Annotated in this window: 48 protein-coding genes and 2 pseudogenes (1 of these 50 running past the window's edge); 23 read left to right on the top strand and 27 right to left on the bottom strand. The window is 58.9% G+C overall.

The window, feature by feature from the left end:
- The 3 genes in view from FFS09_RS01260 to FFS09_RS01250 are tightly spaced (at most 36 nt apart) and all read left to right on the top strand, a layout consistent with a single transcriptional unit that may run on beyond the window.
- On the top strand, positions 1 to 3,348 hold the 3' portion of the coding sequence (locus tag FFS09_RS01260; RefSeq protein ID WP_171019814.1) for an ATP-dependent helicase. Its footprint begins 141 nt before the window's first position; the window shows 3,348 of its 3,489 coding nt (coding positions 142-3,489); the start codon falls outside the window, past its left edge; it ends in the stop codon at positions 3,346 to 3,348.
- Positions 3,349 to 3,363: 15 nt separating this feature from the next.
- Positions 3,364 to 4,776: a hypothetical protein gene (locus FFS09_RS01255; protein WP_137917051.1), complete on the top strand. Its 1,413-nt coding sequence runs from the start codon at positions 3,364 to 3,366 to the stop codon at positions 4,774 to 4,776.
- Between the two features lie 36 nt (positions 4,777 to 4,812).
- Positions 4,813 to 5,937, top strand: coding sequence for a tetratricopeptide repeat protein (locus FFS09_RS01250; RefSeq protein ID WP_137917050.1), 1,125 nt, complete (start codon positions 4,813 to 4,815; stop codon positions 5,935 to 5,937).
- A gap of 508 nt (positions 5,938 to 6,445) precedes the next feature.
- On the opposite strand, the gene FFS09_RS01245 is transcribed toward FFS09_RS01250, so the two are convergent.
- The 3 genes from FFS09_RS01245 to FFS09_RS01235 form a co-directional block, all read right to left on the bottom strand.
- Complete coding sequence (locus tag FFS09_RS01245; RefSeq protein ID WP_137917049.1) at positions 6,446 to 7,489, bottom strand: hypothetical protein; 1,044 nt, start codon at positions 7,487 to 7,489, stop codon at positions 6,446 to 6,448.
- On the bottom strand, positions 7,486 to 8,010 hold the full coding sequence (locus FFS09_RS01240; RefSeq protein ID WP_137917048.1) for a GIY-YIG nuclease family protein: 525 nt from the start codon (positions 8,008 to 8,010) through the stop codon (positions 7,486 to 7,488). Before FFS09_RS01240 ends, FFS09_RS01245 begins: the two co-directional genes overlap by 4 nt.
- Before the next feature lie 97 nt (positions 8,011 to 8,107).
- Positions 8,108 to 8,650: a hypothetical protein gene (locus FFS09_RS01235; protein ID WP_137917047.1), complete on the bottom strand. Its 543-nt coding sequence runs from the start codon at positions 8,648 to 8,650 to the stop codon at positions 8,108 to 8,110.
- A 204-nt stretch (positions 8,651 to 8,854) separates the two neighbouring features.
- Here FFS09_RS01235 and FFS09_RS01230 point away from each other — a divergent pair, with 204 nt between their 5' ends.
- From FFS09_RS01230 to FFS09_RS01215, 4 genes are read left to right on the top strand one after another with little or no spacing between them, the layout of a single operon-like run.
- Positions 8,855 to 11,185 carry a VWA-like domain-containing protein gene (locus tag FFS09_RS01230; RefSeq protein ID WP_137917046.1) on the top strand — a complete coding sequence of 777 codons (2,331 nt, stop codon included), beginning with the start codon at positions 8,855 to 8,857 and terminating at the stop codon, positions 11,183 to 11,185.
- A 19-nt stretch (positions 11,186 to 11,204) separates the two neighbouring features.
- Positions 11,205 to 12,530, top strand: coding sequence for a hypothetical protein (locus FFS09_RS01225; RefSeq protein WP_137917045.1), 1,326 nt, complete (start codon positions 11,205 to 11,207; stop codon positions 12,528 to 12,530).
- On the top strand, positions 12,527 to 13,864 hold the full coding sequence (locus tag FFS09_RS01220; protein WP_137917044.1) for a hypothetical protein: 1,338 nt from the start codon (positions 12,527 to 12,529) through the stop codon (positions 13,862 to 13,864). The genes FFS09_RS01225 and FFS09_RS01220 overlap by 4 nt, the downstream gene beginning before the upstream one ends.
- A complete protein-coding gene (locus FFS09_RS01215) occupies positions 13,857 to 14,912 on the top strand; it encodes a hypothetical protein (RefSeq protein WP_212745031.1) in 1,056 nt (351 codons plus the stop codon). Before FFS09_RS01220 ends, FFS09_RS01215 begins: the two co-directional genes overlap by 8 nt.
- 49 nt (positions 14,913 to 14,961) lie before the next feature.
- Here FFS09_RS01215 and FFS09_RS01210 read toward each other — a convergent pair whose 3' ends face one another.
- Positions 14,962 to 15,735 (bottom strand): hypothetical protein, encoded by a 774-nt coding sequence (locus tag FFS09_RS01210; RefSeq protein ID WP_137917042.1) that lies wholly within the window; start codon positions 15,733 to 15,735, stop codon positions 14,962 to 14,964.
- Positions 15,736 to 15,900: 165 nt separating this feature from the next.
- Here FFS09_RS01210 and FFS09_RS01205 point away from each other — a divergent pair, with 165 nt between their 5' ends.
- On the top strand, positions 15,901 to 16,542 hold the full coding sequence (locus tag FFS09_RS01205) for a hypothetical protein (protein WP_137917041.1): 642 nt from the start codon (positions 15,901 to 15,903) through the stop codon (positions 16,540 to 16,542).
- Positions 16,543 to 16,556: 14 nt separating this feature from the next.
- On the opposite strand, the gene FFS09_RS01200 is transcribed toward FFS09_RS01205, so the two are convergent.
- The 7 genes from FFS09_RS01200 to FFS09_RS01170 all read right to left on the bottom strand — a co-directional run bounded on the left by FFS09_RS01200 (position 16,557) and on the right by FFS09_RS01170 (position 23,999).
- The gene (locus FFS09_RS01200; protein ID WP_137917040.1) at positions 16,557 to 17,303 is read right to left on the bottom strand and encodes a YcbK family protein; all 747 of its coding nucleotides are present in this window, start codon (positions 17,301 to 17,303) and stop codon (positions 16,557 to 16,559) included.
- The gene (locus FFS09_RS01195) at positions 17,300 to 20,128 is read right to left on the bottom strand and encodes a type IV secretory system conjugative DNA transfer family protein (protein ID WP_137917039.1); all 2,829 of its coding nucleotides are present in this window, start codon (positions 20,126 to 20,128) and stop codon (positions 17,300 to 17,302) included. Before FFS09_RS01195 ends, FFS09_RS01200 begins: the two co-directional genes overlap by 4 nt.
- A gap of 83 nt (positions 20,129 to 20,211) precedes the next feature.
- Positions 20,212 to 20,793: a hypothetical protein gene (locus FFS09_RS01190; protein WP_137917038.1), complete on the bottom strand. Its 582-nt coding sequence runs from the start codon at positions 20,791 to 20,793 to the stop codon at positions 20,212 to 20,214.
- A 57-nt stretch (positions 20,794 to 20,850) separates the two neighbouring features.
- Complete coding sequence (icmP, locus tag FFS09_RS01185) at positions 20,851 to 21,981, bottom strand: type IVB secretion system coupling complex protein DotM/IcmP (protein WP_137917037.1); 1,131 nt, start codon at positions 21,979 to 21,981, stop codon at positions 20,851 to 20,853.
- Complete coding sequence (locus FFS09_RS01180) at positions 21,981 to 22,511, bottom strand: lytic transglycosylase domain-containing protein (protein ID WP_137917036.1); 531 nt, start codon at positions 22,509 to 22,511, stop codon at positions 21,981 to 21,983. The genes icmP and FFS09_RS01180 overlap by 1 nt, the downstream gene beginning before the upstream one ends.
- A complete protein-coding gene (locus FFS09_RS01175) occupies positions 22,504 to 23,523 on the bottom strand; it encodes a hypothetical protein (protein ID WP_137917035.1) in 1,020 nt (339 codons plus the stop codon). Before FFS09_RS01175 ends, FFS09_RS01180 begins: the two co-directional genes overlap by 8 nt.
- Positions 23,520 to 23,999: a type IV secretion IcmS family protein gene (locus tag FFS09_RS01170; protein ID WP_137917034.1), complete on the bottom strand. Its 480-nt coding sequence runs from the start codon at positions 23,997 to 23,999 to the stop codon at positions 23,520 to 23,522. The genes FFS09_RS01175 and FFS09_RS01170 overlap by 4 nt, the downstream gene beginning before the upstream one ends.
- A gap of 77 nt (positions 24,000 to 24,076) precedes the next feature.
- On the opposite strand from FFS09_RS01170, the gene FFS09_RS01165 reads away from it, so the two are divergent.
- Entirely contained in the window at positions 24,077 to 24,676 is a 600-nt protein-coding gene (locus tag FFS09_RS01165) for a hypothetical protein (protein ID WP_137917033.1), read from the top strand.
- A 41-nt stretch (positions 24,677 to 24,717) separates the two neighbouring features.
- Entirely contained in the window at positions 24,718 to 25,800 is a 1,083-nt protein-coding gene (locus FFS09_RS01160; RefSeq protein WP_137917032.1) for a recombination-associated protein RdgC, read from the top strand.
- Between the two features lie 168 nt (positions 25,801 to 25,968).
- Here FFS09_RS01160 and FFS09_RS01155 read toward each other — a convergent pair whose 3' ends face one another.
- The 4 genes from FFS09_RS01155 to FFS09_RS01140 all read right to left on the bottom strand — a co-directional run bounded on the left by FFS09_RS01155 (position 25,969) and on the right by FFS09_RS01140 (position 32,259).
- Complete coding sequence (locus tag FFS09_RS01155; RefSeq protein ID WP_171019813.1) at positions 25,969 to 27,276, bottom strand: replication initiation protein; 1,308 nt, start codon at positions 27,274 to 27,276, stop codon at positions 25,969 to 25,971.
- A 1,385-nt stretch (positions 27,277 to 28,661) separates the two neighbouring features.
- On the bottom strand, positions 28,662 to 29,768 hold the full coding sequence (locus FFS09_RS01150; RefSeq protein ID WP_137917030.1) for a ParB/RepB/Spo0J family partition protein: 1,107 nt from the start codon (positions 29,766 to 29,768) through the stop codon (positions 28,662 to 28,664).
- A gap of 1 nt (position 29,769) precedes the next feature.
- The gene (locus FFS09_RS01145; RefSeq protein ID WP_252374188.1) at positions 29,770 to 30,453 is read right to left on the bottom strand and encodes a ParA family protein; all 684 of its coding nucleotides are present in this window, start codon (positions 30,451 to 30,453) and stop codon (positions 29,770 to 29,772) included.
- Positions 30,454 to 31,560: 1,107 nt separating this feature from the next.
- Entirely contained in the window at positions 31,561 to 32,259 is a 699-nt protein-coding gene (locus FFS09_RS01140; protein WP_171019812.1) for an NYN domain-containing protein, read from the bottom strand.
- Positions 32,260 to 32,366: 107 nt separating this feature from the next.
- Here FFS09_RS01140 and FFS09_RS01135 point away from each other — a divergent pair, with 107 nt between their 5' ends.
- Positions 32,367 to 33,092 carry a hypothetical protein gene (locus tag FFS09_RS01135; protein WP_212745030.1) on the top strand — a complete coding sequence of 242 codons (726 nt, stop codon included), beginning with the start codon at positions 32,367 to 32,369 and terminating at the stop codon, positions 33,090 to 33,092.
- Positions 33,089 to 33,760 carry a hypothetical protein gene (locus tag FFS09_RS01130; protein ID WP_137917026.1) on the top strand — a complete coding sequence of 224 codons (672 nt, stop codon included), beginning with the start codon at positions 33,089 to 33,091 and terminating at the stop codon, positions 33,758 to 33,760. The genes FFS09_RS01135 and FFS09_RS01130 overlap by 4 nt, the downstream gene beginning before the upstream one ends.
- A gap of 95 nt (positions 33,761 to 33,855) precedes the next feature.
- Here the strand turns inward: FFS09_RS01130 and FFS09_RS01125 are convergent, their stop codons facing one another.
- Complete coding sequence (locus FFS09_RS01125; protein WP_137917025.1) at positions 33,856 to 34,236, bottom strand: hypothetical protein; 381 nt, start codon at positions 34,234 to 34,236, stop codon at positions 33,856 to 33,858.
- A 357-nt stretch (positions 34,237 to 34,593) separates the two neighbouring features.
- Between FFS09_RS01125 and FFS09_RS01120 the strand changes: the two genes are divergently transcribed.
- The gene (locus FFS09_RS01120) at positions 34,594 to 36,822 is read left to right on the top strand and encodes a site-specific integrase (protein WP_171019810.1); all 2,229 of its coding nucleotides are present in this window, start codon (positions 34,594 to 34,596) and stop codon (positions 36,820 to 36,822) included.
- A gap of 165 nt (positions 36,823 to 36,987) precedes the next feature.
- On the opposite strand, the gene FFS09_RS31650 is transcribed toward FFS09_RS01120, so the two are convergent.
- Together FFS09_RS31650 and FFS09_RS01115 are read right to left on the bottom strand one after the other, a co-directional pair.
- Entirely contained in the window at positions 36,988 to 37,098 is a 111-nt protein-coding gene (locus tag FFS09_RS31650) for an H-NS family nucleoid-associated regulatory protein (protein WP_502703707.1), read from the bottom strand.
- Between the two features lie 26 nt (positions 37,099 to 37,124).
- Positions 37,125 to 38,225: a DNA-binding protein gene (locus tag FFS09_RS01115; RefSeq protein ID WP_137917023.1), complete on the bottom strand. Its 1,101-nt coding sequence runs from the start codon at positions 38,223 to 38,225 to the stop codon at positions 37,125 to 37,127.
- 132 nt (positions 38,226 to 38,357) lie between these two features.
- Between FFS09_RS01115 and FFS09_RS01110 the strand changes: the two genes are divergently transcribed.
- On the top strand, positions 38,358 to 39,326 hold the full coding sequence (locus tag FFS09_RS01110) for an acyl-CoA dehydrogenase family protein (protein ID WP_252374187.1): 969 nt from the start codon (positions 38,358 to 38,360) through the stop codon (positions 39,324 to 39,326).
- 11 nt (positions 39,327 to 39,337) lie between these two features.
- Here the strand turns inward: FFS09_RS01110 and FFS09_RS01105 are convergent, their stop codons facing one another.
- Together FFS09_RS01105 and FFS09_RS01100 are read right to left on the bottom strand one after the other, a co-directional pair.
- Positions 39,338 to 40,117 (bottom strand): hypothetical protein, encoded by a 780-nt coding sequence (locus FFS09_RS01105; protein WP_137917021.1) that lies wholly within the window; start codon positions 40,115 to 40,117, stop codon positions 39,338 to 39,340.
- Between the two features lie 20 nt (positions 40,118 to 40,137).
- Positions 40,138 to 41,052, bottom strand: coding sequence for a fumarylacetoacetate hydrolase family protein (locus tag FFS09_RS01100; protein ID WP_171019809.1), 915 nt, complete (start codon positions 41,050 to 41,052; stop codon positions 40,138 to 40,140).
- A 139-nt stretch (positions 41,053 to 41,191) separates the two neighbouring features.
- On the opposite strand from FFS09_RS01100, the gene FFS09_RS01095 reads away from it, so the two are divergent.
- A complete protein-coding gene (locus FFS09_RS01095; protein ID WP_137917019.1) occupies positions 41,192 to 42,445 on the top strand; it encodes a thiolase family protein in 1,254 nt (417 codons plus the stop codon).
- Between the two features lie 6 nt (positions 42,446 to 42,451).
- Here FFS09_RS01095 and FFS09_RS01090 read toward each other — a convergent pair whose 3' ends face one another.
- The 4 genes from FFS09_RS01090 to FFS09_RS01075 form a co-directional block, all read right to left on the bottom strand.
- A complete protein-coding gene (locus FFS09_RS01090) occupies positions 42,452 to 43,018 on the bottom strand; it encodes a carboxymuconolactone decarboxylase family protein (RefSeq protein ID WP_137917018.1) in 567 nt (188 codons plus the stop codon).
- Positions 43,015 to 43,461: a MarR family winged helix-turn-helix transcriptional regulator gene (locus tag FFS09_RS01085; RefSeq protein ID WP_171019808.1), complete on the bottom strand. Its 447-nt coding sequence runs from the start codon at positions 43,459 to 43,461 to the stop codon at positions 43,015 to 43,017. The genes FFS09_RS01090 and FFS09_RS01085 overlap by 4 nt, the downstream gene beginning before the upstream one ends.
- A 123-nt stretch (positions 43,462 to 43,584) precedes the next feature.
- On the bottom strand, positions 43,585 to 44,553 hold the full coding sequence (locus tag FFS09_RS01080) for a Bug family tripartite tricarboxylate transporter substrate binding protein (protein ID WP_137917016.1): 969 nt from the start codon (positions 44,551 to 44,553) through the stop codon (positions 43,585 to 43,587).
- Positions 44,554 to 44,578: 25 nt separating this feature from the next.
- Positions 44,579 to 45,556 (bottom strand): tripartite tricarboxylate transporter substrate binding protein, encoded by a 978-nt coding sequence (locus FFS09_RS01075; protein ID WP_137917015.1) that lies wholly within the window; start codon positions 45,554 to 45,556, stop codon positions 44,579 to 44,581.
- Between the two features lie 172 nt (positions 45,557 to 45,728).
- Here FFS09_RS01075 and FFS09_RS01070 point away from each other — a divergent pair, with 172 nt between their 5' ends.
- Complete coding sequence (locus FFS09_RS01070) at positions 45,729 to 47,285, top strand: class I adenylate-forming enzyme family protein (protein WP_137917014.1); 1,557 nt, start codon at positions 45,729 to 45,731, stop codon at positions 47,283 to 47,285.
- A 5-nt stretch (positions 47,286 to 47,290) separates the two neighbouring features.
- Positions 47,291 to 48,091 carry an SDR family NAD(P)-dependent oxidoreductase gene (locus tag FFS09_RS01065; RefSeq protein WP_137917013.1) on the top strand — a complete coding sequence of 267 codons (801 nt, stop codon included), beginning with the start codon at positions 47,291 to 47,293 and terminating at the stop codon, positions 48,089 to 48,091.
- Positions 48,092 to 48,191: 100 nt separating this feature from the next.
- On the opposite strand, the gene FFS09_RS01060 is transcribed toward FFS09_RS01065, so the two are convergent.
- The gene (locus tag FFS09_RS01060; protein ID WP_502703706.1) at positions 48,192 to 48,854 is read right to left on the bottom strand and encodes a LysR substrate-binding domain-containing protein; all 663 of its coding nucleotides are present in this window, start codon (positions 48,852 to 48,854) and stop codon (positions 48,192 to 48,194) included.
- 61 nt (positions 48,855 to 48,915) lie between these two features.
- On the opposite strand from FFS09_RS01060, the gene FFS09_RS01055 reads away from it, so the two are divergent.
- The 6 genes and pseudogenes from FFS09_RS01055 (at position 48,916) to FFS09_RS01030 (ending at position 53,334) form a co-directional block, all read left to right on the top strand.
- Positions 48,916 to 49,682 (top strand): IS5 family transposase gene (locus FFS09_RS01055; RefSeq protein ID WP_137917012.1). Its coding sequence is split into 2 segments (ribosomal slippage): positions 48,916 to 49,231 and positions 49,231 to 49,682, totalling 768 coding nucleotides; the frame shifts between segments, so codons are not numbered across the junction.
- A gap of 117 nt (positions 49,683 to 49,799) precedes the next feature.
- A pseudogene (locus FFS09_RS31365) lies at positions 49,800 to 50,240 on the top strand (RHS repeat domain-containing protein); the annotation flags it as partial.
- Between the two features lie 27 nt (positions 50,241 to 50,267).
- Positions 50,268 to 51,170: pseudogene (locus FFS09_RS01045) on the top strand (IS3 family transposase); the annotation flags it as partial.
- Positions 51,171 to 51,530: 360 nt separating this feature from the next.
- Complete coding sequence (locus tag FFS09_RS01040; RefSeq protein WP_137917011.1) at positions 51,531 to 51,914, top strand: type II toxin-antitoxin system RelE/ParE family toxin; 384 nt, start codon at positions 51,531 to 51,533, stop codon at positions 51,912 to 51,914.
- Entirely contained in the window at positions 51,911 to 52,240 is a 330-nt protein-coding gene (locus FFS09_RS01035; RefSeq protein ID WP_137917010.1) for a helix-turn-helix domain-containing protein, read from the top strand. The genes FFS09_RS01040 and FFS09_RS01035 overlap by 4 nt, the downstream gene beginning before the upstream one ends.
- Positions 52,241 to 52,353: 113 nt before the next feature.
- Positions 52,354 to 53,334: a site-specific integrase gene (locus FFS09_RS01030; protein WP_252374186.1), complete on the top strand. Its 981-nt coding sequence runs from the start codon at positions 52,354 to 52,356 to the stop codon at positions 53,332 to 53,334.
- A gap of 52 nt (positions 53,335 to 53,386) precedes the next feature.
- On the opposite strand, the gene FFS09_RS01025 is transcribed toward FFS09_RS01030, so the two are convergent.
- Positions 53,387 to 54,205 (bottom strand): hypothetical protein, encoded by an 819-nt coding sequence (locus tag FFS09_RS01025; RefSeq protein ID WP_137917009.1) that lies wholly within the window; start codon positions 54,203 to 54,205, stop codon positions 53,387 to 53,389.
- Positions 54,206 to 54,467: 262 nt separating this feature from the next.
- Entirely contained in the window at positions 54,468 to 57,419 is a 2,952-nt protein-coding gene (locus tag FFS09_RS01020; RefSeq protein ID WP_171019807.1) for a Tn3 family transposase, read from the bottom strand.
- Positions 57,420 to 57,671: the final 252 nt, after the last annotated feature.

Genomic DNA, 57,671 nt, shown 5'->3' with positions numbered 1-57,671 from the left:
CGTCGTGAGGAGGAGCGCAAGTCCAATCGAGACTCACTCTATGAGCGGTTGAACACAGAGCAGCACGAAGCAGTCTTCATGCCTCATGAGTCTGCACTGGTTCTGGCAGCAGCCGGCTCAGGCAAGACCTCGGTTTTGACGGCACGCGTTGCTCGCCTGGTCACTGACGGCGCCCCGACGGTCCAAGCCTCCGACGTCATGGCCGTCACGTTCACCAACAAGGCCTCACAGGAGATGAAGCACCGGCTGCGTGCACTGCTGAACAAAAGCGCCGTGAACGAGTTGTGGGTTGGCACATTCCACAGCCTGTGCAATCGGATCCTTCGCGAGAACTACGCTGCAGCAGGCCTCCCGAAAGCATTCGCCATTCTCGACACCGATGGCCAGGAGTCGCTGGTCAGAAACATCCTGAAGGATTTCGGCCTCACAAAAGCCTCCATCAAGGAAGCCAAGAAGCTCGCCTCGCTCATCAAGCCAGAAACCGATCTTCTTTCTGCGGCTGATCCACTGGCAAAGGCAGGTGAACCCGCCCGCTCCGACGAAGACGACGAAGACGTCGTGTTTGTGACCCCCAAGCAGTGCGTGAACCACATCAACGCGAAGAAGGAGCGAGGGAAAAAGCCTGAGGTCATCACAACGGTCATCTCGGTCACCTCCCCAGACGCTGAGCAGATGGAGGCCGTCTTCGGTGAGTACCAGGCTCGAATGGACCGCCAAGGGTTGCTCGATTTTCAGGATCTACTGACGCGCGCTGTTGAGCTCCTTCGCTCCAACAAAGAGGTGCGAGAAGAGTACCAAGGGCGCTTCAAGGCAATTTTGGTCGACGAGTTCCAGGACACGAACGACATCCAGTTCGAGTGGCTGACCCTGATGAAGGGCCCCAAGTGCCACGTCACTGCCGTTGGCGATGACGATCAAAGCATCTACGCGTTCCGCGGCGCCGACCCACGCAACATGGGCCGGTTTCTGAAGCACATGGCGGCAACGCCAGCGCACCCCAAAGGCCGGATGATCCGCCTTGAGCAGAACTACCGCTCCCTCCCCCACATCCTGGAGGCGGCCAACGCCATCATCGAGCGCAATACCAACCGACTGGGAAAGGTCCTGCGGACCTCAAAAGCCGACACTGGCGACGCGATCGACCTGGTCACCTATGGGAATGGCCATTTTGAAGCGTCCTCGATTGCGTCCAAGATCTATGAGCGGATCAAAACCGACGGTGTATCACCCTCCGAGGTAGCGGTTCTGTACCGGACGAACATGCAAAGCCGCGCGCTTGAGCAGGAACTCAACAAGCTCGGTGTTCCCCTGACGGTCTATGGCGGCTTCCGCTTCTATGAGCGCCAGGAGATCAAGAACGTCATGGCCTACCTTGACTTGGTTGCCGACATCTCTCGAGACCTGTCCTTCGTCCGTGTGGCCAACTTCCCTCCACGTGGTATCGGTGAGCGAACGCTCGAAGATCTGCGCCAACAGGCCCAGGGTGATCGCATCTCGATGATCGAGATGGTGGACAAACGTGTTTCACTCATGGAGGCCAATCCAGGGTCCATTGGAAACGCGGCCGCACAAAAGAAGCTCCGCCAGCTTCACGCCTTCAGCTCCACGATCCTTGATCTTGCTGACGCCGCCGTGGCGATGCCGCTTTCGCGTCTCATCGAGTCGCTGGTCGAAAAGACAGGGATTGCCAAGCACTACGCAGATGAAGGCGCTGGCAGCAAATCAAGCGAGGAAGAAGCCAAGGAGCGGATGGACAACATCGCGGAGCTGATTTCGGCTGCCCGACAGTTCGAGCTCGAACACCCTGATTTGCAGTTCGCGACCGAACAACTCCCCGAATATCTGTCCTTTGTGGCGCTCATGACATCGACTTCCGAGTCGGACATGAGCAAGAAAAACACGGTCAGCCTGATGACCGTGCATTCCTCAAAAGGCCTCGAGTTCGACCACGTGTACATCGCGGGCCTCGAAGAAGGCGTTTTCCCCCACAACCGAGCGATCACCGAAGACGAAGAACGCGGGAACGGGCGCTCGCTGGAAGAAGGGGCGCGGATGCTCTACGTGGGCGGCATCGCTCAGGATCAATACGTCGACCAAGACGATGGTCCCGGCCTGCAGGAAGAGCGTCGACTGATGTACGTCGCCTTGACCCGTGCACGCAAGACATTGACGTTGAGCCATGCTCTTGAACGCATGAGCAACGGCGAATCCCGTGAAGCCGAATCGAGCCGCTTCCTTGCTGAACTTCCGGACCACAGGCTCAACCGCCTGGATGACCGTCAGGAGCCGACTGCGCCGAAAGCGAATCGCTTCCGAAATCACGAGGTCCAAGCACCAATGATGCGGGAAGCGGAATCCCCCTCCGCCCCCGCGGCCAAGGCAGATGGCGCTGGACGCCGCATCGCGGTCATTGGCACCGCTGGCCGCGACAAAAGCGAAACCATGAATCGGGTTCTTTGGGATGCAATGGTCGCTGACCTGCGCAGTCGCGTTGGACCGGATGACATTCTGGTGAGCGGTGGCGCCGCCTGGGCAGATCACCTTGCGGTCCATGTCTACCTGCAGGGGCATGTCAAAGGCCTCGAGCTACACCTGCCTGCCCCTTTTGACGACATCCAGTTCCAAGGGCCAGGGCAGAGCTCCGCTACCGCCGCCAACTACTATCACCAGCGGTTCCACCAGGCGACGGGCATCAACAGTCTGGAAGAACTCCATTGCGCTCTGATGTGCGAGATACAGGTGACAACCGAGCCTGCGGCGAGTGGATACCGAGGTATGTTCGCGCGCAACGAGAAAGTCGCCAAGCGCGTTGACTCAGTCATTGCCTACACCTTTGGTGAAGGCGATACACCGGCTGACGGCGGAACGAAAAACACGTGGGACCAGGTCATCGGGCAGAAGGTGCACGTTTCTCTTCGTGGAATTGTCGAACGATCGGACGCGCAGCTCAAGCCTGCGCATCACACCCCGACCATACCGAAGGTCACCCCCCCGACGGCGACACGCGACGAGTCGAAGTCGTCTCCAGTTGCAGCCGACCTCAAGCCTTGGCAGCGCCGCGGCATGTTGTCGACCCGCACCCCTGCTGCGTCGGCCTCGGCAGCTCCAGCGCCCAGCCAGAGGCCTGCAGTGAACCAGTCCGCCCAGCCAACCCCCACAAGCCAAGTTCCATCTGGAGTCATGACGCGACTCAACATGCTCAGCAAAGGCGGGGGGCAAGCATCCAGGACCCCAGCTGCGCAGGAAAAAGCAGCGACGAACAAGGCCGAGGAAGAGCATCAGCAGCCCCCCTCTCCCAGCTCGGGCTTCAAGCTCCCGGCGTCGGCTCGGCGTTACCTCCGCGCGTAGCCTGAAACAGCAGCCATGTCACTTACCGCACTTCCACCACCTGGGACAATGGCGGCCGAACTTGTCGGCGATGCACGTTTCAGCGATGACCATCTCAGGGGTCTGCAGGAACTCAGTTTGAAGCCAGGGTTCATCAAGAAGGGCGCCGAGTCACTTTCTTTCCTGTCGGCGGGCTACTCCCAGCCTGACCTCGATATTTGCCGGAAGACCTGGCACCGGCCAAAAATCGGTGGTATCGCCGAGGCCATTGTGGCCATGCCTTTGGCCTGGTCCCCAGAGAACCCTCAGCAGCAGCAGTTCGATGTGAACGCGGGGTATGAATTCTCTGGCTTTGAACGCTTCCTGCCCACGATTGCTCAGCGCGTGGCAGCATCTTTTGGGTTGCTTTCATCCACGTCTTCGATGGACGTGCCCCATTGGCGCGGACTGATGATGAAAGCGCGGAAGGACATCTGCGACATTCTGATCCGCTTTCCAGTGCTCATGCACCCATCGATTCAGGTTCAGCGTTCTACAGGCTCCAAACTCATGCAGGACATGCTCCCTCTCGGAATGGCGTTGAAGAAGTCAGCTTTCGCTGTGCTTCCAAACTCCAGCCTGGGGTACGACAAGGATACGTTGACGAACTTTGCGAGGCATCCATGCGTGGAGGGGACCCTGCACCTGCCGATGACCAACAACATGTTGGCACGCACGATGTTGAGGGAGCACTGGCTCGGCCAACCAGTCGCGGGCCCTCTTGCGGAATGGAGCAGCTCGAACATTGATTTTGCGATCTCATGCGGCGAGCTCAACACCTTTCGAAAGCCCGATCGGCGTAAGCGTCAATGGACCCCTTTCCTGGACCCGGCTTCAGCGGAATACGATGAAAAAGTCCATGCGCGCAACCGTTCCGCGTTCTGCGACCTCATCATGAACATCGCGCGCGGCAGATCCATGGACCCAGGGTTCGTGCTGAAAAGTGCTGATGTTCAGCGCCTTGCAAAGGACCCCTGGATGCGCGAGAACGTGTTCCCAAGCCTGGTGGAGCGGCGCACATTTCTGAGCGATGACGGCTATGCGGCAGCGCAACGATGTCTCTTGGTCATCGGGGAGCTTGACCTTGAGAAGGATCGTTCAAAGGCTGCCACCCTCCTCTTCCAGGCATGCTGTCGTCACCTTCAGGATCCAACAAATCCGGAGCATGCGCCCTCAACCTTCTCCGGGGCCACGGCCCACTTTCTTCAAGCGCTGCTCGATCTTGTTGGATCACCTTCCTTACTTCGATCTGAGATGGAAACAACCGGCCAGGTCATCCCACATAGGTGGCAGGACCTTCTCCGTCCACACGAGAACGCAGAACTCATGATGGCGACTATCACCGCAAGTGCAGCCGCCAGTCCTGCCCCATCAAATTCCAGCCCAACCCGAAGTCGCGCTCGAATTTGAAGCCGTCCTCGATAATCCTGGACAGGAGCAGTATTGATGACGCCATTTTTCCGCAGAACCCCACTTGATCAGGTCGACCTGAATGCACTTCCCGAGGGGGCGCGCGAGGTAGGCAGTCCTGACTTCATCACCGAACTGACCCTCGCCATGGCCAAGGTGGTGGGCGAAGCGGTTGCGGACAACCCGAACTGGAACTCCGCTGAATTCGGCATGCTGAACGTCACTGTGCAGGAGGACGTTGTCCATGTCAGCTTCATCCCGCGGGGGATGACGCCAGTACAGGTGGCGATTCACCTCTTCCAAGAGGGAAGCTTCAACGACGGCATCGAGTTCCTCGAGTTCATGATTCGTGAGCATCACCCCGATGCCGACATTCTTTTCAACCTCGGCCTGGCTTACAACGAGACCGGGCGTTTTGAGGAGGCTGTACAGCGCCTTGGCCGAGCATCTGAACTACGGCCGCAGCAAGGTGATATCTGGGTGGCGATGGGTTTGGCCTACTACAAGCTGGGCAAGCTGGAGAAGGCAGAGATGGCCCAGCGGAAGGCCATGCAGGTCGAGCCTGGAAATCTTCGTGCGCAGCGCAACCTCGGCGCAGTTTTGTCGGAGATGAAACGCTTTCGAGATGCCTTGCCTTTGATGAAGTCGGCGTCTGCGGCGCTGCCCAACGATCCGCGCGTTGCACTGGGCGTGGCCATGACCATCGCCTTGCTGGGCGACGATGCGACCAACGATGAGGTCATCGAGGCCGAAGCGCTTTGCAGGCGGATCATCACAGCTGATGCCGAACCCGACATCACCGAGTCGGCGCGCCGCGTTAGCTCACAGTTGGCTCAGATCAACCTCAAACGAAACAACCTGAGTTCGACCAGCGTCCGCCTGGATGTCGTCATGTACATCCGAGATGCCATGACCAAAATGGATCGCAAGACGCCTGAAGAACGTAACCTGGCTGTCCTGGAGCTCGCTCAGATTGCCGAAGCTGGAGTTTCCATCAACGACCCGGACTCTGCCTACCAAGTGAAGGCCTTTGCGGAGACCTTCACCGGATTGAAACTGATGGCCTACCTCTACACCGGAATCAATCAGATTCGACCTGGCATGGATATTGGCATCGATTTCAGCCGCGAGTACGCCATCGCAACGAAAAGAGCACAGTAGTCCCCGCTCGATCAGTATCATCCAGGCTTTTACACTTCAAGTTATGCCGATGAAGTTATTTTCTTTGCTCGTCTTGGCACTTGCTCTGACATCCTGCGCCACGAGTCCTCGCGCACCTATTGCGCCCCAGGCACCAACTGTCATCTACCCCAATCCCGAGTCCTACTTTGTCGGACAAAACATTGAGAAGGTGGCTGTTTCGTATGGAGGCCCGGGCGAGCAAAGTACCGTTGGGAACACCCAGTTTGTCCGCTTTACCGGATACGGGAGACGGGGCCCTGGATATGACAATATCTGCTGGCTGACGCTACATGCCGACAAGGTGACGGGCATCATCAACAAAGCTGTAATTTCAAGCAACCTGTGGATCGAGCCACGAAAATGGCCAATTGACGTTCGCGCCGATTGCAACAGAGTTTTCTATCGTTCAGCTCTGGCACCTTCCCCTACTCGAATCAACCCGTAAGGCAACTATCGCAAAGAGGGAATTTGATTCCCTCAAGCTACCTTACCTGGCGTACTTTCCGAGTGGCTCGATCACGGATTTGAGACTCGCAACAAGGGCGTCTGTGTCGACCCCATCGAACGTCGGAGGGTTTTCATGCAGTCCCTGGACAAGCTGCATGAGAAGCCCCAAGGCTTGGCCATCGAACCAGATGTCACACGGGTGTGTGCCGCGTGAAAGTGCTTCACGAGCCATGTGCACAAGGCGATTGCTCGCGCGCCAATGTGCCGCCCCGAGTCGCTTGAAGAGGTTGTGCCTCTGCCTATACCCTGCTCCCTCGGTGATCGTGCGTGCGCACTTCAAATGGATGCCAGCCACCACCCCCTCAAACGTTGACCACGCAGTAGGCGCCATCGCAAACGGAGCGTAGCTTGCCATTTTCCCTTGCGCAAAAGCGGATGGCGCCGCCATGAGTGAGGCGAGCCGAAGGGCCTCTATCACGAGCAACCCGCTTTCGGTCACGTTGTACAGGCCGCCCTCGCCATCCCGAGCCAGGATGTGCTGGGCCTGCTGGACCAGCACTCCAAATTCCGCCCGCCCCTTCAGCTTGTTCACACGAGTCGAAACAACGCAAAGATTGCCAGGAACGTATCCGAGGCTGTTGTCCAGGCGATCGATTGACCAGTCCGTGTCTTCCTTCGTGCTGTGTGTGAGCACCACACCTGAGACGGGGCACACCGGTACGTCAACCTCGCGGAGATAGTCCGCGCTCAACCCCGAGCTAACAGCGATTCCTCGCTCGAAGGCACTTCGCTTGAGGCCCAGCAGTTTTCGAAGATATCGGTCACTCGCCCGCGACGGCTGAGTCATGCCATGCTCGAAACCACGAGCCATCTCGGCAGCCGTGAAGGGATCGTGCGAAATCAGGCGATGGCGCCCCAGATCAACCCCGAGAACGAATGCGTATCTGCCAGACAAGCTGTCCTCGAGGTCCATCTCCGCGTCTTGGGCATCGATCTGTGCCAGGAACTCTGGCGCATCGGTCCAGTACCGTTGGGGATGAAAGCAGTTCCTGTCCACGGGAGTCGTCGGAAACGCCGCACTCATGCCATGTTCCAGTCTGCACCGCATGCCTTGGTCAACGCCCGCTCAGCGGCGGCTGCAAATTCTGCACTCGAGCCCTCTCGCTTCAACCCCAGTCGCGCGAGAACGTGCTTGCCAATTTCCGCAACGGGAACATACCGCAACGTGAAGTGACTGCTCTCACCAGCATTCATGGCCTCCGCAATCGAAAACACGCACCCGCCACCTTTTCTCGAGTGTGTGAAGTAGTACGCCGCCGGCCCCCCAATGCCTGGACGCGTCCAACGGGCAATGACGTCCTTCTCCAACGATTTGCCAACGTATCGCACACGGTCTGCGTCGTCACACACGAAGTACACGTAAGGACCGCCATGGAGGGAACGCTCCACGCTGCAGGTTTTAGAACCGGCATCAGGCAACGGCGACAAGATCGGATAAGCAAGATGTTCGAACGCCTTCTTGGCGCGCCGGAAAGTACCTGGCAAGACCGCGTTGAAACGCCAGGCCACATAGGTTTTGAGATCGGTCGGAATTACGTTAGGCATGGTGGCTCTCCAGTGGTTTGCCGGATCGGAATGACCTGGCACAGGAGAGACTGTCGGGGGTGACTTTAGGCAAGGATGCCGGTTCAAGCCGCAATAACTAGCTTTTCGATTCCTCGCGCGTCCGCAGCGCCGCAATCCGGCTTCTCACATCTTCCTCGGCACTGAACAGCAAGCCCAGTACCCCCTCTAGCCGCCACATGAAAGCCATATCTGCTTCGGGAACATATCGCCTCAGCATCCTGGCGAGCATTTCGGTGATTGTGGAGTCTGAAACTGCGTGCCCCAGTCGATCATCGAGTAGCGCCCTCAGTGTGTCACGCAGGCTCACCCTCTCCCCGATGCGGCCTCTTGCCTTGATGAAGGCCAACTTCACAATCTCAACCTCCTCCACCTCGCTGAACAACTCGTTTCTCCGACCGCCATGCTTCAACGGAGGCAAGCCTTTCAGGAAACGATTCCGAGCTCGGGAAACCCAGAAACGGTCCCGGCCAAGTGCTATGGAAGTGTCATCTAGCGATGTTCCCAGCGCGGGGAGCAAATAGGCTTGGGCGGCCATCACTTCATCTCGATCTGAGCTGCTTTGAATCACCTCCTTCGCACGCAGGAGTGCTTCATTGTTTTTTGATGGTGGTCTTGCCATGACTGAGATTGTGGTGATGGAGGATTATTCCATCCATGAATCAATCACTCCGGTGCCCTGACCTAGTGAAAAAAACAAAGCCGTGGTACAGTGTATGTTATATCTCTTCCACCTACTGCGAAGACGTTTTAAGGCGCCCCGCCACCCTGCAACCGCTACCCGCGGCGTACTGCAGGCCTGAAGCCCATTTTGAACGGCAGAGCCATGGCAGCAAACACATCCGTCACCGAGTCCCCTCAGGCCGTTGTCCACAAACACAAGAGCGTCGAAGCGGTGCTCGGCATTGGCAAGGGTGGCAAGCGCCTGAACACGAATGCACAGCATCTCCAAGATCAGCTAGAAGACTATCGCGACGATTTCCTTGAGATCAAAAGTCACTTCACAGGCCGCAACAACATGCGGTACGACTACATGCGCGAAGGCCTCTTGGGTGAGATTGTTTCCCGCACACCGATCTTCATCTACGACCTGCCCGAACTTCTGGGGCAGGTGCGGACCGCCTTCGTCGATATCAGCGGCCGTATGTACATCGCCGCTCCGTTCTTTGAGCGCCTGGTCGCCGAGCAGGCGGCAGGACTGGATTCGCTGAACTTCATTTTTCGCCACGAAGCTGACCACCTTCGTCGCCTTCACCTTGCGCGTATGGTCGACCTCCCACCCGACATTTCGAATGCTGCGCAGGACATTCGAATCAACTCCGATATCGTGAAATCTGGCTGCTCTCAGTCGTGGTCCGAGAAAAATGGAGGCCGCGACCCATCGAAGTCGGAACTCGAAGCAGAGATCAGGGATTTCTTCGCTCGACACGCCGCAGCCAAGTCCGCGATTTCAATCGGCTGGGCCATGAACTATGAGGACTTTTCCCTCTATGACGGGCTCTCCGAAGAAGAGATTGGCGCGATCCTCATGAAGGATTGGAAGGAGCCCCCAAAGATCCCCAACGAGAAGGTCCCCTTCGACAAGATCATGGAGGGCGCGGCTCAAGAATCTGATGGCGTCAAAGCCCAGGTCCTGCACCCCACCACCGCCGGCGGTAAATCCAAGCTGATGGTGCCGGCCGACCTTTCAGCCCTCTCTCAGGAGTTGCGCCGCATTGGCGCTGCCAAGGCCAACCCGAAGACGGTGAAGGACACCGACCTCCAAAGTTGCCTGGATGCCCTCACCAAACTGCGGAGCCATCCTTGCATCGGCGAGGCGGATTCCGAGCACGGCCGCCATTCGATGGCGTGTGCCGGCAAGGGCACCGTCCATCACAGCGCCAATACGGGCTCTGTCTACTTGGATGCCCTGCAGCCATCGGAACGCGTTGATCTCGCAATCCAGATCCTGGAGCAGATCCTCAATCCCCAGGCCGGCAGCAGCCTTGGTGCAGCGCCGCAGCAAAACGGTGTGACCGTCACGGACCTTGAGCGATCTCTGGGGCGTGGTGGAAATGGGACGCCCCAACCCGGTCAGCAGCAGTCTGGTCAGCCCGACAAGTCATCGCAGGACGGAACGGGCACCGAAAACATGGTCCCGTCGCCCAACGTGTATGGCTCTCATGACCATGTGATGGACACCAAGGATCTCATCAACACGCTCAATAGCGCCGGCGTCTCAGCCAGTACGATGGAAAAGCTGGGTTACGACGATCTGCTGAAGGTTGAGGAGGAGATCTCGAGCACCAAGTCGGGCATCGTTTCGGCGATCAACAAGGCCACCGAGGACATGATGTCTCTCGGCTCGAAGTATCCGGGTGGCCACATGGTGAACTACGCCAAGGCCCAGCTTCACGACTTTTTCAAGCCTGTGATCACCTGGGAAATGGCAATGAAAAAGATCATCGAGGGCGCCGGGAAAGGTACCCGATTCGACATGGCCGAGCCATGGACGATCTACCACGTCGACGCAGCCGACATGGGGTTTTCCCATCAGCGTGATGTGCCCTACATGGGCTCAACTGTCCCCGGCAAAGAACAGAAGCCTCTCGTCTTCGTACCGATCGACACCTCGGGCTCCGTCAATGATGGTCAGCTCAAACGTTTCATCAGCGAGTCCATCAACATGGCTCGACGGGTCTCGCGATCGGTAGCGCCAGAGGTTGTCATCGTGTTCGCCGATACGATTGCTCGCGGGGAGCCCGTCTATATCGACGAGAAGAACTACCGCTCCATCCTTGAAAAGGGAATCACGTACGGTGGCCGCGGCGGCACCAACCTGCAGGCAGGCATCGAGAGCCTTTTCGAAATGGTCAAGCCTCGCTCAAAGTCGAAGTACGCCGGGCGCAAGATCGACGCCATCGTCTATTTCACGGACACATACGACACCACGCCCAGCGGAAAGCGCCTGCTCAAAAAGGCACAGGAGTGCGGGATGCGGCAGATGCCCACCACTCTGTTCCTTGCTCCTCGGGAGTGCTTCAACCAGGAGTTCAAGGATGGCGTTTCGTCATTCGCTGACACCATCTTCTTCGATACGAAGTCTCTGACGAAGATCGATATGAAGCAGATCGATAGGCATCAGGACGCGCGCAATCGCAGCTTGAAGCCGGCGTGAGCGACCGATGACTGCGTCGATGCTGACCACCTCCGATGCCACCCTGGAAAGGCTCAAGGCGGCATCGGATTCTGGTCGCACCACCCTGCTTACAAATGCCATCGCTGGAGAGGTCCGAGCGATGAAAACCAAGGGCCACATTCTCCAGTTGGAGTCCGCTTCAATAAGCAGACCGCTTGAAGATGAGTCCCTTGAGCAGTCGCTTGAGTTGATGCGTTCACACTCAAGCGTCGACCGTGTTGTGGGGTCGCTGCGGTGTTGCAGCGTGGCCGGACGGATGAAGTCAATGCCAAGCTTCACAGATCTCGCTTCAGTTCGTGATCAGGTGAATGCTGCCCTCACGACTGCTCAAGTGGTGCTGCGAAAAGAGCTTCTACGGTATCCCGTCATGCTCGACACCAGGCTTCACATCAAGTGGTGCTCCAGTGATGCCGCTACACCGCTGTATGCGCTGATGCTGAAGCGACCGGTTCTGCGTCTTCCTTCTTTCACGGATGGAACCCCGGAATCGGAGATGGTGAAATTCGCTTCGCATCAAAGCGTATTCGCCCACCTCGCATCGAGAAAAGCAATCATAGGGCTTGGTACGGATATCAATGTCTCAAGCTATGTGAAATCACAGCTCCCCGCAGTTGCGAGCTGCATCGAGCTCAGTCACTTTGCACGCTTGGGCATCAAACAGCGGCTCACACCACAGAGCCTTGGGAAAGATCTGGTGGTGGACTCCAGCGAATGGAACACCTTCTTGGGCGAGGATGTCGGCGCGCTTCTCGGTCATTCATGTGCCGAACAAGGGGCCGATGCAAACGCATTCCGGGACTCACTTCCACTGGCCATCCATGCCACCCGGCTTCTTCTTGACCGTGTCCCAGCGGCGCGGCACCAGGCTGTTCGGCACTTTAAGGAGCTTTGCTCATGGGACAAGCTGCCAATTGGCGCCCCGACCTTGGCCCAGAACCTGGTCGAGGCAGTCACCAACTCGGGTTTGGCGCCGGATGCAAAAGCAGCGGCCGAGCTGCTCTTCGATGCATGGGTGCCATCGGTCTGCGCGGTACATGCCACGAATCTGACTCGAGTTCGCCTTCCAGTTCTTGACTTCATGAAACTTGTTGATGAGGTCGCGAGCTCCACAGGTTCGCCATCGCCCTACGCAGCCATGGCGAAGAACGTCGAGTCCAGTGATGCTCAGATCCGTCAACGGGGGCAGGCACCCATGGCTACCCCTTTGACACATGCAATTCGTGCTCGCGGCATGGAGCAGGTGATGAACGACACGATCGCCCGCAAGAAGGTGGTTGCGGCCACCACAGTAAATCGGACAGCAACAAGAAGGAGCAGCCTGTGAACAACACACCCAACGGTGTCATCGAACGATTGATGGAGGCCTCGATGGACAAGTCGGCGGCAGCGTACGCACGACATTTCGAACTTGAGGCGAGCCTGCTCCAGAGCGCTCAGCGGTTCCTGTTCAGTTCGAACAGCAAGAAAACTCTGCATCTCAACTCTGATGCGACATTCAAATCTGACCTCGGCGAGCTCCAAAATTTCCTGCGTTCAACCGAGCTTGTTGACAGGCTGATCGCAAGCCTCAAGATCATTCCCTTGCTTCGCAACTCCAATCCAGATGCGTCGAGCAGGACGCCGGCCTTCATCGAGGCTCAGTGCGTCCTCACAGATCTCTTGCTTCGGTACCCGGTTCTCCTAGACCCCGGGTTTTGCCTGCGCACGGAGAAAAACTCGGCAACGTACAGTGTTCTTGAGCGCATTTTGATCAGCCCTGGATTAAGGCTGCCCAATATCGACCAAGGCACCAGTTGGGAGCAACTTGTCGACTTCGCTTCGCACCGGTCGGTGTTTGCGCATCTGCGCGAATCGATCTCGGAAAGGTCCTTGCCCCAACTGCTCCGGAACATGTCATCCCTTGGCGGGAATCTGAGCCTGTATCCAAACCTCTTCGAACTTACCGACGCTGCACGCGATGCCATCAAGCAGAGGAAATCACCCCCGAAGGTAACGGCCGAACTCCATCTTGACACCCGATCCAACTGCGGAGATGTCGCCTCCGGTCTAGGACAAATGCTCTGGGCCACCCTGGTACCCGGTGGCCCCTCCACTCGTTTTTACCAAGAAGCCGATGGGTTTGTTGAAAGCGTTGTGCGGCGCGCGTGCAACGCGCGTCAGAACCATGGAGCCTTCGTCGCGAGCCAGGTACTGGCGGGCCTCTCAAGCAGCTTCGATGGGCAGTTGAGCGGCGTTCAAGCTGGGAAGGAGCAAGGAGCGCAACTGGTGTCGACCCTGGTGAAGCTCCGCCTGGTGAAATCGCCTGTTGCAGCGGCTCAGTTCGCCTTTGACCAGGTTGTGCTCAGCAGTTTCAACGGGAGCAGTCCAAAGCTGACAGCTGCAACGGACCCTGCTGCGGCAGCAGACTTCGTCTCAACCGCGGCTGCTGCAGCTGGGATGGATGCGCCCTGGGAAGACCTTTGTGCGCGAATCGACAAGGAGGATTCGAAAGTCCGCGCTCACGGCCTGCAGCCGCTGGCTGGGCCTGTAGAGCAAGCACTTCGGTCTCGCGCTGCTGAAGCTCAGATGTTCGCATCGATCGCACAGGCTAACGCCAATCATGCCGGCGCCAGTGCAGCACCCGAAGCCGTGCGACGCCCCCGTCGAGTCCATGTCTGACTTCACTGCATATCCGCACCCTAAGAGGCAGTCTCTTTCTCGAAGACGCCTGGAGGGCTTGATCTCAGGCGGTCAGCCTGTGAAGACAATCTTGCAAGTCATCCTTGCAGACGAGTGGGGCATGAACCATCTAGTCTGCGGCATGGGCGGCGAGCTGCAAATTACTGCGGGGGCCAGTCATACCTTCCTGAAATTCTGCTGCCTTCACAGAAGGTTCGACGTTCTCCGTGCAGTCTTTGAATCTGAAGCGGTGGCAAACAGGTTCCGTTCTTCGACGCAGATGGAGATGCTTGAGGCATTGTTCACGAAGGCTGTTGTAAACGTGTCCCTTGGGCCGCATCGCACGAAGGCGGAGCTCATGCCCCACGGCGTCAGCTGGGCACAAGCCGCAGCTCGCCACGCAATGCCTGAGATGCTCGACTACGCGCTCAAAAACCTCGGCGCCACAACCAGGTACGCCTTTCCAGAGGGTGACGTGTATTCAAGCGTGTTCTTGTCACTGTTGACTGGCGCTATGGATGAGTCGATCGTCAGCGATGGCCAGTCCATACACCCCGCTCTCGAATGCTCCCGTGTGCTCATGAAGCATGACCCCACGCGTGGAGAAGGAGCCAGCGAATCCCTTGCTACGTCAGTTCTGGCCGCCTCACCAAGCAGCAGGCCCCCTAACAGCCTGGTACAGACGATCCTGAACGACCACTTCGTTGCCGGGAAAATTTCATGGGGGGAAGGTGTTCACACGGGCGCACTACCAGGTCAAACCATGATCGACGCTGCGGTTCATGCGCAGAATGCTTCGTTTGCAATGGCAATCGTCGACTTCAGGTTCAAGGACCCCGGCTTCTTCGCCGAGCTTGAAGCAATCCAGTCGATCTACACAGCGCCGGCATCAATCTCGCTGGCTCGCGAAGCAATGACCCACTACAGGTCTCTACTGATGCTCAACGTCATAGAGGAAAGCCGATCCCCGGCGTCCGCCGCTTCCTCTGGCGACGAAGGAAACGTGGTGATCAACATCCCGAAGCCGCGGCGCCTGCGCCTAGTGTGACCCCCTGTGCGAACACGGCTCTTACACCGGCCGCACAGGAAAAAACTCATCAACTGGTCTTGATGTTGGTCATCCAGCTTGGCAGCAGGATGTGCGCATCGGTCGCACCCTGGGTGATGTTCACGATCTTCGCCTGAGGGCGAACATAGACAACCTGGCGCAAGCGCATCTTTTCCGGGTAGTCGATGTCGTCCATCAGAGGGATCGCGAGCACCTGCAAGTTGGCCAGGTCCTTGTCTTGCTCGAATACCTGGTCGAAAAGATTCGGATACAACGCGATCGAACTGGCGCTACCGCCCTTTTTCAGAGGGGCAATCTGATCATTCAGGGTAGCGAATTGTTCAAGAATGTCAGCCTGCAGATCAGAGACCATGCGGCGCACGTATGCGAACTGCATGTTCGATTTGTAGGTTTTAAGCATTTTGCGCGTGATGAGGTTCGACTCCATGTAGCCGACCTCGATGTCGATCGTTGCAAATGCGATCTTGAAATCTTCCTTGCGCGCACGAGTACGCCACTGGAAAAGTTCGTCAGCAACGTCACGGCCTCCATACAACATCAGCAAGCCCTTGCCGCCGGCCGGCTCCCGGCCCTGGAGAATTTTGGAGTTGAAAGGCACGTTGTCGGCCAAGAGTTCGACAACGCCATTGTTGATACGCCCGTCCGCGGCGCCTGCAATGACCGACACGCTCTGATCTTTGCCTTTGCCACTGACCCTGTACGCGGCGAAAGTCATCACCTTGATGATCGATGGCTTGTTGAGGGCGGCCTCCGCGGCTTCCTTGGCCGGGATTGGGGCGGACGTCGTTTTCGAGGTTGCCATGGTTTTTTTGTCCGAAACGGGGAGAGCTAAGATTGACACAAGCTGTGTTTTGTATATCATTTCTGATCGAAACTGATATCTCTTTCGCAGCACAGCGCGCCTTGATGCGAACCATTGTAGATATCTTTTACACCTACGTCAAACGAGTTAATTCACGGAGAATCAATGTCTTTCATCCCGAAAAATCGTCCAGTCCTCGGCAAGGATTTGGACGTCATGTGTCAGCAGTACGGCATGAACACGACAGATGCTCTGTTCGTTTTCGGGCTGTCGATGACTCGTTGGATGCACATTGTTCGACGAGATGCCGAGTTGCCTGTCCTTGACAACAGCCTCGCAGTCCTCGTGCGCTTCATGGACACTTACCCTGACATTCGGATCCTGCCGACGTTTCCGAAAGTTGAAGATCTTGCCAGCACCATGAAGGCCGATGCAGACATTCTGCCTCGCACCTTTTCGCTCATGATGGGCGCCGAGGAAACGGCATCGTACAGGTGGCTTAGCGGACGCTCACGCCAGTCGCCGTCAGTGCTGCGCTTGATGTGGCATGTCCACCATGCATTGACTGTTCCCATGGCGCCTGAGGACGGCTCGGAAGCCCCGGAAGGCCCTCCAGGTCTGAGGGAGCGAAAGAAGATCATCAAGAAGCTTCATGATCTTGCCCTGCTCGAAGCCAAGGCACGCGGTGCCAAAGATCTGATCAAGGATGGCCGTTGGCCTGATCTGCCTCCGCGTGACACCACCACGCCTCGCGTGACAAAGCGGAGCAAGGCAAAGGAAGCCGCAGAGGCCGCGGGGCAAAAGTAAGCGCGCCTGGAGGGTTACCCCCTCCAGACCCTTGGGCGACCGGTGTCGGCGTGCACAAAGTTCTTGGCAAGGTAGATGCCAGTTCCTCCACGGGAGTTGAAGGTACTCACCATTGCACCAAGTTGGCCGGCCCTGATTCCGCCCATCACGAAGTCAATCGCCCGGCCCTTTTTGTGCAAGGAATCCTTGACGGCGCCCTCTGTTCGCGCGTTGGTCTTGTCACCTCTGAGGCCTGAGGTGAAGGTGATGATGGATTCCACCCCGTTGTATGCGGCCCAACGCTGCAGGCCGCATACCAGGTCCATCACCCCAAGATCCATTTGGATCACTGCATCGCCGCCTCTCACGTCCCGAAGCAGCCAGCACATGCGCTGATAGCCGGCGACATTGAGTGAACCATCTCGGTTGACGTAGGTGATCGTCTCAACCGCCCCACCTCCTCGACGGGCTTTCACTGTGCGGTCGCCATGCAAAAGGCCTTGACGCCAGTCATTGGAGACGCCAGGGCGCAGAACCTGGGCCTTCGGTTCAATGAGCCTGCCCCGTAGATCAGCGCTTGACGGCGTCTCTATCACAATGGTCCTTGACCCTGGGTCAGTTCGCCTGGCCTCCGGGTTACTGAAGCCGTTACCCCCACCCGTCTGCAGATCGTTCCTGAACTGGCCGAAGCCATCTTGAGCGAGCACCACTGCAGGACTCGCCACAACGGCAGCGCAGCCGAACAAAATCAATCCTCGACGGGATACGGCCTTCTCCATCATTGCTCCGCTCCAGCCATGCTGGAGCTGATGCTCCGGGCGACCGCCTCAAACTCTTTGAAGTCGAGGGTCTTCGTCGTGGGTGTACTCAGATACCGCGTCTGGTCAGCCAACTTGGAGGCCACCACGGATCCGATATAGCCCGCTTCAGCGTCCGTGCTGCCCAGCTTTGCTTCGACCATGGCCAAGCCAGTTTCGACCGCATCGCGACTCAGCAGACCATCAGTGGCCACAGGCTCATCAAAGTCGATGGACATGACTTCTGGTCCATCTGCAGAACCGCCGATCACAAAGTCTGGATCATCACCAAGAGGGGGCAAGTCAACCGGCGCATCCCCTTCATCCAGCCCGATCATGGCCTCAGAATCGTCAATCGATTCGAAGCCATAAATCGTGCTGTGATCGTGTGTACCTTCTTCCGCGCGAGGCATCAAATCCGTGCGCTGCGGGGTAAGGCCTGCTTCAGCCGCCTCTTGCATTTCCTCAAATGATTCCGCCTTGAAGGTGAACTCGTCAGCCGCGTCGTCACTGAAAATTTGACCCGCAGTGCCTGTCTCTCCGTCGTCGCTGGAAGCAATGTCTTCCGGGTTTCGACGTGGCTGCCAGAGCGTTTCGGGCAAGGGTGAGTTGCTGGCGCTCGCATCACTCCGTGAGGCTCCCTCAGCAAGATGAGGGGGAATCGAATTGGGGGTCGGAAGACGCCCCATGTGGAGGGCATGGCTGACGATGTCCGAGTCGATGTAGTTCGCAACCGGCGTGTTATCAACGGACGGGCCAGCAGCCGAGGAGCCACCCGCATCATCCTGATCGCCCTCCTCATCCTCCATCGTTCCCCACACGCCGATCGCATCAAGTGCATCACTGCGCTGCAGTTCGGCATGTGCGCCGTATGCGAGAACCTTGCCAGCCATCAGCAAAGGCGCATCGTCTTTGAAGTGGGCGATGGCTTCGTGAATGTCGGCAATGTCTGTCGGAGAACTCACGCGATCCATGAAGGATGCAATGCCGCCTTCGCTCTCGACGCCACGCTTGAAGAAGTCGGCGCCGTTGAGATACGCGGCGACTTCATCCTTAGAAGGCCGGGCCACCTTGATGAAGTGATTCACGCGAAGTTTCTTGACCTTCTTCGGGTTCGTGTAGAACGACTTCAAGCGGATGATCGCGTTCCCAAAGAACATATGCCAGTAGCCCGAAGACTGCCCGCGCAAATCGTTCGCGCTGACACGATCCAAGCGATCAATGCTCACAGACTCGTCAAGCGACACCTTGTTGAACATGGATCCGAAATCCTGTTCGTAGCGCTGTGTCCGCGTAAAGAAACCTTGACCTGCAAGGCTCTTGAAGTATTCGTAGGTGGTGGTGCACTCGAGCTTGCCGCACAGTTTGGTGTTCGTGTTGGCAAGAGTCGACTTCGCCTCTTCCTTGGACGCTTTCTCGAAGGCCGGGAGATCCTGGCCAGCAAAGATGGCTGAGAACCCGAGTGAACGGGCCTGGGCCGGCACCACAGCAAACCCTTCGACAGCGTAATAGCCGTACTCATCGAGAACACAAGGGAAGGGCGATGGTGCGGTGGTTGGGCGGGAATCAATGATCTTTGCCCAGTCACCTTCCACACTTGCACCAAGCCCTTTGGCCATGGTTCCCTTGATGGATGCAACAACAATGCGGCCCAGGTTGGTCAGTTCAGACGGGGACTTTTCCAGAGCGGGCAGAAGAACGATCAGGATGCGTCGATTGAGGAAAACATCCACAAAGTCGATCTCACCCAAGGGGGTCTTCATGATGTACCCGTAGGTGTCACTCAGCGAGCCAAACGACTTCGTCAACTGCATGACGATGTAGCCGTGCTGCTCTCCCACTGTCTCAGCTTGATCGTGGTACTTCGCCTCCTTGTAGCCGGCAAGACTTCGCAGGTAGCTCTTCAAGCCGTCCAGGGTGTTGCTCTCCTGCATTGGCTTGTCATCCTTGTACTTCATGAAGGCCAGCTCTTCAAGCCTGTCCAGTTCAAAGTACGAGCGCACCACGCCCACGTCGAGCATGAGGCCATGGTTGTCACGCAGGTAGACCAAGGGCTTGATCAAGGCTTCGACGAACGAAGCTGCACGATCGCTCCACATGTCGGATTTACCTGTGGCCATAAGGCCTTTGATCAGCTCACTCAGCATGCCTGAGGAGCCGACCGCAAAGGGGTTCATCGTGTTGGACAGCTTGTTGGCCTGAGCGCCATAAATGTCCTTTGCACCCGTCTGGAAATTGATCAGCAGAACGTCGTCTTCACGCCCCATGGAACGCGCCATGGAGTAGATCTTGCCGTAGAGACTGTTGTCCGCTTTACCGTCGACGTAAATCAGACCAGAGCCGTGAACGAGCGAGTTGAAAATCAAAGAAATCAGGTACTCAGTCTTACCCGAGCCGGTTGTGCCCATGAACATCATGTGCGTCCGGGCCTGGGTGTCTGTCAGCCAAACCTCTTCCTTCGTGAGCTGGTCATTGCCCATGTAGAGAATGCCGCCCGCTTTAGTGGGCTTGCCAGTCCCAAGGTCAGGATCCTTTGGGTCGAGCAATCCTGAACTCTTCGGGAGCCGCATGATGAGGCCAGTGCTTTTGTGCACCTTCCTCACCGCAAAGAACATCATCAAAGAGAACGCGAACCAGAGTTCAATGTGACTGTAGAAGAAGAAGCCCAGCACACCAGGAACTGCAATGACCAGCCCCCCTATCGGCGGCTCCAGAAGCCATCCCTTGAGCTTTTCCTGGCTGCTCCGAGTGTCCACCAGCATCGATTGCTGGTGTCTCTCCAAGTTGTAGTCGAGGCTTGGGGTGTTCATGTTCTGGTGGGGTTCAGTGCGAAGGGGTCAACAAGTCACTTGATGCAGTGACTACAACGGGCCATTGCGGCCCGCTCCTGTTCTTACGACGGCTCGCAGTTGAGCTGTGGCGCCTTGAAGTCTGGCGCTTGCACTTGAGGAGAGAACTGATACCCGCCATTGGCCAGGTCATCCAGCGACCGCGTGGGATTGGATCCTTGTGCGATGGCCACCGAGGGTGACTCGAGCTGGGAAGGGGCAAATTGCTCCTGAGCACCCTGGGCGGCCGCCACAGGGATGGATGGTGCAGAAGGTGCCGAGAACAGATTCACCATAATCCACAGGACGGCAAGAGTGAGAGCCGACTTCCCAAACCACCCCCAGCCACCCTCGCTCATCCCGGCGTGCGCCTTGATCAGGGCAGCGTGTGCGGTGCCGGCAATCTCGACGTTGCCGAACGATGCGAGGGTCGATTCCATACCTTGCCCATCAGTACCGATCAGAGTGCCCTCCCCGCCGTCGCCGGATTTCACTGAGATCGTTTTGAAGGGCGCGATGATGGGAATCTGGAAGGCAGTGGTGCCGTTGAGGAGCATGTATCCACCCCCCTTCAATTTCTTCACCTGCACCTTGTTGGATGTGGGATAGCCTGGAGCGATAGATGCCGGTTTGGTGCGGGAGAACATGAATTTTCCTTTATGCGTATTGAATATACTATATGCGGTATTGCCAAGACTGACAACTCAGTCGAACATGCGATCCAGACTGTCGTCATCGCGGTACTCTTTCAGCGCCTGGTCGAGACCTTCAACAGCTTTCCCGATCATCGGAGTTGGAATGGCAACACCCACGGTTTTCTCAAACAGCCAGTGAGCCATGATTCCCGCGCACTCAACGTGAAACGCATAGCGACCCACGTTGTTCAGCGTGTACCAAAGCTTGCGATCAACGGTTTTCAGCCAGATGAACATCGGACTCGCAAACACCCCATCCGTCTTCCCGATCTGGAGCATCGTGGCCATGACGGTGTAAACGTAAGCGTGCTTCTGGATGCACCGCTGAACCAGCTTGTTCTTCAGGTGCTTCGCAAGCGCTTCGTCGACCCAGGATGTGTCCATTCCCTTGATGCCGCCAGCGGCGAACGTTGAGGACATGAGGCGCAGTTTTTCAGTGCATCCAGTCGCATCCCCTCCCACCCGCATGGCGATCGCTGCAAACAGGGCGCGCGTGTGCACAGGAAGCGCCCCCGTTGAGGTCCATGGTTGACCCAGCATGCCAGCAAAGACAAGGCGGGCCTCATCCACTTTCACCGCGGGCTTGCCGGCAGCATCAACTGTGATCAGCGAATGCTTGGCGGCAAACTCCCGCTCTGTCATGGCTGAAGCCCACTCTCCCTGGGTGGGGTCTTGCTCGACCAGAGAAATCTGCTTGCCTACGACTGGTGCAATTTCAGGCCACACAGCGGACTCCTGCTTCACCAGTGATTTCATGTCGTGCACTCGGCTGTACATCTCGCGAGGAGACTTCAGAAAGGCGTAGACGCCCATGCCGAGCATGGCCGGGATAAACAGCCACCGCGTGTAGTAACCGGTTCTATCCATCATGGCCTTGTAGTTATCAAGCGCCATGCGCTCTGTCGAATCAATGACCAGACCGACCATCTGAAAGAGAGCCATGGCCGAATCCGTCATCAGCGCGAACAGCGCCATTTCACCCCATCGAACCCGAGCGGCCAACCAGGTAACGCTCTCTCCCATCCGGTCCCACATCACCATGATGAGGAATGGACTCAGCAGGAACAGGAGCGCCATGACAAAGGCCGCGATGAGAATGCCTTCATCCTTGTCTTTGCCATCAACGTGTTTCTTCGCCATCAGAATGCTCCCTGCGATGCCGCATTTGCGGTATTGACCTTGTTGACGATGCCAACCATGTTTTGGTGAACTTTGAGGATGTAGCGATTGCGCACGGCCGGCGTCTTCGAATGAAAGCGCCCGATACCGAACCAAAAGTCGCCTCCGGCTTCATTGGTTCGCAACCGCAGCATCCACGCGCCTACTGCGACGTTGAAGCAACCGTCGTATGCCAGCTTCTGTGCAACCACGCTCTTAGTCGTAGACAGCGTTTTTGCCAGATCATCAAGATGAACGGTGTTGATCTGCATCGGGCCGATGTCATAGGTACCGTTCGAGTTCCGAACAAACGACCCCAGGCGACCACCTTCGGTTTTTAGGACGGCAAGCAGCTTTAGAGGTTCGATCTGCTGACGAGCGGCCTCATGGTGGAAGCAACTGACAGTGATCGGACTGGCAGCTGACGGCATCGAAGTAATCCAAGCTGGCGCCGATGCAACGATGGCTGGCGTCGCACGCTGAATTTGGTCGAGGATCAATGCATCAAGCATCGGGGCGCCTCTTTCGAATCCATGGCTTCGCACCCTCTGCAGACTGCGCGGCAGGAGCACCAGAAGGCGCCGCTGCCGGAGTGCGTGTCCGCATTTTTTGATCTGTGGCCACTCGCTTGCTCTCTTCAACGCGAGCAACTTCAGCTTCACTGATCGGTACGATCATCATCGAGGCCTCGATCAATGCTCCGAAAGTCGCATCCAGTCGTGACTCAAGATTGGACATGAGATCGGCAACTGGCTCCGATGCCATTTTCCTGCGTACCTCAAGACGCTTTTCTGAGTCCATGCCCATGAGCAGCGATTTCGTCCGCTCGATCTCCCGCTTCCAAAGCGAAAGGTAAATTTTTGCGCAGGAGTTCAGGAGCGACTGCTGAAGAACTGAGCGGGCGGACGTGCTGGACTGCCCTGGCGCAACGAGATCGGCCGCCTTGACCGCCACCCGAGCCACCAACTTTGCTGACTCCACGAGGCAGGTTTTGCGGTCTCTTTCAAAGCAGTAGTCGGAGCTCAGAATCGCCAGCGGAGACATGGCGGAGCAGATGGCAAGTCGAAGGGCCGTCGACTCTTTGATGTCTCCCGACCAGGCCACGTCAGCGATCCTGGCGACAGGCTTGGATTTGATCAGTAACTTGAAAAGGTTGAGCACCGCGGCCGATGCCGATTCAACATCTTCTGCGAGGATCTGTGCGCCTCGCTTCGTTCCCGCCAGGGTCTCAATGGTCAGCGCCACCGCTTCCATCGTCATGGCGTAGGCGGCGTGACCCTCGGATCGCTGAGTCGGATCAATGCCAGCCTCATCAAGCAGCGCAACCGTCATCCGCTCGGCTGCAGCGACGATTTTCTCAGCATCCGCACCACTCGCAATCACGGCCGTGGTCAGGGACACGCTTCGCTTGACGGCGTTGCAGATGACCCGAAGGTCTTTGTTTGCGTCCAGAGTAGCAGACATCAGCCCCGTGTTGCGTACGACGGCCTCCGCGCTACCTACTACAGGGGTGGTCTGCATCATGGCGCTACCGCCGTGGCCCTGCCCGCGTCAGCTGCCGCCAACACAGGGTCACGAGCCATCTCGACTTCACTTTTGAATTGATCCACGACCGCGGCAAGATCAACGGATCCTGGTGTTGCGCTGCTTGCAGGAGAGTTCTTGTGCAGGTCGAGAAGAGCCTCCACCATGAAGCAAAGGACTTCTGAAATCGGCTTGTCGATTCTTGACAGGTCCACCGTGACACCGAGTAGCGCAGTCGGATTTGTCCGGTAGTGGAGATTCAGATGAGCCCCCATTCCGTACCGGTAGATCTTGTCGGCATGCCAGCACAACAGAGGCAACAAGCCCAACTTGGCCCCCACTTCAGAGTTGGGCACCATCTCGCCAGAGATCGAAAAGGCAGATGCCGAGCCACTTTCGAGACCATACTGAGACGCCCATCCACTCATCACGCGCGGGACAATCTCAGCTGCTGTTGTCGGTTTGGCCTTGAACATATCGCTCCATATCACTACACACTGGCGTGTAACGGTGTATAGTATATCGCATAAGCACGTTATGGAGCGCGTTACAAATGTCATCTACTTCAGCCCAGGGCTGCGCACCTGCCGCAGGCAACCGCTACTCAGAAGCCCTGGACACGGGGTCTGGACATGCGCTGAATGCGTTCAAGTCCTGGTATCAGGCTGGTCATGATGCAGGTCATATTCGGATGCCCTCGACGGGCGTTCTTGAGGTTCATGGCGAGCTAAGCGATCAGTTCATGATCGGACTTCTTGGAAACCGTTATTTCATCGGGGTTCCGCAAAGTGCGCTTGGCTGGTTCCTTGATGCTCCCTGGGTTCATGTCGCCTTGCGCCCTGGGTTTTCTGGTCTCGCCCTGGTGTGCGGTCGCTTCGCCTCGGGCAAGAAGGGCCTCAAGGAGTTTGTTCTCTACTTTGGCAACGTGTCCACAGCCATCGCGCAGTACCTCTCCAACTACCACTACCTCGACATCCGAGCCATCGTGATGACAGATGAGGAAGGTCAACGTGCGGTTTCCAAGAAGGCCGCGATGACCTTGGAGGTTGTCCCGGTTGCGGGCGAGATCAATTTCGACACCTTTGCCAAGGGCGCCTCGTCCAGCGCGTTCCATCTCTCTCTCGTTTCGCAGCCTCGAGTTCACGCGAACTGAACTGACGCGCCCACGCCCCTCATTCACAAACAAGGAATCCCATGTTCACTTCCATCACTGTTTTCCAGGTCACCGCCGGCATGCCCTCCTCCTCTGCGGACATTGCAGATTTGCTCGAGCCCCATCCCTTTGTGCCCACGCAGCCCACCCAGGATCTCTCGATCGGGTGGGTGCCGCCCCGTGAAGAAAATGGTGCGCTGGTTGAGGCAATTGCCGGCGCTTGGATCGCCCGAATTTCGATCGAGACGCGCAGCGTTCCTGGTTCTGCGATCAAGGATGCGGTGGAGAAGAAAGCGGCCGAAATCGAGGAGCAAACCGGCCGCAAGCCAGGCAAGAAGGAGCGACGCGATATCAAGGAAGATTGCCTGCTCGAACTGCTGCCTCACGCCTTCCCCAAGCGCAGCCAGGTCCCGGTGTGGTTTGCACCCCAGCAGGGCTGGCTGGTGTTGGGTACGACCTCGACCGGGAAAATCGACGAGATCGTCACGCAGCTGGTCCGGGTGCTCCCCGATTTCTGTGTCACGCAGATCAATACCCAGGCCTCCCCTCAATCGCAAATGGCGGCCTGGCTGCAGCTCAAGGAGGCTCCTGGTGCCTTTGACTTCGGCCACAGCTGCGAACTGAAGGCAACTGACGACTCCAAGGCCACCGCCAAGTTCGCCTCCCATCACCTGCTTGGTGATGAAGTCCTTTCGCACCTCGTTATGGGCAAGATGCCAACGAAAATGTCCATGTCCTGGGATGGCCGCGTGGAATTCATGCTCGATACGTCGATGCACCTTACCAAGCTGAACTTCGGCCTGATTGAAGAGGCAACTACCGATGAAAAGGTCGACGCCTTCGACGCGACAGTGGCACTGGAAACGGGCGAGTTGATCAAGCTCATCAACGACATGGTCGAGGTCCTGGGTGGCGTGCTCTATCCAGGTCAACAACCGAATGACGCAGAGCAGGACGATGCACAAGGGCAAGCTGATGTCAGTGCAGTCGGCGCCCCAGGTGCCAACGTCGCAAGCAGCGCAACTGCTTCCACGCCGCCGCCGGCCGATCGAGCGGCCTCAGGCGATCCGGAAGATGTCGAGGCTCAGCACGAACGAGGCGAAGCCGTAGGAGCTCCGTTTTGAAGTCGGAGGCAACATCGTTGCTCGCCGGCCTGGCTTCATACGGTGACGATGTTGTGGCCGCGAGATTCCGGCATATCCGCCCTTCTTAGCTTGCGGCCAAACTAAACGGATCCAGCGGCGCGATTCTTCTTGAGACCGCCGCTGTTTGTGCTGTCGCTATGACAGCTATCAGGTCACCAGGCGGTCGGTCGCGAAACTCAGCAGCTGTTCTGCCGACGGGTGGCCCCAGGTTTCCATTCCTAGCCACGTGAAGAATGCGATCTGGCCAGCCTTGCCTGCTTTTTTCGCTATCTTGAGCCCGTTGATTTGCTGTTGAGCGTTGTAGCGCGTGATCAACTCGTCCTGGTCTGACGGATCCAGTTCCTTGAAGTAGAGGCCGGCTTGCTTCAGCTGCTCGGCCATGTATTGCTCAAGGAGCTTGTCGGCTTTTGACGCTTGGCCCGCAGCAGGCGCTTTGGGCTTGCCTCCTGGGTCAGAAGACGCGTCGACCACGGCCCAGTTGTTCTTGAGGGCTTGCCTCAGATACGCGGCGGGGTTCTCCACAGGAGATGCACGTTTGTCGCTCATGCGGCGCTTGAGGAAGTCGAGCGCAGCGGATATTTCTTCTGGACTGTACTTGCCAGCGAAGCTCCTCGCTTCCGACTGAAGCAATCCGATTTTCACCATCTCGCCAACCAGGACCAGCACACGTTCATCGTCTATGACCATGGCCAGTTGAGGCGGGCCCTCCTTTGACACTTCAAAGGCGATATTGACGATCCTTCGACCAGCAAGTGTCTCCTTGAGAACGATTGAAATGTCGGCTTGGGAGTTCACCTCAGCAATGCTTGGCTTCAGCACTTTTTGCTTGAAGTATTTGTACTCTAGGTAAGACTTCGATTCGGAGGTCTCACCCAGCACCATGTCTCTGAATTCCTGCCATGGAATCTCTGCGGTCTTCCCGATGCGCTCAAACCGGACGCAGAACTCGTAGATGGCCAGTGAGGGCGCCTTCCTGAATTTTTTGACGATCGTCATGTCGATCATCGCGTACATCTCAGGGTTCAACACCTGATCTTTGAGCTGACTGCTGATGCGGTACCGAATTTGATCCGAGGTCATCTGAACATCGGGAAACAGGACTGAGGCGTTCCACTTGGCACGTTTGCCCATCGGGGCTACGACATCCCACTCGAACACAATTCGCATGAGCTCGAGCGCGGAGTCCCTCAGGTACTCCCGGTTGTTCGAATCAAAGCCAATGTCCTCAGCAAGATCGCTGATGCGCAACGACCACCAACCTTCGCTGTCTGGCGGCGTCTGTACGGCGTTTTTGAGCCAAGCGTTGGAGACCTTGCGCTGTACCAGTGAAAGAGGCGCCCTGGGCTTGCTATGGACCACCTGGACGGCTTTTTTGTACGGCCGGGGTACCTCGGGGTTCTGAAATAGTGAGATCTGCCTGACGGCGGCGCGAGGGTCTCCGGATCGTTTGGCCATGGAAGGCATTCTATGGTGGAAAAGCGCCGAGCCTCTTCCACCTTGGACGTGAATTTTTGTCTTTGGTTTTGAACATCATCGACAGCCGACGTGTTGTTCATTTAGAAGAACTCTTTGGAAACCTTTAATACCTTTAGGAGCCAGAAAACCTAGTGTTTTCAAGGGCTCCAGCGCGGTGAGGTGACCATCCATGGGAGCTTTGGTGGCAGCTTATGGGAGGACAGGTGGCTGGATATGGGGTCGAGGTGACCAGATGTGGGCCTTGAGGTGACTGAATATGGGGTTGAGGTGACCATTTATGGGATCGCCTTTCGGTACGCCTGTGGATAACGAGTAGGAACAGGACCTCGGCGCTCTTTGATCTTCTCATCACCAGCACCTTTCTCGATCTGGTTGGGCTTCAGCGAGGATCTGCAGCGATGGTCGCTGCATGGCTTCGCAGCATGTGCGCCGTCCATCAGGAGTTTCTCAAGTCGAGGTGACCGTCTATGGGATTCGGCTGAGGTGACCGTTTATGGGAGATTGCCCAGAACAGTGCCTGGCGCTCCAGCCGGCTAAGGTGACCATCTATGGGATTTTCAGACGGTCCCCGTGCTTTGCCTGGCCGAGGTCTTGAGGTGACCATCTATGGGAGCGTACGAAGGTGACCGTTTATGGGAGATTGGCTGGCTGCCATTGCGTCACCGTTTCCGCCTCAGGTGACCAGATATGGGCATCCGATTTCACTGCCTCTATCGTTGTTGCCGGTGCGTTGTCATAGAGAAATCATTCGGATGAGGTGACCAGTTATGGGATCTTGGCGACCTCGGGTGTCGCCTGGGTTGCATGCCGAAAACAGCCTGAGGTGACCGTTTATGGGAAACCCTAAAGGTGACCAGTTATGGGCGCGTGACCGCAGAATCTGGCATCTCGAAACAGGCCACGTCCAGGTGGTGAGGCTAGTCGAGGTGACCAGATATGGGAGATTGATCAGCGATTTCAGCCGTCCTCGGTGGAGTGCAGGCAATCGAGGTGACCGTTTGTGGGACGCCTTCTGACGTGAGCAGCGCCTATGGTGACCGTTTATGGGATGGATTTTGGCGCTGCCGCCACCTGAGTAGTCCTTTTTTCCCCTCCTGAAGCCATTGAGGTGACCGTTTATGGGACATCTAAGAGCGTTACATCCTCACGCTCCCATAGATGGTCACCTCAGCCAGGACAGGAGCCCAAAGGGGCCAGGGAAAAATACGTGCGCATCCGCAGAATCTTGGCCTAGCACTATCCTAGGAAGAGCGTGCACTCACGTTCTTTATGGAGATTTTCAGCAGAATACGGAATGAAACCAGGCGATGTAACTCAACCTGGCCCCATAACTGGTCACCTTAGGCGCCAGTACCTCATGAGGACTACTTGCTCTCCTCGCCCTTGTCCTTCATGAAGGACTCGAGGGTCTGGACCAGCGCAGCACGCAGTGCAGGCATCTCGACGTCACTCAGGCCCTTGAGAGAAAGGTCGATCTGCCCTTTCTTGGAGAACATCTTGATTTGCCCCTTGTGCTTGCCAAACTCCAGTGGATGAACAGTGCTTCGCTCACGGGCTTTCGGCCCTGCGATCTTCGACTTGACCAGTGCGGCAATCTGGAAACGGTTCAGCTTGCGGCGCTTGATCTCATCGATGATTTCGAAGGCCATCTCTTGGTTCGTCTCCAGCTCGGCATCTGAGAGGCTCTCCGGGAAGAGTTCACTCACTGCGTAGAGGGCGACAACGCTAGATGTGTCCGGAGAGTCGCTCATGGCGCGCTGGACCTTATCGGGCATCCGGGAGATCCGCATGTAGGTGCTGACCAATGACTCCGAGAGTTTTCCGCCACCAGGCGCCTCAACTTTCTCCATCAGTTCTCTCTGACTGGAAACCGCGCCTTCGTTCAAGAGTGCTCGAAGGCTCAGAGCAAAGTCCAATGCCGTCGTGTCCGAGCGCTGCTCGTTGAGCTCCCGGGCGCGTTTGAAGAGGGCCAGCTTGTCTGCAGGGGGTTCCTCGATCTTCACTGCGAGAGTGGTGCGGTCGGTGATCTTGGCGGCCCGGAATCGAGTGCCCCCGTCGTACAGCTTCACACGCCCATCAAGAAGGTAGCCGTGAGCTGCAACGTCCTGCCCATTGGGCATGGTACGCGCGATCTTGTCGACCTCTTCAGTGGTGTAGATGTGGCGCGGACTCAGCGGGTTGGGGTCGATGAGATTCAGGGGAACCTCAACGATGTTGCCCGGGATGCACACAGAGAGATCAAAGGGTTGGGCCGTGGATACAGCAAGCTGCCTGGTTGCCAATGCAACAGGTGTCGGCGCCGGCGTAGCAGCGACATCGGCATCCGAGGCCACAGGGGCCAGACCTGTCGGCTGCACCTTGGTGATTTGCTCGGCCAACGCGAACCGATCGACGGCAGCCTTGCTGGCGGCCGTTTGATGCGTGGCCATGGCCGCCTTTGTATCGAGCTTCAGTTTTTTTACGATAGCCATGTCACGTCCTCTTGTTTGCCGGGATCTTCAGGAGTTTCGCCACCGCATCTCCCAGTGCGTCGATCTCGGTGATCGCATCCTTGGCGTTCGGCATTGAGTGAACGGTGGCGCCGTAGAGCATCGAGCGTGTGAACGCCACGCGATCGCTCAGCACTTGCGAAAGCGGTGGGAAATTGGGGTAGTTCTTGTCCTGAGCGATCGCGTCCAGGGCAGCCTTTTCATCCGCCCTATTCCGCCTGAAGGCAGTTGGGACTATGCGAACCGGGTATTCACGCCCCGCGGTTAGAAGCGCCTTCTTAGCCAGCGCAAGGGCCGCGGGCAAAGCATCCGTGTCTGCCGGGCTCAGCTTTGTTGGGATCAGCGCGAGGTCGCTGACAAGGAGCGAGGCCCAGGTACCAGGTTGATCCACAGCCGGAGCGCAATCAACGAATATCAAGTCGTATTTAGATGCCAGCTTCCCAAGCTCCACTGCCGTGCTGTCCTTGTAACGGAAACCGCTCCAAAGGGTTGCAGGGAAGTTTGCGCCATCTGCGCGCGAAAGCCAGGACGCAGATGTCTGCTGAGCATCGAGGTCCGCGACCATGACGTCGTAACCGCGATGCCCGAACGTCCCCGCGAGCTGGCAAGTCGTCGTCGTCTTGCCGACCCCGCCCTTTTGGTTGAACACGGTGATGATTTTGCCCATTGGCTTACTGCTCATTGTTTCTCCTTGTGATCTTTTCCATTTTCCTATATATGACTTGATTTATGCAAGTGCTTTGAGCGCATGAAACGAATTTTTGCTACTCGCTACATCGATCATCTGTGGCCGAATTCAGATACCCTGCATCGCAACACAAAAGCACAAGGTGTCGACCGATCATCTTCTGACGGTTGAAGTTCTGACTTACGAGCGCCTCAAGCATCACGGGAAAAATCGACCCCTGAAAGCTTCAGACGGTTGAAGTCACATCGATCAATCTATGGTGACGCACGCAGGACGAGCATTGAACTTCAGACGGTTGAAGTGCGGCTGCCTAATTCGATCGGCATGCGCACAGATCTCGGTGAGAACTTCAGACGGTTGAAGTTGCAGCCGAAAACGTGAGTGCAATCTAGATCTAGGCTATTTGATAGTCCTTGCCGCTGAAGTTTTCATTGGCGCACGAGGTGCGACACATGCCCAGGTACCCGCCATGCGCCTCCTGCCTGGACACATATCAGCATGCTGCAGGTTCTTCTGTAGCGAGATTGCCCCATATTCAATCGAACAGAACCTCGGACATGACCGCGAAATCACGATCTACTTTGGTGGACAAGACTTCTGACGGTTGAAGTACGGGCTGCGTCTGTGTGCGGGAACGTATGCACAATGCCCCGACTTCTGACGGTTGAAGTCAGCGGCACGATCAAAGCTCTGAGCATGCAAAGAGAGCTCGCTCCAGCATAGGCATCCGGAGATCGAGCTAATCAGGGCCTCAATGCGATGGTGACTTCAACCGTCTGAAGTCTCTACGCTGTTATCTGCGGAAGATGTTCGAGATGTTTTTGCCGACCAAGTTTGCTGCGTTGGCGACCTGGAGAAGGGCGTTCTTTTCGCATCGCCGAGAAGCAGCTTGATGTCAGGCCCTCAGCAGGGGAGGGTGCTAAACACAGGAAATAGAGCGTCAGTTGATAGTGCGTGAAAACTCTTGAGTGTGGCTGATTGCCCATGCAGGCATAAGCACCCATCCTGAAGCCCAGCAGACATTGCTCACGGGAGGATGTGGGGAGTTCTGCGCAACACCAGAACGTAGGCGTGGAGGAGGGCGCTTCAACCCTGCTGGGTTGCTGGTTCGTCACGAACCATGATGTGGTCTCTTACGAGGTCGACGTGAAGGGGGAGGGCGCGCGTCATGAAAAGCCCATCGTGACCGATGCCGCGAGCCTTGAGGTCATCGAGGTCAACACCGCTGGTGCGGATCGAAAACGCCTCGAGGACCTTGCCTTTGCTCATGGCAACTTCAGATGCAATGATGAGCGACTGTGAGAACCCTTTGTCTTGGCTGATCAGCATGACACGACTGACGCCATCGTTGACTCGATTCATGAGCTCGCTGGCCAGCATCACATCGATGCCTCTCTCCATCGATGTTGTGCGCCCTGAGATCGTTGCGTAGTGCATTGGAGCAGTGCGCACAGTGACACCGAGGTACTTGAACCAGGCGATGCGGCGACTCATCATGTGCGCGCGCTTTGGCTCCAGCTTTTCATCGGGAACACCCGTGTAGAGAAAGATCTCGTTGACCACGAGGCCGTTCTCAACCGCAAGCTGATGGATGAGATTGGGGATGTGGATCTGAAGAGGGATCACCCGATAGGCGTTCTTCAGCAGGAAGTAGAGATTTTGGTAGTCAATGAACACCGACACTCCATCCGCTCGATGAGCAGGGCTTCGCTCGGCCAGGAGGGATGGACTCAAGACATTGATGAGACGGTGGCGGACCTGGTCGACGAAGCGGCGGTTGAACAAAATTCACTCCATTTGAAACTGTGGAAAGGATATCTCTTACGCTGAATATCGTCAACCATGCCCAGACCTGGGGCACTACGCGCGAGGAGGTTCCACAAGCACTTTGTATGAAGGCTGTGCATGCTCACAACATCAAGTGGCGCAATTCGCACCGGAAGGCACCGAGCCGCGGGGCGGGGAGGGGAGGGCACCCAATCGAACATGACAGTCTGCTGGCCAGCTCGATGACGGGATCTGTCTGGAAGACCATGATGGAAAACATGGATGCAATCGCCTCTCAGACCGATTTAAATGTCAGGCAGGAGGGGTTTGACATGGGAAACAGCGCGTATGAGCACGAGGGATCTGGTGGAATGGGCATTGAGTCATTCCGGAAGCTTGTGGACGAGAGGGGGCGCCTGCAAAAAATGCTGGAGAAGATGCACAAATCTCCGGTCATACCGCCTTCGCCCAAAGCGAAAGCCCTGCTATCTGCAACCCAGAACTCAGGAGCTTGGCAGTTGCTGATTGCAGTAGCAGCGCACCTTCTTCTCGGCCAAAATAACAAATCACAGGTAAATAGAGATCTTTACGATGTTGTTTTGGGCTTGCCATCCTCAAGTACAGATGGTCCATATGCCGATCGACCTGGTTTCGTTGAAATTTGGGAGGCGGTAACAAATTCTCCAGTTCAAGCTCGGTACTGGTTTGTTGACGCGCTCCGCGAAATCATCAATATGCCTGGTGTCTTGGCTAGCGCCGATATCTCGAGGATCATCTTCTGTAGAGACAAACATGGAAATGATCATGAAGCATTTCGTCGTTGCGTGAAAAAAGGCGGGCTCGCACCATGACGGCAAACGCAGCGAACCATGTTCATGGCCCGAAGGTGGGGTCGACGTGGGCGGTGATTTTTGTGGGATCTGCGCTCATCGCTGTTCGCCAGCCATCTGGATGCATCCCCTTCGAAGCTGACGATCTCCTGCAAATTGTGACGCCAGTCGCTGGTACTTTTGTTGCCCTGGTTCTAGCGGCAACTCAACTGGCAGCGTCTTCACTGCAAGAGATTCTGAAGGAAGCGCAGTCATTGATACGCACGGACGAGAGCTCCAAGGATGTTGCGAGTTACGCCAAAAAAAGAATTAACGAAACAAGACTCACTCTGGAAACGATGAAATGCATCATCACGTTCAGCATTGCTGCTTTGGTCTTTGGCCTTGTTGGCCTGATGGGCCTGAGGCAGAGGATCGTCATCGATAAATTCAGCCTCGTCCCTCAGGATCTGTTCGCGGCTCTATCTTTTCTTTCCTTGCTGGCCTCAGTCTTTTGGGTCATCAAACTGGTAAAGATCGGATTTGATTACACGCAAGTAGAAAGTGTCATTGCATATTTGGATGGTGAACCACCCAAAGAAACGAATCCGATTGAGGTCAGTCCAGAAAAACCTGCCGATGGAGTGGGGCAGGGGGTGTCTCAGGCGGCCGAGCAAGCTCATGAAGCCGAGCTGAAGAAGACGGTGTGAATCTTTGAGCTGAACTTGGTCAGCATTGCAGGGCTTCCGGCTTCAAGTTTTTGGGGGCGCCTGAAAAGATATCGCGGAGGGAGGCGGGCGTGGCTTTAGTCCACCAGGCTGACCCAGCGCGCTACGGCATTGATCACGTGCTGGTTATTCGCAGTCACGAATCGTGTTCGGTGGATGCATGGGCGCCCTGATGGCGGATGAATAGACAGAGACTTGATGACGCCGCTTAGGCCATCGGGGGCAAGGTCCAGGCCAACGAACCCGTCGGTGGCCACGACATCGATGGCCTGGGCGGAGCCTTGGTGCAGTGCAAGAACAACCACAAGCTCGACTTCAGGCCTTGGGCTCCCCATGGCCTGAATTCTGGACGAAAGCAGTTCCAACTTGGCCGGCGGCATCGGCCGGGTGCCGGCCTCCCAGCCCGCCCATGACCTGGCAGCAGATCTCACGAGCATCGCCGCCTCTTTGGTGGTCATCCCAAAATTCTCTCTGCAGGCCCGCAGGAGATGTGCCTGTTGTATGTTCATGTTGAATCGTCAAAAAATGGCAGTTTATGCCATTTTGGCAGAGAATGCCAAAAAATGCGGCGGCACACTGTGGCTCCGGAATTAATCGTCTCGCATCATAATTGCAGTTATGGTGCGATAGAATTCTGCAAATATTTTTTTGGATGCCGGAGCAGGGCGTCTTAGCAAGCAAAGTTGTTAACGGTCGCGACTCGCAACCAGGTGCACGCGCCCATGCGGCCAAGACCGAACGCTGCCGCGCCCAGCCTGCAGAACCACGGACATGTTGATCCAGGAAAACCAATGAGTTCACCTCCGACTCCTCCCATGCCGATGGTGCGGCACGGCACCACCGTGGTCGATGCGGATGCGCGCGCGATCATCCGCGAACCTGCGCCTCGAGCACCCAAAAGGCGTGGGCGACCGAAAGGAACACGCGGCAAGGTCCTGATCGCCGAGACCGGTGTCCAGCAGTCAGACCTCGTGTTTCTGCGCGCAGTGGCCGAGGGCGTCACCCCCAAGGACGCTGCCGAGAGGTACTTTGGTCACCGCGGGAGCATGGACAAGCGTACTGCCACGGCATACGCTGAGCAGCTGCAGGTGGCGCTTCGAATGACCATCGATCAGTTGGCCGACGCTGGCCAGCGTGAGCAGGCCCGGGCGGCCTTGGATGCCGTCCTGCTGCCTGGACCTCCGCCGGTGGCACTTCAAGAACTTCCGCCGGTGGAACTTCAAGAGAATCTAGCCCTTCCCTCGCCTGAGACGGCCATCATGCCTGTCGTCTCCCTACCGACGCTCGAGGAGTTCGCCCAACGCTTTGACGATGACATGTATTCCGAGGGCGAACTGATCGAAGAGTTCAAGAGCGTCTTTGGCGTCGAGCCGGGTCTTGGCCCGGTCCAAGCTGCAGCACCGGAGCCGTTGGCGACGGAGGAACCACCAAAGCCAAACGAGAAATTGCCACTGGGCAACGCCCTCTCAGGTTCTCGCGTGGACCGGCTGACAGCCCTGCGGTGGCTTGAGGATCATCTTTCCCGGAAACCCCTGGGCACGGACCCCTGCAGTAACTGGCTCGAAACCAGCATAGCAGTGGCACTTGTGGCCCAGGATGTGGGCACGCTATCCGAGCTGGTGGTGTGGATCAATGCGCGGGGCGCGCGGTGGTACAGCCAAATACCGGGCTGCGGCAAAACTCGCGCGCGTCGACTGATGTGGTGGCTTCTCGATAGCGAGGATGAAATTGGCACACGTTTGATAGAGCGGTTGCGCCCGCCTCTACCCTCAGACCAGGCTACTTCAAGGACGCCTGCAGCACTGGGCCGTGAACTGGCCCTTGTTCAGGGTGGGATCGCAACACTCGAAATGCTGGACTGGCCTCCCGAGCTCGAAGGGCGTCATGGCGAATTCCGAGGCGGGCCATCCAACACCCTGCGTGTGGATACGGATCGGCAGGCTCTGATGGACTGGCTGGAATCCATCAAGGACAAGTCACCTGCCACCGTCGAGAGCTATCGCCGAGGCGTCTCCCGCCTGGTGTTCTGGGCCCTACTGGAACGCCGGCGAGCGCTTTCGGACCTCGACCAAACGGATTTCCGTGAATTCGTCGAATTTTTGCGCAACCCGCCGGCGCACTGGGTGACCTCCACCCGCGTGATGCAGATTTCGCGGGACTGGAGGCCGCTGCGCGGTCCGCAGGGCGATGAGAGCATCCGATTGACGATGGCTGCCGTCTCCCGCTTCTACCAATACCTGCTCAAGGCAGGCTACTTGTCTCAGAACGCAGTGCCCCTGGGCACCGCCAGGCGCAAAGAAGTGACGATGGACGTGATGCGCTCGTTCGCCTCCCAGCAACTCGATGCAGTGCGCGAAACGCTGGAGGCGATGAAGGATACCCCGCGACGTCGACGCCTGCGAGCCATCATCTTGCTGCTGCAGACTGCAGGCTTGCGTCGCAACGAGGCGGCGAATGCAACGTGGGGGCATGTCACCGAGACGCGGATCGACAACGCGATCTCCGATGGCCACCACCTCGATTTCCTGGGGAAAGGAAACAAGCAGCGACGCGTGCCACTGCATGAGGTCACCCTGGCGGCGTTGCGCGATCATTTCGAAGACCGGTCCCAACTGGTCAAAGCCGGCAAGCTGCCCTATGCCAGGCTGTCGCAGGAGGAGACACCCTTGCTGAGCATCCTGGATGACCGGCTGACAAGAACCAAGGCAGGCCAGGGGTTCCTGCCACACGACGCAGCGCGCAGCGGCAATCCGAATGGTGCGCTGTCACCAGGTAGGTTGCATGGGCTGCTCAAGGAGTTCTTTAGCGAAGTGTCTACGCGAGCTCACGAAAAAGTACCGGGTAGCTCTAAGGCGTATCTGAAGGCATCAGCCCACTGGTTTCGGCACACCTTCGCCCACCAGGTGCTCGCTGCTACGAAGGGAGACCTGGCCGTCGCCCAGCAACTGCTGGGGCACGCGTCGCTTTCAACGACTGGGATCTACGTCAAGGCGGACTTGGCAAAACGCGCGGAGGCGGTGTCCAACATCAAGCCTGCCGTATAAGCGAAAAAAAACCCGGATTGCGTGAGCATCCGGGTTGCAATCAGAGGCTCGAGGCCTCCGAAGGGAGGAGTCGCCACAAGGTGGCGACCGAGCGGAATATACAGCATGGAATGGCAGCATGGAATGGCAGCATGCAGCGGCCATCTGATGCGGGAAATCAGCGATTCAGATCTTGAAATCAGACTTCTGGCGGCCGCGAGCAAGCTCCTCGCGGAGCCAGTCTGGGTACCGGCCAAGACCGGACCAAAGCTGGCCAACAGGAGGGTCGGCAGGGATTCATGTAAAAAACCGCAGAAACAAGCTTAAGTCCCTGTCCCCGTTGACTTTTTTGACTCTCGCTTGACTGATCGATGGGCCACTTCATCCGGGTTTTTCGCCGCCAACCCAGGACCAGGTGCCGTCGCACTGAATCGCTCCAGCATGCTGGCCACGACCTGCTCTTGCGCCGTGACGGATGACCTGGCCGTCGCCAGTGCCAGCTCCAGCTGCTGCTTCGCAGTGAGCAGTCCATCGACCTTGGCCTGCAACTGCTCGTTCGTGGTGCTGAGCTGCTGGATGGCCGCATCCTGCTCTACCAGGCGCCGCCCCAACTCCTCGGTGCGCCTTTGTGCAAACCCCAGCTCATCCTTGAGCGGCCGCAGGCCCCGCATCTCTTCCTGGGCTTGATGCAGATCGCCTTGGGCGCGCGACAAGTCACCCAGCAGGCGCGCGTTGTCCTGCAGGGCGTGGACGGCCTCCTGCTGCTTGGTGGCCAAGGTCTCGTTCACGGTGCGCACCTCGGCCTGCAGGTACTGCACCTGCTGCTCATGCTTGCGCTGGTCCTGGTCGCGCTGCTCCTTGCTGGATTGCCGGAAATGCTCCAGCGCCTGGCGCGCATGCTGGTGCTTTTCTTCCAGGGATTGGCGATGGCGTTCTTCGGCCACGAGGCGCTCCTGCAGGTCGACCACCTGCTGGGCGAGCTGCGTGCATTCGAGGGTCTTGCGGCTCAGCGCTTCGCTGGTTTTGCCGTGAGCGGTCTTTTCCTCGGCCAGCGCCCGTTGGGTTTGCTCCAGCTGCTGGCGGGTGGCCTGCGCCTCGGTTTTCAGGGCCGCGGCAACTTGCTGGTGCTGCGTGAGCTGCTCGGCGTGCCGGGCCTGCGCCGCAGTGACCCGCTCCTCGGCTTCCTCGTTGACGCGGGCGGCCAGGCGGCCCACCAGGTCCTGGATCGCCTCGCTGACGGCCACCCGGCTGCCGGTGGCCGGCCCTTCCTCTTCCTCGATCTCCTTCAAGTAACGGTGGATCGTGGTTTTGGAGCCGGTACCCAGCTCTTCGCGCACCGCATCGATGGACGGATTGCGCCCGGTGGCCAGCAATTTATCGCGTGCGCGCAGCACTTCGGATTTGTAGATCCCGGCTCTGGCCATGGCTCACCTCTTTATTTCGTACCGAAGTATGTACCATGATATTACATACTATTGTTTAGGTCAATGAGTTGGAGTTTTCTATCAAACTAACATTGGGTAATGGGAGATTATTGCGCCTGTTGGACCGGCAACATGTTCGGCTTTGAAAAGGATGCCCGCCTCGAAAACAACACCTCTCAAAACAGGTTGCAAATGCCTCACACAGGCTGCGGTCACTGCTGGCCGCAAGGAGGCTTTGTCTACCAGCGTGCCCGCGACTTTGCCCGCGAACGCAAGCAGGGATCGGAGCTCGGCAGCGGGTCGCGAGACAAGGTGGCGATCGTTCGGCATCCGGATGTCCGCCGCATGCTGTTGCAGATGAAGACGCGCACGGAAGCTTTGCGTGCAGTCGCCTGCGCGGTAGCTTCCGCGACGGACATTGCGACGACGCATTCGGACGCCGCTGTCCGGCGCGAGAAACAGGCATTTGTCGACTTGATGATCCCTGTGGTCAAAGGCTGGAGCACTGAAACCTCGGTCTTCGTCACCTCACTCGGCGTCCAGATACACGGCGGCATGGGATACGTCGAGGAGACCGGTGCCGCGCAGCATTGGCGCGATTCGCGGATCACGCCGATTTACGAAGGCACGACCGGTATCCAGGCTGCAGATTTGGCAGGCCGCAAGATCGCACGTGACGGAGGAGAAGCTGCCACAAAGTTGACGCGTGAGATGGAGTTTGTTCAGCAGAAGCTCGAAAGCCTCCGCGTCCATGAGTTGGCCTCAATCGCGGCACAGCTCGGAGCCGGCATCGCGGCGCTGCGACGCTGCGTCGGATTCGTGGTGGAGCGGCACAGCAGCGATGCCAAGGCCATTGCGGCAGGGGCTGTTCCGTTGCTGGAGTTGTTCGGCATCGTGGCCGGGGGCTGGCAAATGGCGAGAGCTGCGCTGGTTGCGCACGAGCGGCTAGCGCAGGGCGGGGGCGACGCTGGCTACTTGAAAGCAAAGCTGTTGTCCGCCAAGTTCTATGCCGACCACGTGCTCACCCAGGCTGACGGGTTGGCCCGAACGGTCGTCACGGGCTCAGGCGCGATTCTCGATTACGAGGACGAGCAGTTCTGATTGGCGTGCGATCAGTTGGGCGATAGCGGTGTGCCGCGCGCCGAGGGCGCGACACGCAGTTCCGGCGGTACGTGGTGTCGCAGGGCTTCGCCGGGGAATTGGACCGCAATCATGAGCGACTTTTCCTCGAGCGCGGTGAACGTGGGCGGCGAGTCCGGTGGAGACCAATACACGCAGCTGCCAGGCGGCAGGACTCGATTGCCCAAGCGGAAACTGCCTCGTATGACGCTGTGAAAACGGCCCGCATCGCTGTGAGGCTCTTTGCAGGCGTAGGGAGTATTTGCCTGCCCCGTGCAAGCCCACGCACCGAGGCCATCCGGCCGGAACGGGATCAGCGTCTGCCACCCCCATGCGCTTTCCTCGTCCGGCGCTGGTCCCCACTGCTGCTCCTTGAACAGGCCTCGCTCCATGTAGGCCCGTGCCTCCGGCAGGTACCAAGCGCCTTTGTCCGTTAAAACGCGAATCGTGAAGTAGTCCAGCCCGTCTTCGCCCGCGAGGATGGGGCCGTAGCCGGACTGAGGCGAGGTGTAGTGCACGCTGCCTGGCGCGAGCACGTGCTTGCCAAGAGTGCCGCTGCCTCGCAGCACGACCTGAAACTGATACTGCATGTGGAAATGAACCGGAAGGGTCCATCCCGGTGCCTGCCGTGCCACGAGTGCTTGCGGCCCCGGCTCTTCTCCTGGTGCAGTTTCAAACAGGTAATCCGCCATCCCGCGGAACTGTCCCTCGTCGAAGCACCGACGCCTGCCCGCAGAAACCGCCTCTGCAACTGTCACGGCAATCAACGTCACGCCCTGCTCCTTCTTTGCTATTAGCCGATGGTGCTCACGAGCGTGCCGAGCTTGTCGACGCGCATCTCGACGATGTCGCCAGCTTTGAGCACCATTCCTGCATCAAGGCCGCAGCCGCCGGGGAACGCGCCGCTGGTTACGATCTGTCCGGGACGCAGCGTCTGCGCGCGCGAGAGATAGGACACGAGATCGGCGAAGTCCCAAGCCATCTTCGATGTGTGGTAGGAGGCGATCGTGCTGCCATTGACCACGAATGACATGCCGAGATCCTGCGGGTCGCCGACCTCGTCGGCAGTGACCAGCCAAGGCCCGAGGACATTGCTGTGGTCTGCATCCTTCCCCTTGGTCGGTCCGAGCCCGAATGCCATTTCCTTGCGTTGGATTTCGCGGTAACTCACGTCGTTGAAGATGGTGTATCCCATAATGGCAGCGCGGGCCTGATCGGGCGTGAGGTCTTTGCCCCCGACGCCTATTACAGCGGCGAGTTCGCATTCGACGTCCATTTCGCTCGCGTACTCTGGCCGGCGGATGATTGTTCCGGGCGCTTCGACCGCATCCGGATTGGCCTTGTAGTACGCGCGCATATCGCTGCCGCGCTCCGGAAACTGAAGCATCGAGAACCCCTTGTCCCGGCTGTCGTCGATGTGGGCAGCCCAAGTGATGAAGCAGGCGATGCCCGGCGGCCGCGGGAGTGGCGCAAGAAGTCGAACCGCTTTCGACGAGTAGGCGATCGACAAACGCGCGCTGGTGTATTCCTTACCGCTTTCGAGGACATGCTCGAACGCCTCAGCGGCCCAGTCCAAGGCTGCTGAGCCCGAGCCGATCAGGGATGTCATCTCTGCAGGAACTTGCGCCGCGCCTACGCGCACGGCCGCATCCGGTGTCAGGGTGCGTTCCAGAAGCGAGATTCGCGCTGCCGTCGCGTCGATGATCAAGTCCCCATGCACGAGGCCGACCCGCCGGACATCGCCTAGCGCGGTGGAAACCTGAAACGTACATAGCTTCATAGGGCCTGTCTCATTTGACGCGTACATTGTACAATCTAGTTGTATCAATTGGCAGGAGAGTAGCACCGTGGCAGAAGCCGTTTACATCATCGGGACGTACTCGACTCCCTTCCGCCGTTGGCCAGACAAGGGCTTCAAGCAACTCACGCGCGAGGCTTATCTCGGAGCCGTCCGGGACGCAGGCCTGGGTGATCCGCAGGTCATCGAGGCGGCGTGGTTCGGCAATTGCGTGATGCACTACTGGGGACAGCCGCTCGTGCGTGGCAATGTTTCGTTCATTCCGCTGGTACGCGAAGGACTGTTTCGCGATCGAGCCCCTGTCGTGAACGTCGAAGGCGCCTGTGCGACCGGCAGCCTCGCCCTGTCTGGGGCGTACAAGGAAATCCGCGCAGGGGACGCCGAGGTCACCATCGCCGTTGGGGTGGAGAAGCTGTACGACGAGGCAAACCCTGCCGCCATCCTTCCCGAGTTCGGCAAGGGCGCCGACCAGCTCGATCCGCAGGAGTGGCTCGAACACTACAAGCAGATCGGTGAGCGGCTGGGCCAGCCGTTCGATCCCTCGCCCGATCGGTCCGTGGCGATGGATACCTACTCCATGCAAGCACGCCTGCATATGAAGCTTTACGGGACAACGCGCGAGCAGATCGCAGCAGCCTGTGCCAAGAGCCACACCTATGGCAGCCTGAACCCGTTGGCGCAGTACCGATTCGCGATGACTCCCCAGCAGGTGTTGGCGGACCGCATGGTATCCGACCCGCTGACGCGTGCGATGTGTGCTCCCGTGGGGGATGGCGCGGCTGCGGCAGTCTTGTGCTCGGAGCGCTTCCTCGCCAGCCAGCTGCCGGAGGTTCGCGAGCGGGCGGTAAAGATTCGCGCGCTCACGCTGTCGGGTGGAAAGTATCGCGGCGAACGCGAGCCCGGGCTCTCGAGGGCTGCCGCGGACCGGGCTTATGAACTCGCGGGCCTCGCGCCAGCTGACGTCGACGTTGCTGAGGTCCACGACGCGACTTCCTTCTGCGAGATCTACCAAACGGAGATGATGCGCTTTTGTCCCGAAGGAGAGGGGGGCCCCTTCGTCGCCTCCGGCGCGACGGCCGTCGATGGAGCGGTCGCCGTGAACACCTCCGGCGGGTTGGTATCAAAAGGTCACCCGATTGGGGCCACCGGCCTGTCCATGTGCCATGAGCTGGTGACGCAATTGCGCGGTGAGGCCGGTGAGCGCCAAGTCCGCGATGCGCGGATCGGATTGCAACAAAACGGCGGAGGCATCATCGGCCTCGAGGAGGCCGTCAGCGCAGTTGCCATCTACGAGCGCGCTTAACAGCCGCTACTTCGTCTCGTCCCGCGGCGTCATAGTCTCGAACCCAGGCTCGAGCGGGACTCCCAGCGAGTTCGCGATGCGTGCAACGCCGGCGTAGAAGCCGGCGATCATTACCAGTTCCGCAACCTGCTCGTGCGGGAACTCAGCCTTTAGGGCGTTCATCGTTTCGGCAGTCGCGCCGACGCGGCAGGCAGTGTCCTCCGCAAGTGCCAATACGGCGCGCTCACGCTCGTCGAAAAGCCTACTCGATTGCCATTCGTCCAGTGCCTGCAGCTTCGCTTCGGACACTCCTTCGGAGAGAGCGGCCGCCCAGTGATGCTTCCACTCGTATTCCGATTGCGCCAACTGGCCGGACCGCACGATCATCAGTTCGCGGACATCGGCGGGTGAAACGGTCTTGAAGCGAAGCGCATGCGCGAAGTCCATCCACGGACCCAGCAAGCCTGGGGCCCAGCCGATCAGCCGATAGAGGTGGAGTACCGGGGCGCCCTGCCAGCGCCGGCGAAGACGCTCGAAGACTTCCCGCACGCGGGGATCCTCCGGCTGCTCTGGTACGAAGGGCAGCCGGTTCACACCGACTCGCTCGGGTCGTCCAGTTCCGTCAAGCGGCGGACCCACTCGCGTCGCTCAGGGCCGAGCATCGCGGACATAACCTTGAAGTAGCTCTCGACGTCCTGCGGAGTGAGCAATTCATAGGCACGCTGGATGCGCTCACGCTGGGCGGCCGAGACAAACTCAAGCAGCTTATCGCCCTTGCGCGAGCAATACAGGCGCTTGACACGACCATCCTGCTCGGAAGCACGGCTCAGGATATAGCCCTCCTCGATCAACTGCTTCAGAGGACCTTGGATGTTCTGGTGCTTCACCCCAAGCACGGACAACAGTTCGCTCACCGTGATGCCAGGCGTGAAGTGAGCGAAGTACACGACACGGTGATGCACCCGCCCCATGGAACGTGTGGTCAGCCGCGTATCCGCGTCTTCGCCCAGGCTCAGCTGCAGCATGAAGTGCAGCACGAGCCCTTTGTGAATGAGCCTCTTCAGTTCTGCAGCCGATGGCGGAGCATCGGGCGCAGGGCTGTCAAGCTTTGCTTGGCTTCGGGGACTGCTTGCCATGGGTCGGAGTTTACGGCAGGGCGACTACTCCAGCGAGAGGCCAAGCGACTTTGCGATGGGGCCCCAGGCCGCACGGTCCCGGGCGACTCGCTCGGAGAACGCCTTCGGCGATTCAACCAGCGGAGCGAATCCAGCTGCATTCATTGTCTTCATCACCGCTGGGTCGGCGGCCGCGGTCGTGAGGAGCTGGTTCATTCTCGCGAGGATCGTCGGCGGCGTTCCCGCAGGTGCATAGGCGCCGTAATAGACGGTCGGTGCGAAAGTGAAGCCGGCCTCACTCACGGTGGGCACGTTCGGAAGTGCGTGGTACCTCTTGTCGGCCAGGACGGCCAACGGCTTGAGCTTGCCCTCGTTGATGTGTTGCGCGATCGGACCGTAGAACAGCAAGGTCGCGGCCGCATCGCCCGAGAGAGTTCCTTGCAGCATCTGCGGAACACCCGGATATGGAACGTTCGTGAGGCTCGCATTCATGGACTTGTTGAACTGGGCGAGCACCAGGTGGGCAGCACTTCCCACACCCCACGTCGCGAAATTCGCCTTCTGCTTGTTCGCCTGCGTCCAGGCTGCGAACTCTTTCAAGTTCGCGGCGGGAACGGAGCTGTTAGTGACGACCGCCAGCACCACGGTAGCGATCGGGGCGACGACGGCGAAGTCCTTCTCCGGATCGTAAGGCACCGTCTTGTAGATGTGCGGGTTGATCGCCATCACATCAGATACCGGCAGGCAGTATGTGTATCCGTCAGGCGCCGCGCTCTTGCACGCGGCTGCGCCAATCATCCCGTTGGCGCCAGCGCGATTCTCTACGACCATGGGCTGTCCGGTTGCTCTCTGGAATGCCTCGGCCATTGCGCGGGCCAGGATGTCGCCGCCACCGCCGGCCGGGTAAGGAACGATCATCTTCACAGGACGCGCAGGAAAGCTGTCTTGCGCGGCGGCGAACTGACAGAAAGCGAGGCCCGCCGAGGCGAGCATGGCAATGAGGGCTCTTTTCATCGAATGGCTCCTGGCTGGTGACGGGTTACTGCTTCTGGGTTTGGGCTGCGCCGGTCGTTTCGACCAAGCGCTTCCACTTCGGCACTTCTGCGTCGATCTGGCGAGCGAACGCCGCGGTCGGCAGAAGATCGGGTTCCACGCCAGCGGCGACGAGCTTCGCCTGGAATTCAGGCTGCTGTGCGACCTTGACGAATGCGGCATTGAGTCTTTCGACGATGGCGTCAGGCACGCCTTTGCCGGCGAGAGTGCCGCCCCATGAGGTGAGCTCGAAACCAGGCAGTGCGGCCTCGGAGATGGTGGGCACATCGGGCATCGTGCGAGATCTCTGAAGGCCGCTGGTCCCCAGCAGTTTCAAGTTGCCCGATTTTCCGTGCGGCAGGGCCGTGGCGACGGCGGTGAACGTGATGTCGACGTGTCCAGCGATCACGTCCGTGAGCGCCTGACCCCCGCTCGTGTATGGCACGTGTTCGATCTGTGTCCCTGCCATCTGGTTGAAGAGGGAGAACGCCAAGTGGATGGTGCCTCCGATGCCGCTGGACGAGTAGCGCAGCTTTCGCGGGTTGGCCCTGGCGAACTCAATCACCTGCTTGACGTTCGAAAATGGCGAGTTCTTGCCGACGACCAGCACCAGCTGCGCGTTGCTGAGCTTTGTGACGGGACGGAAATCCTTGACAGTATCGAACGGCAGCGATGCGAAGACGAACTGATTGATGTAGTGCGCAGGCGCTGTGAAGAGCAGGGTATAGCCATCTGCGGGGGCCTTGGCGACCACGTCTGTTCCGATGACTCCCGACGCTCCCAACTTGTTTTCAACGACCACGGAAGCCTTGAGCTCTTCCGAGACACCTGCGGCCCCGTGCCGCGCGACGATGTCCAATGCCGTTCCCGGGGCGAACGGAACGATGAGCTTGATGGGTTTGTCCGGGTACGAGCCCTGTGCAAAGGCCTGCATCGGGAGGGCGGCCGCCGCAAAGGGCAGCGCGAGAAGGGAACGTCGTCTCATGGGTTATCTCCTGTGGGTCGCAACGCACTCAAGGCGGCGGCGGTTACACGACCAGACGCTCGGATTCCACCATATTCAGCAAGGAGCTTGTAGTAGTAATTTCCCGTAGACACTTGCCCAGTCTGTCAGATATACTACAACTAACCTGTACTAACCTAGCGCGGATGCACCCATGAGGCTGATCGACTACTTCCGGCGCGGCATGAGCAGTGCCCCCGACCGCACGGCATTCGTCGACTCGGACGGAAATGGCGCATACACCTACGCAGAAGTGGATGCGCTTGCCGGACAGATTGCAGCCGGCTTGCACGTCTCAGGCTGCACGGACACGAACATCGCTGTTTACAGCCCAAACGACCCGAAAGCGTTCTGCGCCATGATCGGAATCTTCCGCGCGGGCGCGCGCTGGGTGCCCATCAACATGCGCAACCCGGTTCACATCAACGCGGCGTTCCTGCGCACAACGAAGTGCTCCGTGCTCTTCTTCCATCCCTCACTCAACGCGCAAGTGGAGGAGCTTCGCGAGGCCGTGCCAACGCTGCAGCACTTCGTGTGCATCGAGGAGCCTGCCGAGGCGGGCGTCGGCGTGAGCCTGAAGGACTTCATTGCCAGGGGAACGGAGCCGGCACCGGAACCGCAGGATGACCCTGCCCGAGTCGAGACGGTGTTCCCCACAGGCGGCACAACCGGGTTGTCCAAGGCGGCCAGATGGACCCAGCGTACGTGGGATTCTGCGATCAAGGCATTCTGGACATGCCTGCCGACGGACCGGCCAGCCGTGCACCTGGTTGCAGCGCCCATGACGCACGGAGCTGGCGTGGTGGGGCTGATGATGATGGCTGAAGGCGCAACAAACGTCGTGTTGCCTTCCGCGAATGCGCTCGGAATCCTCGACGCCATTCAGCGACACAAAGTCACGCACTTCTACATCCCGCCGACTGTCCTTTACAGCATGCTCGCCCATCCGCGGGTGCGGGAATTCGACTACTCATCGCTGCGAGCAATCGTGCTTGCTGCTGCGCCTGTGGCGCCGGCGAAGTTCAAGGAGGCGATGGAAGTTTTTGGTCCAGTGGTTTGCCAGTCGTTTGGGCAGGCCGAGGCTCCCATGTTCCTCACGTTCCTGTCGACGAGAGACTTGCTCACGGCACCGGCTGGGAGCGACCGATGGTCGAGCTGCGGCCGCGCCACGATCGGTCAGCGAGTGGAGATCATGTCGGACGACGGAGCGATCCTTCCTCCGGGCGAGCGGGGAGAAATCGTTGCCCGAGGCGACCTGGTCTTCGGCGGATACTACGAGAACCCGCAGGCGACGGAGGAAGTCTCGAAGTTCGGCTGGCACCACACCGGCGACGTCGGCTACAAAGACGAGAGCGGCTTCGTCTACATCGTCGACCGCAAGAAGGACATGATCGTCACCGGCGGCTTCAACGTCTTCAGTGCGGAGGTCGAACACCTGATCGCTGGGCATCCGTCGGTCGAGGACTGCGCAGTCATCGGCGTGCCGGACGACAAATGGGGCGAAGCGGTGAAGGCCGTGATCCAGCTCAAGCCATCGTCGCAAGCTACTGAAGACGAGATCATCCGGCTCGTGAAGTCCAAGCTCGGGTCTGTGCACGCTCCGAAGACAGTTGACTTTGTCGCGACGCTGCCGCGCAGTCCGAACGGCAAGGTGCTCAAGCGCGAAATCCGGGACAAGTTCTGGGAGGGCGCGCAGCGGCGCGTTGGGTAAACGCAATGGGCAACAGGCTGGAGGGCAAGGTCGCGATCGTTACCGGAGCGGGAACACGCGGCGACGGAATCGGCAACGGCAAGGCATGTGCGATCCTGTACGCGCGCGAGGGCGCGCGGGTGCTAGCGGCCGACCTCGATTTGGACCTGGCCGCAGCGACAGCCGCGGCGATCCGCGAAGAGGGTGGGGATTGCGTTCCATTCCGCGCTGACGTGTCGAAGTCCAACGACTGCCGCGCCATGGTGCAGGCGTGCGTCGACAAGTTCGGAAAGCTGGACGTGCTGCACAACAATGTCGGCATCACCAATTCGGGCGGGCCGGTGGAATACGGCGAGGATCAATGGGACCGCATGATGAACGTCAATGCGAAGAGCATGTTCCTTACCGCCAAATTCGCGCTCCCGCACATGGAGCGGCAGAACTCCGGCTCGATCGTCAACATCGGCTCGATCAACGGCGAACGAGCCATTCCGTTCCCGAAGTTCGCTTATGCGGCGTCGAAGGCCGCCATGATCGCCATGTCCCGCGAGATCGCCATCCAGTACGCCCCAGTCGGAATTCGCAGCAACGTTGTTCTTGTCGGCTTGATCCGTTCGCCCATCGTCGAGCAGAACAACGTGAAACTGTACGGCGGCGAGCTCGAGGAGATGTGGCGCAAGCGTGATGCGATGTCTCCCACGGGGAAGCAAGGAGAGGTCTGGGATGTGGCGAACGCGAGCCTGTTTTTCGCGTCGGACGAGTCGCGCTACGTGAACGGGACGGTGTTGCCGGTGGATGGTGGGTTGATCAACATGGTGAAGCTCTAGAGCAACATGCCGCGCTTCAAGACAACACTTCGCGTCTCAGCCACGCGGCGAAGGCCTGAAGCGGGGGATGGTTCGAACGGTTCGCCGGCCAAACCATGTATTAGCGCGACACGCTTTCGACTTCACCGCGTGCAATTGCCGGCACCAGCTGCCCTCCGCTGAACTCCGGCTCCATCAAGAACCGGGGCAGCAGGGCGACGCCTAGTCCTGCAATAGCCGCTTGCGCCGCCATGGCGAACTGGTCGACCAACATGCCTTGCACGTCCTGCACTGGAATCTCCTTTGCCTGGAACCACTCCCTCCAGGCGTCGGGCCGGGTGGAGACGTGCAGCAGGGGAGCCGCGAGTAAGTCTGCCGGCCTCGCGAGCTTGTGCGCGTGCTTGAAGGCGGGGCTACACGCCGGAACCACTGTCTCCGACATGAGCGGTTCCAGTTCCGCTCCTGGCCACTCCCGTGGGCCAAAGTGGATGGCAGCGTCGAGCCCCTCGCTACGGAAATCGAAAGGCTCCAGGCGCGTGGTGAGATTCACGGTGACACCTGGGTGGGCCGCGAAGAATCCGGCCAGGCGCGGCGCCAGCCAACGCGTGCCGAAGGTCGGCAGCACAGCAAGCTGCAGGGTGCCCCCGCGCGGGTTGGCGCGAAAGCCAAGCGTGGCCTGCGAAATGCGCTCCAGTGCGCCGCGGATCTCTAGTGCGTATGCCTCACCTGCAGTAGTGAGATTGACAGTTTGCCGCTCGCGGACGAACAGATTGGAGCCGAGCATTTCTTCTAGGGCGTGTTAACACTAATTGAATTCGCGGCGACCTGCGGCGACACTGCAGGTCATGCAGATCACGCCCGAACAATTCGCTCGTATCGAACGCTGCCTGCCCACCCAGCGTGGCAACGTCAGCATGACCAACTTGCAGGTCGTCAATGCCATGCTTTTCGTAGCGGAACATGGCTGCAAGTGGCGCGGCCTGCCCAAGCGCTTCGGCAACTGGCACACGGTCTACACCCGCATGCGTCGATGGGCCAAGTCCGGCGTGCTGGACAAGATGTTCGAAGAGCTTCAGCGCGAGCAGGTCGTGCGAATCAAGATCGAGGCCGTTTCGCTGGACAGCACCAGCGTGAAGGTGCATCCCGATGGCACGGGCGCACTAAAAAAAACGGCCCGCAGTCCATCGGCAAGTCCCGCGGCGGATGGAACACCAAGATTCATATGGTTGCCGCGGATGCTCGAACGGCCGTAACGTTCTGCCTCTCGCCAGGCCAAGCCCACGACGGGCCACAAGGCAGGCGATTGCTTCAAAGCCTGGGGTCGACCAGCCGGCCTGTTCATCTGCTGATGGACATGGCCTACGAAGGCAACGAGACGCGGCAACTGGCTCTGGATCTCGGCTTCATCCCTGTCGTGCCGCCCAGCGAGCGCCGCATCGATCCCTGGGAGTACGACCGCGAGATGTACAAGCGCCGCAACGAGGTCGAACGACTGTTCCGGCGCTTGAAAAGCTTTCGTCGCGTCTTCTCGCGATTTGAGAAGCTCGACGTGATGTTTCTGGCGTTCGTCTGCTTCGTGCTGGTCGTCGATGGCCTGCGCGGTTTGTGTTAACAGGCCCTAGACAATGGGGCCTGCGAGTCCTGCGGCTACGCCCGCCAACTCACCGAGTACGGCGCCAACGGGTTTGTCAGCCGAATCACTGATTACAACGGCATTCAGACCACCTACGTGCGCGATATTCGGGGCTTGGAAACCAGCCGAACCGAGGCAGCCGGGACACCACAGGCACGGACGATAGACACCACATGGCATCCGTTCTGGCGCCTGCCGGTAGCCATCTCGGAACCAGGTCGAGACACCACTTTCACATACGACGCAGCGGGTCGCGTGCTGACCCGAACGGTGACGGATACGGCGACCCAAAACACGCGGCGCTGGACCTACACCTACAACTCGCTGGGGCTGGTGCACACCGAGGACGGTCCCCGCACCGACCTAAATGACATCTCGACATTCACCTACGATGCGCAGGGCAACCTGATCCTCGTTTCGAACGCGCTTGGCCACAGCATTGAGTTCGCTCAATATGACGCACATGGCCGTCCGCAGCGAATCACCGATGCAAATGGCCTCGTCACGGCGCTGACCTACAACCGTCGTGGACAAACACTTGAGCGAAACACAGGGGGACTCAGGACCAGCACTTATGAGCCTGGCATGAGCGTGTCGCTGGTGGCCAGACAGGAAGGGGTTGCTGCGAGCCTGCTGTTCCAGTGGCGCAAGCTCGACCGTCAAGGCGCGCTGACGGCCGTTTCCGCTGGCGAGGCTGTGGTGCCGGCCTCTGAATTGGCGGCAGCCCGGGCCGAGATCGCCAAGCTGCAACGCGTGCTGGGCAAGAAGACGATGGAGAACGAGATCCTCAAGGAAGCGGTGGAGTACGTCGCCGAAAAAAAGTGGATTGCGCGCTCGCCCTTGTTGCCAGGGGACGGCCAATGACGGCTGTCTGCCAGGCACTTGGGGTGGCGCGCTCGAACGTTCATGAGCTGCGCCGGCGGCCGACCTCATGGGTTGATGGCCGAACCGTACGCACGCCAAATGGCGACAAGCAGTTGCTGGCCGACATTCGTGATCAGATCACTGACTTGCCCAGCTACGGCTACCGGCGGGCGTGCGCGCTGGTCAATCGCCACCGGAGCAGCCTTGGTGCTGCGCGCGTGAACCCCAAGCGCGTGTACCGGGTGATGGCTGCCAACGCCTTGCTGCTGCCAAAGGCGCCGCGCCGCGTTCAGTCGTGTCGTACACACACTGGCACGGTCTCGGTTCAGGCCAGTGACACGCGTTGGTGCTCTGATGGCTTCGAAATCAAGTGTGATTCGGGTCAGACCGTGACCGCCACATTCGCCAAAGACTGCTGCGATCGAGAGATCATGGCGTTTCGCGCGTGGGAGGGCAAAGGACTCCCAGGCGAGCCGGTGCGTGAGATGCTTATCGAGGCGGTCGAGAAGCGCTTCGGGGCCGTAGAGGGCCTGCCCGCAGGGCGCATGCTGCAGTTCCTGTCGGACAACGGCAGCGCCTACATTGCCCACGAAACTCGACGCGGTTCAATATTGACGGGTCTATTTCGAACGGACGTGGAGTTTAGAAGCGGTCGCAGCAGAGGGCCAGCACTCATCGTTGGCCTTCAGACCAAGGCAGTGCTGGAAAAAGCAAAATTCGGTGGCTGCGCATACTTGCCGGTCATCCAAGACTGAAAAAACCACCCGCGAGACAGCCAACCGCAGATCTTGGACGCCTCAAATGCGGTTTGTGGCCCATTTATGGCAAACGTAGTTGGCCTATATCTTTTGGGGTAAAACTGTTCAGACAAGCGGGTCCGCTTCTGACTGACTCAGAAATTCCAGGGGACTTCACCTTTCGCCGAGTTGACGTAGATATGTCCAAATAGGCATAATTGAAACAATGCGAAAGCAAGCACGCAAACCCATCAAATGGGTCAGTTCCGCCAAGCGCGACCTGGATGCGATGCCGGAGGACGTCAAGGATGTGTTCGGTCATGCCATTGACTTGGCGCAGGCCGGCGGCAAGCACCAGGATGCCAAGGTGATGACAGGCTTCGGCTCTGCCGGCGTGCTGGAGGTTGTAGAGGACCATCAGGGCGACACCTACTGGGCTGTGTACACCGTCAAGTTCGCCGGTTGGATTTGTGTCCTGCACTGCTTCCAGAAGAAGTCCAAAAGCGGCATCGCCACACCCAAACCGGACATGGACTTGATCAACACGCGCCTGAAAGCCGCGAAGCAGGATTTCGAAGCATGGCAGGCACAGCAAGGAGTACGAAAATGAACGGGCACAACGAAATCACGATTGAAGAAGGTGGCACGAATGTCTATGCCGACCTGGGCTATACCGACGCTGCGGAGATGCAGCGTAAATCCCAGCTCGCCGGCGAGATCGCCCGCGCGATCAAAGCACGTCGCCTGACGCAAGAAAGTGCAGCGACGCTGCTGGGCATCGATCAGGCCAAGGTCTCGCGCATCACGCGCGGCCAATTCCGAGGTGTCAGCGAAGCCAAACTGCTGGAGCTGGTAGCCAGGCTGGGACACGATGTGAAGATTGTGGTTGGCCCGGTGCGGCGGCGCGCCGGCAAGATTGAGCTGCAATTTGCCTGAACTCGCCCAGCGGCGAGAGGTGCGTTCCAAATGCTTGAGGCGATGGTTGGGACCAAAAATACATCAGCCTGCGCCATTCCTCCTGACGGAGTAGCAGCCCTGACGACCGCGATATGACCCGTCTTGCTCAATACATCGAGGCAGCCGAGAGCGACAACACGCGCCGGAGCTACGCTTCGGCGATTCGCCACTTTGAAGTCGAGTGGAAAGGTTTGCTGCCTTCCACGGCGGACGGCATTGCCCGCTACCTGGCCGACCACGCGGCTACCCTGGCCATCAACACCCTGCGCCAGCGGCTGGCGGCGCTATCAAGATGGCACACCGACCAAGGCTTTCCCGACCCCACCAAATCGGCCTTGGTGCGCCAGGTGCTCAAGGGCATTCGCTCCGTCCACAACGTGCAAGAAAAGCGCGCTCGCCCGCTGGAACTGGCGGTGCTTCAGCAAGTTGATCATTGGCTCGACACCGCCATCAGCCATGCGCAGCAGTCCGGTGACCGCTCAGCCGTGCTGCGCCATACGCGCGACCGCAGCCTGCTGCTGCTGGGATTTTGGCGGGGATTCCGTTCCGACGAGTTGGTCAACCTGCGAGTGGAGAACATCGCGGTCACTCCCGGCCAAGGCATGACCTGCTACCTGGGCCGCAGCAAAGGCGACAGACAGCATCAGGGCAGGGTTTTCAGGTGCCCGGCCCTTTCCCGCCTGTGCCCGGTGGCGGCCTTCAATGCCTGGATTGACCTGACCGGCTTGACCGAGGGCCCGGTGTTCCGAAAAATCGATCGATGGGGTCATGTCGCCGACGAAAGCCTCCACGCCAACAGCCTGGTCTCCTTGCTGCGCAGCCTGTTCGCCGAAGCTGGCGTTGAGTCGCCCGAGGAATACAGCAGCCACTCCATGCGTCGCGGCTTTGCCGATTGGGCCCGCGCCAGCGGTTGGGACATCAAGGAGCTGATGGAGTACGTCGGCTGGAAGGATGTCAAATCGGCCATGCGCTACTTGGATGCATCGGATTCAAATCTGCAAGCGCGCTTCGAACAGGGACTGACTGCCCAAGCACCGTCATCCCAGCTACCACTCCCACCTTTGCCCGGCTAAGCAAGCAGCCGAGCGGCATGGCGCGCAGCCACAGGCCGAGGGCAGATCACGGCTATCGATAGATCTGGATAAGCTCTTTGGCCTTGGCGAGTGCTGTTTCGAAAACCTCAGGTGAGTTGCGATGCAGGTTGTTCACCACGCGGACGTGCGCCTCGCGGCTGAGCCGAAATTCGAGGACGCCGAATCGATGGGCGATTGCCCTGACATCTGCCTTGCCCCAGCTGTCCTCCCCCATCCCGTCCGAGTGCAGAACAAAGCTGTGGACGTAGCCATCGGCACCGCGCTCAGTTCCATCCGCGTCCGGCTCGAATCGGATGGCTAGTAGCGCTACAGCTTGCACGCCATGCAACTGATTGAGGGCTTCTGCAAACACGGAACACCAGCCGAATGTGTACTTGGCGGCCTCGGCAGCTGGAATGCAGGGCGCCAGCCGTTTGGGGATCGACGCCAGAAAAGCCGTGTTCGTCCCAATGGCTTTGGACGCGCTTGCGATCTTGGCCGGATCGGGTGCGCAGCGCAGCGGCAGCGACGCGAGCGCGCTTTCCGCGTAGTAGCGCGTCCTGACCCCGCCCATGCCGTACCGCACGGCCATGGGCCGAATAGTTCGGTGAATGAAGTCGCTGAGGGACCGGTTGCCTCTCACATCGAAGATGCGGAATCCATTGTCCGCTACGTAAACACGCAGCGGCCTGCAGTCCTCAAGAGCGACGTTGTTGTTCGGATCCAGCGATGGGACCCACCAGTCCACGTGGAGCAGCCAGCCCGTGGCTCGCGCGAGCGCCACTGCAAAGTTGACGCAGTCATCCGACTCCCACTGATCGACCAATGCGGGCGCAAAGGCCGCGCGCTGCTTGAGCTTGGCTTGTCCCATCTATGTTCTCCGTGATGACCAAACGTCAGCTGAGAGGCCATTGTCGGTGCCGAAGCCTAACCCGGTTATTCGCACGGGAAAAGAGCTGGCTGTTTTTTCAGTAGCCCGCTAAGTCTTTGATTTCATTGATGAGCGCAAGCCGCTAACCCGGTGAATCGCACGAGAAAAGAGCCGGGCCTGAAAAACCACGAGCCTCAAACATGTGCTTCTCAACACCAGCCGACACGTGCTTCGACCTCCCCCGTCTTCCGGACCACCTGGATCAAACCCGGTGCGCGCGCAGCTTGGACTGGCGCTGTATGAGTGCGTCTGCGTACGGATCGATCTCGAAGGTGATGGTGCCTTTGAAGTTGACGTGCTCAAAGTGAACGGGACCGATGCGGCGGATCCAGTGGTCCTCGATGGGGTGCTTGAGCGCCTTCCAGCGTTCCACCACATCTTGCATCTTCATAGTGTTCCAGGCGATCACAACGTTGGTCAGCAAGGTGTGCGCCGTCGAGATAGCGCGCAGTTCATCGGCCCGACGACCGCGCGAAACGCCCACACGCCCGTGGTACACGGCGCGCTGCAATTGATGGATGGACTCGCCACGGTTCAGCAGTGCGTGCATCTCACGGCGGAACTCAGGAATGGTGAAGTAGTCGCACAGAAAGATAGTGCGCAGGAGCTTTCCCAGTTCGTCTGCGGCAGCATGAACAGGATCACCCCTGGCGGCGCTGCCAAGGCGGGCGATGGCCTCTGCCGCGGTCAGCCGGCCCTGACGGATGGAGGCAACCAGGCGCAGCAGTCCCATCCAGCCGGCACGGATCTTCCGAAGCGAGACCTTGCCCACGACCAACCGCTCCAGCGATTCGGGCGGCGTGCCACCCCAGGCCATGAACATCTTGCGCTCCGACAACTGACGCAAGCGAACACATAAATCAAAACCGAGCAGCTTGGCGATCGCCATCGCTGCGTTGGTGTAGCCATGGGTATCAACGGCCAAAAGGGACAGGCGGATCTGATCCTCACGCCGAGTGCAGTTGTGTGCCTCGACGCCGTGCACTGCAGGGGCGGCCTGCCGGTCATTGATGACGATGGGCTGGTCGTGGAACAGCGCCCAGGTGTCAAGCATGTGGACATAGATGCCCACACCATGCTGTTTCCGGCGGTACTCCATGCGCGCCGAGTGCAGGTGACGCGAAGTGTCCAGCGTCATCGAATCGGAGGATGCCTTGTCGCCCTGGCCCCAGAGCATGGCAATCGGCATGCTCTGCTGAAAATCAATGATGCGTGTGTTGGCATCCCGCAGGCGGCCGCCGGCCTCCAGCGCACGCATGGCCATGGTGATCTGAGAAACTTGCAGGCCGGGGATCATGGTGCAGACCCCCTTGGCGTTGTTCTCTGTCCCGTGTGCGTACAGGGCACCGTAGACCGCCTTCAGCTCACTGATGTCCTTGGCCATGCGGCCAAGCAACGCTTGGCTGAAGCGGGTTTTGGCATCCACCTCAACCAGCATGTCGGCGAACTGCGTGCCGCCGATCATGTTAAACATGCTCTCGCGGGTCTTCGTGACCTTGGGTTCGACTTCAAGCGCCTGGATGGGTGCGATGCTGATGTGCCCCTGGTTGTCGATGGTGAGTGCGCCTTCGTCGACTGCTTTGGCAAGTTGGGCCAGGCCGGCGTCGACGCGCCCCAACACCCGCTCCAGGAACTTGTCGGGATCGTCGGTGAGACTCAGTGCCCGGATGAGCGACTTGTTCCTTTGCGCCCATTCGTTTTCGGAGATCAGTTGATCGGCGCGACTGCGATGTCGGCTGCTGTGCGCCAGCCAGAGCTTTCCGCCCTTGATGGCCTTGCGCAGTGCTGTCGCGGCGCTGACCTTCAATGCAGCAAGAGCGAGCTTGCGGTCTGGGCCCTGCAACAACAGATGCCAGCCAGGGTCGGCAAAGGACACGTCAAGTCCCTCTGGCAGGCTGGTTGCTCCCCGTTTGGCCAGATCGCGCAGCAACTTGAGCTGCCTCAGCGCCTTGTCCGACGCCTCGCCTCTGATCTCAAGGATGCCCAGCGAGTTGAGCAGCGCTGAGACACGCGGCGCTTCTTCGTTCACCAGTGCTTCGCGGACCAATTGGGCACGCGTGCCCGCGAAGTCCGGCTCATCTTGAGGCACCAGCTCACGCATCGCCGCGACGATTTGCGCAGCGGTCAGCCTCTTGTCGTAGAGGACCGCCTTGAGCCTCACCCGCTCGGCGCGCAGATCGACGGAGCTGTCCGCTTGCTTCTTGAGCACTTTGCCGGAGGCCTTGCGGTAGAGGTCGGTGAGGCGTCGCGCGCCCATCTCCGCGGCCAGGTCGGTCTGCTCCAGCAATGTCACGTGCAGGAATGAGACCATCTCCAGCTCGCGTTGATCAGGGGACAGGTTCTTCGTTGCTGACGGTGGTCGATTGACCACTTCTTGGCCGTAGGCCTTCAACCGATTCAGCGCAATCGCCGACAGCTTCCACTCGTGGACGTGCAATGCCTTCAGGCACTCGATTTTCTTGGTCACCTCGCTCAGGGTGAGCTGGCCATGCTTGCCCGGTGGCGTGCGCAGCCACTCCAGAACGGTGTGCCCGCCCGGTCCTGATCGCTTTGAGAACGCGTGCAAAAGCGCCCTGTGGATGTGCTCGCGCGGCACGCCTGCGCGAATCGTTTCGAGCGCCGCATTCTCCTGGTCGGCAAATGCTGCGCGGGCAATGTCCCGGAGAGTCCGATCGCCGGGCAGCACGAGGCGGCGTTCAAAGAGCCAGTGCTCCGCCTGATGCACAAGATCGTTCACCGAGACCGCAGTGGTGGCAAGCTCGCGCAGGGCATCGGCAAGCAGCGCTTTGGTGGTGTCGTCCAAGACCGCGAAGCCAACGCGTTGTCGAGCCCAAAGCTGATGCCCGAAGCGGGTGTCCCTGTCCTTGTACAGCGACGTGACGGATGCAATATCCGTCGCGCTCATGCCCAGGGTTAAAGTCAGATGCCGCAGCAGCACGGGTGGCAGACCCGAGAGCGCATCTGGGTGTCGTCCGGTGGCGCGCAGCATCACCAGTTGAACGGCCGCGCCAAGGCGAGCAGTACCCCGGAAACGGGGCGGGCGAAGCTCATGGATGTCTTCAGCGCTCAGGTCGAAGCATTCTTCGACCTCCCGCTTGGACAGAGACTTGGGAAGGGTATCGGATCCGACAAAACGCAGATAGAAGCTTGGCAAGCTGGTTCCCCCTGGCCTGCGCAATTCCAAGCCTTGCGCGAGTCTACGGAATTGTTCTCTTTGGTTCCAGAAGGTTTGCGGGATTGCGGGTTAACCCTTGGTTGGTAACCCGGCTTTCTGCATCGAAATTGAGGTCACCCCAAATCAGCGAGGTACTGGAGCGCATCGACCTGCTTTACACGCTGGACGTTCATAAGCACCTGGCAGACATCCCCGATCTCATCTTGCGCCGCTACGCGCGCCGACTTGTCT

The sequence above is a fragment of the Hydrogenophaga sp. 2FB genome, from assembly GCF_005503365.1.
Taxonomy (GTDB): Bacteria; Pseudomonadota; Gammaproteobacteria; order Burkholderiales; family Burkholderiaceae_C; genus Hydrogenophaga.
This window is presented reverse-complemented; position numbering and strand designations above follow the sequence as displayed.

Excerpts from the sequence above, each read along its gene's own strand:
- FFS09_RS01125 (WP_137917025.1), bottom strand. The coding sequence starts at position 34,236 with ATGACCACCAAAGAGGCGGCGATGCTCGTGAGATCTGCTGCCAGGTCA.
- FFS09_RS01165 (WP_137917033.1), top strand. The coding sequence starts at position 24,077 with ATGTCATCTACTTCAGCCCAGGGCTGCGCACCTGCCGCAGGCAACCGC.
- FFS09_RS01175 (WP_137917035.1), bottom strand. The coding sequence starts at position 23,523 with ATGATGCAGACCACCCCTGTAGTAGGTAGCGCGGAGGCCGTCGTACGC.
- FFS09_RS01235 (WP_137917047.1), bottom strand. The coding sequence starts at position 8,650 with ATGGCAAGACCACCATCAAAAAACAATGAAGCACTCCTGCGTGCGAAG.
- FFS09_RS01065 (WP_137917013.1), top strand. The coding sequence starts at position 47,291 with ATGGGCAACAGGCTGGAGGGCAAGGTCGCGATCGTTACCGGAGCGGGA.
- FFS09_RS01040 (WP_137917011.1), top strand. The coding sequence starts at position 51,531 with ATGCGAAAGCAAGCACGCAAACCCATCAAATGGGTCAGTTCCGCCAAG.
- FFS09_RS01170 (WP_137917034.1), bottom strand. The coding sequence starts at position 23,999 with ATGTTCAAGGCCAAACCGACAACAGCAGCTGAGATTGTCCCGCGCGTG.
- FFS09_RS01135 (WP_212745030.1), top strand. The coding sequence starts at position 32,367 with ATGAAGGCTGTGCATGCTCACAACATCAAGTGGCGCAATTCGCACCGG.
- icmP (WP_137917037.1), bottom strand. The coding sequence starts at position 21,981 with ATGGCGAAGAAACACGTTGATGGCAAAGACAAGGATGAAGGCATTCTC.
- FFS09_RS01215 (WP_212745031.1), top strand. The coding sequence starts at position 13,857 with ATGTCTGACTTCACTGCATATCCGCACCCTAAGAGGCAGTCTCTTTCT.
- FFS09_RS01205 (WP_137917041.1), top strand. The coding sequence starts at position 15,901 with ATGTCTTTCATCCCGAAAAATCGTCCAGTCCTCGGCAAGGATTTGGAC.
- FFS09_RS01245 (WP_137917049.1), bottom strand. The coding sequence starts at position 7,489 with ATGAGTGCGGCGTTTCCGACGACTCCCGTGGACAGGAACTGCTTTCAT.
- FFS09_RS01035 (WP_137917010.1), top strand. The coding sequence starts at position 51,911 with ATGAACGGGCACAACGAAATCACGATTGAAGAAGGTGGCACGAATGTC.
- FFS09_RS01155 (WP_171019813.1), bottom strand. The coding sequence starts at position 27,276 with ATGGCCAAACGATCCGGAGACCCTCGCGCCGCCGTCAGGCAGATCTCA.
- FFS09_RS01080 (WP_137917016.1), bottom strand. The coding sequence starts at position 44,553 with ATGAAAAGAGCCCTCATTGCCATGCTCGCCTCGGCGGGCCTCGCTTTC.
- FFS09_RS01250 (WP_137917050.1), top strand. The coding sequence starts at position 4,813 with ATGACGCCATTTTTCCGCAGAACCCCACTTGATCAGGTCGACCTGAAT.
- FFS09_RS01120 (WP_171019810.1), top strand. The coding sequence starts at position 34,594 with ATGCCGATGGTGCGGCACGGCACCACCGTGGTCGATGCGGATGCGCGC.
- FFS09_RS01195 (WP_137917039.1), bottom strand. The coding sequence starts at position 20,128 with ATGAACACCCCAAGCCTCGACTACAACTTGGAGAGACACCAGCAATCG.
- FFS09_RS01255 (WP_137917051.1), top strand. The coding sequence starts at position 3,364 with ATGTCACTTACCGCACTTCCACCACCTGGGACAATGGCGGCCGAACTT.
- FFS09_RS01130 (WP_137917026.1), top strand. The coding sequence starts at position 33,089 with ATGACGGCAAACGCAGCGAACCATGTTCATGGCCCGAAGGTGGGGTCG.
- FFS09_RS01200 (WP_137917040.1), bottom strand. The coding sequence starts at position 17,303 with ATGATGGAGAAGGCCGTATCCCGTCGAGGATTGATTTTGTTCGGCTGC.
- FFS09_RS01150 (WP_137917030.1), bottom strand. The coding sequence starts at position 29,768 with ATGGCTATCGTAAAAAAACTGAAGCTCGATACAAAGGCGGCCATGGCC.
- FFS09_RS01060 (WP_502703706.1), bottom strand. The coding sequence starts at position 48,854 with ATGCTCGGCTCCAATCTGTTCGTCCGCGAGCGGCAAACTGTCAATCTC.
- FFS09_RS01030 (WP_252374186.1), top strand. The coding sequence starts at position 52,354 with ATGACCCGTCTTGCTCAATACATCGAGGCAGCCGAGAGCGACAACACG.
- FFS09_RS01240 (WP_137917048.1), bottom strand. The coding sequence starts at position 8,010 with ATGCCTAACGTAATTCCGACCGATCTCAAAACCTATGTGGCCTGGCGT.
- FFS09_RS01075 (WP_137917015.1), bottom strand. The coding sequence starts at position 45,556 with ATGAGACGACGTTCCCTTCTCGCGCTGCCCTTTGCGGCGGCCGCCCTC.
- FFS09_RS01110 (WP_252374187.1), top strand. The coding sequence starts at position 38,358 with ATGTTCGGCTTTGAAAAGGATGCCCGCCTCGAAAACAACACCTCTCAA.
- FFS09_RS01025 (WP_137917009.1), bottom strand. The coding sequence starts at position 54,205 with ATGGGACAAGCCAAGCTCAAGCAGCGCGCGGCCTTTGCGCCCGCATTG.
- FFS09_RS01225 (WP_137917045.1), top strand. The coding sequence starts at position 11,205 with ATGCTGACCACCTCCGATGCCACCCTGGAAAGGCTCAAGGCGGCATCG.
- FFS09_RS01070 (WP_137917014.1), top strand. The coding sequence starts at position 45,729 with ATGAGGCTGATCGACTACTTCCGGCGCGGCATGAGCAGTGCCCCCGAC.
- FFS09_RS01160 (WP_137917032.1), top strand. The coding sequence starts at position 24,718 with ATGTTCACTTCCATCACTGTTTTCCAGGTCACCGCCGGCATGCCCTCC.
- FFS09_RS01190 (WP_137917038.1), bottom strand. The coding sequence starts at position 20,793 with ATGTTCTCCCGCACCAAACCGGCATCTATCGCTCCAGGCTATCCCACA.
- FFS09_RS01115 (WP_137917023.1), bottom strand. The coding sequence starts at position 38,225 with ATGGCCAGAGCCGGGATCTACAAATCCGAAGTGCTGCGCGCACGCGAT.
- FFS09_RS01145 (WP_252374188.1), bottom strand. The coding sequence starts at position 30,453 with ATGGGCAAAATCATCACCGTGTTCAACCAAAAGGGCGGGGTCGGCAAG.
- FFS09_RS01230 (WP_137917046.1), top strand. The coding sequence starts at position 8,855 with ATGGCAGCAAACACATCCGTCACCGAGTCCCCTCAGGCCGTTGTCCAC.
- FFS09_RS01180 (WP_137917036.1), bottom strand. The coding sequence starts at position 22,511 with ATGCTTGATGCATTGATCCTCGACCAAATTCAGCGTGCGACGCCAGCC.
- FFS09_RS01210 (WP_137917042.1), bottom strand. The coding sequence starts at position 15,735 with ATGGCAACCTCGAAAACGACGTCCGCCCCAATCCCGGCCAAGGAAGCC.